Source organism: Streptomyces glomeratus, assembly GCF_021462825.1.
Taxonomy (GTDB): Bacteria; Actinomycetota; Actinomycetes; order Streptomycetales; family Streptomycetaceae; genus Streptomyces; species Streptomyces glomeratus.
In genome coordinates this window covers 56,807-112,714 of sequence record NZ_JAKEEB010000015.1, presented here as the reverse complement: position 1 = coordinate 112,714, position 55,908 = coordinate 56,807, and the positions used below count along the sequence as shown (strand labels likewise).

Annotated in this window: 51 protein-coding genes, 4 pseudogenes and 1 riboswitch (1 of these 56 running past the window's edge); of the genes and pseudogenes, 29 read left to right on the top strand and 26 right to left on the bottom strand. The window is 69.6% G+C overall.

Going from position 1 to position 55,908, the window contains the following annotated elements:
* Positions 1-78: 78 nt before the first annotated feature.
* Together LZ604_RS19585 and LZ604_RS19580 are read left to right on the top strand one after the other, a co-directional pair.
* Positions 79-1,257 (top strand): anhydro-N-acetylmuramic acid kinase, encoded by a 1,179-nt coding sequence (locus LZ604_RS19585; RefSeq protein WP_234516680.1) that lies wholly within the window; start codon positions 79-81, stop codon positions 1,255-1,257.
* Between the two features lie 328 nt (positions 1,258-1,585).
* Positions 1,586-2,401 (top strand): alpha/beta hydrolase, encoded by an 816-nt coding sequence (locus LZ604_RS19580; RefSeq protein ID WP_234516679.1) that lies wholly within the window; start codon positions 1,586-1,588, stop codon positions 2,399-2,401.
* A gap of 131 nt (positions 2,402-2,532) precedes the next feature.
* Here the strand turns inward: LZ604_RS19580 and LZ604_RS19575 are convergent, their stop codons facing one another.
* On the bottom strand, positions 2,533-3,060 hold the full coding sequence (locus LZ604_RS19575; protein WP_308283609.1) for a TetR/AcrR family transcriptional regulator: 528 nt from the start codon (positions 3,058-3,060) through the stop codon (positions 2,533-2,535).
* Positions 3,061-3,253: 193 nt separating this feature from the next.
* Here LZ604_RS19575 and LZ604_RS19570 point away from each other — a divergent pair, with 193 nt between their 5' ends.
* The 4 genes from LZ604_RS19570 (at position 3,254) to LZ604_RS19555 (ending at position 5,682) form a co-directional block, all read left to right on the top strand.
* Complete coding sequence (locus LZ604_RS19570; protein WP_234516677.1) at positions 3,254-3,568, top strand: DUF6400 family protein; 315 nt, start codon at positions 3,254-3,256, stop codon at positions 3,566-3,568.
* Positions 3,555-3,812, top strand: a complete 258-nt coding sequence (locus LZ604_RS19565) for a hypothetical protein (protein WP_234516676.1) — start codon at positions 3,555-3,557, stop codon at positions 3,810-3,812. The genes LZ604_RS19570 and LZ604_RS19565 overlap by 14 nt, the downstream gene beginning before the upstream one ends.
* A gap of 155 nt (positions 3,813-3,967) precedes the next feature.
* Positions 3,968-5,095, top strand: coding sequence for a PP2C family protein-serine/threonine phosphatase (locus tag LZ604_RS19560; protein ID WP_234516675.1), 1,128 nt, complete (start codon positions 3,968-3,970; stop codon positions 5,093-5,095).
* Between the two features lie 104 nt (positions 5,096-5,199).
* The gene (locus LZ604_RS19555; RefSeq protein ID WP_234516674.1) at positions 5,200-5,682 is read left to right on the top strand and encodes a DUF6328 family protein; all 483 of its coding nucleotides are present in this window, start codon (positions 5,200-5,202) and stop codon (positions 5,680-5,682) included.
* A gap of 74 nt (positions 5,683-5,756) precedes the next feature.
* On the opposite strand, the gene LZ604_RS19550 is transcribed toward LZ604_RS19555, so the two are convergent.
* From LZ604_RS19550 to LZ604_RS19515, 7 genes are all read right to left on the bottom strand, one after another.
* Positions 5,757-7,568: a glycoside hydrolase family 15 protein gene (locus LZ604_RS19550; RefSeq protein ID WP_234516673.1), complete on the bottom strand. Its 1,812-nt coding sequence runs from the start codon at positions 7,566-7,568 to the stop codon at positions 5,757-5,759.
* Entirely contained in the window at positions 7,565-8,089 is a 525-nt protein-coding gene (locus tag LZ604_RS19545; RefSeq protein WP_234516672.1) for an enolase-like domain-containing protein, read from the bottom strand. Before LZ604_RS19545 ends, LZ604_RS19550 begins: the two co-directional genes overlap by 4 nt.
* The gene (locus LZ604_RS19540) at positions 8,086-9,909 is read right to left on the bottom strand and encodes a thiamine pyrophosphate-requiring protein (protein WP_234516671.1); all 1,824 of its coding nucleotides are present in this window, start codon (positions 9,907-9,909) and stop codon (positions 8,086-8,088) included. Before LZ604_RS19540 ends, LZ604_RS19545 begins: the two co-directional genes overlap by 4 nt.
* Positions 9,910-9,945: 36 nt before the next feature.
* Positions 9,946-13,020 (bottom strand): FAD-binding and (Fe-S)-binding domain-containing protein, encoded by a 3,075-nt coding sequence (locus LZ604_RS19535; RefSeq protein WP_234516670.1) that lies wholly within the window; start codon positions 13,018-13,020, stop codon positions 9,946-9,948.
* A 631-nt stretch (positions 13,021-13,651) separates the two neighbouring features.
* The gene (locus LZ604_RS19525) at positions 13,652-14,164 is read right to left on the bottom strand and encodes a zinc-binding dehydrogenase (RefSeq protein ID WP_234516669.1); all 513 of its coding nucleotides are present in this window, start codon (positions 14,162-14,164) and stop codon (positions 13,652-13,654) included.
* Positions 14,165-14,336: 172 nt separating this feature from the next.
* Positions 14,337-15,095 carry an anti-sigma factor family protein gene (locus LZ604_RS19520; protein WP_234516668.1) on the bottom strand — a complete coding sequence of 253 codons (759 nt, stop codon included), beginning with the start codon at positions 15,093-15,095 and terminating at the stop codon, positions 14,337-14,339.
* Positions 15,085-15,672: an RNA polymerase sigma factor gene (locus LZ604_RS19515; protein ID WP_234516667.1), complete on the bottom strand. Its 588-nt coding sequence runs from the start codon at positions 15,670-15,672 to the stop codon at positions 15,085-15,087. The genes LZ604_RS19520 and LZ604_RS19515 overlap by 11 nt, the downstream gene beginning before the upstream one ends.
* A gap of 213 nt (positions 15,673-15,885) precedes the next feature.
* Between LZ604_RS19515 and LZ604_RS19510 the strand changes: the two genes are divergently transcribed.
* The 4 genes from LZ604_RS19510 to sbnA are packed head-to-tail and all read left to right on the top strand — an operon-like array spanning position 15,886 to position 21,105.
* Positions 15,886-18,447 (top strand): Pls/PosA family non-ribosomal peptide synthetase, encoded by a 2,562-nt coding sequence (locus LZ604_RS19510; RefSeq protein WP_234516666.1) that lies wholly within the window; start codon positions 15,886-15,888, stop codon positions 18,445-18,447.
* Positions 18,444-18,947: a hypothetical protein gene (locus LZ604_RS19505; RefSeq protein ID WP_234516665.1), complete on the top strand. Its 504-nt coding sequence runs from the start codon at positions 18,444-18,446 to the stop codon at positions 18,945-18,947. Before LZ604_RS19510 ends, LZ604_RS19505 begins: the two co-directional genes overlap by 4 nt.
* 7 nt (positions 18,948-18,954) lie before the next feature.
* A complete protein-coding gene (gene sbnB / locus LZ604_RS19500; RefSeq protein WP_234516664.1) occupies positions 18,955-20,025 on the top strand; it encodes a 2,3-diaminopropionate biosynthesis protein SbnB in 1,071 nt (356 codons plus the stop codon).
* A gap of 51 nt (positions 20,026-20,076) precedes the next feature.
* Complete coding sequence (gene sbnA, locus LZ604_RS19495; RefSeq protein WP_234516663.1) at positions 20,077-21,105, top strand: 2,3-diaminopropionate biosynthesis protein SbnA; 1,029 nt, start codon at positions 20,077-20,079, stop codon at positions 21,103-21,105.
* Positions 21,106-21,159: 54 nt separating this feature from the next.
* Here sbnA and LZ604_RS19490 read toward each other — a convergent pair whose 3' ends face one another.
* A complete protein-coding gene (locus tag LZ604_RS19490; protein WP_234516662.1) occupies positions 21,160-22,419 on the bottom strand; it encodes a DUF418 domain-containing protein in 1,260 nt (419 codons plus the stop codon).
* A 297-nt stretch (positions 22,420-22,716) separates the two neighbouring features.
* Here LZ604_RS19490 and LZ604_RS19485 point away from each other — a divergent pair, with 297 nt between their 5' ends.
* Complete coding sequence (locus tag LZ604_RS19485) at positions 22,717-23,805, top strand: glutamate--cysteine ligase 2 (RefSeq protein ID WP_234516661.1); 1,089 nt, start codon at positions 22,717-22,719, stop codon at positions 23,803-23,805.
* Between the two features lie 37 nt (positions 23,806-23,842).
* Here LZ604_RS19485 and LZ604_RS19480 read toward each other — a convergent pair whose 3' ends face one another.
* Positions 23,843-24,307 carry a hypothetical protein gene (locus LZ604_RS19480; protein ID WP_234516660.1) on the bottom strand — a complete coding sequence of 155 codons (465 nt, stop codon included), beginning with the start codon at positions 24,305-24,307 and terminating at the stop codon, positions 23,843-23,845.
* 129 nt (positions 24,308-24,436) lie between these two features.
* Positions 24,437-24,874: an acyl-CoA thioesterase gene (locus LZ604_RS19475; protein WP_234516659.1), complete on the bottom strand. Its 438-nt coding sequence runs from the start codon at positions 24,872-24,874 to the stop codon at positions 24,437-24,439.
* 127 nt (positions 24,875-25,001) lie between these two features.
* Here LZ604_RS19475 and LZ604_RS19470 point away from each other — a divergent pair, with 127 nt between their 5' ends.
* Positions 25,002-25,808 (top strand): thioesterase family protein, encoded by an 807-nt coding sequence (locus LZ604_RS19470; RefSeq protein ID WP_234516658.1) that lies wholly within the window; start codon positions 25,002-25,004, stop codon positions 25,806-25,808.
* 98 nt (positions 25,809-25,906) lie between these two features.
* Here the strand turns inward: LZ604_RS19470 and LZ604_RS19465 are convergent, their stop codons facing one another.
* On the bottom strand, positions 25,907-26,872 hold the full coding sequence (locus LZ604_RS19465) for an SDR family oxidoreductase (protein WP_267971574.1): 966 nt from the start codon (positions 26,870-26,872) through the stop codon (positions 25,907-25,909).
* Positions 26,873-26,919: 47 nt separating this feature from the next.
* On the opposite strand from LZ604_RS19465, the gene LZ604_RS19460 reads away from it, so the two are divergent.
* On the top strand, positions 26,920-27,351 hold the full coding sequence (locus LZ604_RS19460; protein WP_234516656.1) for a MarR family winged helix-turn-helix transcriptional regulator: 432 nt from the start codon (positions 26,920-26,922) through the stop codon (positions 27,349-27,351).
* Positions 27,352-27,428: 77 nt separating this feature from the next.
* On the opposite strand, the pseudogene LZ604_RS19455 reads toward LZ604_RS19460, so the two are convergent.
* Positions 27,429-27,673, bottom strand: a pseudogene (locus tag LZ604_RS19455) (MarR family transcriptional regulator); the annotation flags it as partial.
* Positions 27,674-27,806: 133 nt separating this feature from the next.
* On the opposite strand from LZ604_RS19455, the gene LZ604_RS19450 reads away from it, so the two are divergent.
* The 3 genes and pseudogenes from LZ604_RS19450 to LZ604_RS19440 all read left to right on the top strand — a co-directional run.
* The gene (locus LZ604_RS19450) at positions 27,807-29,024 is read left to right on the top strand and encodes an MFS transporter (RefSeq protein WP_234516655.1); all 1,218 of its coding nucleotides are present in this window, start codon (positions 27,807-27,809) and stop codon (positions 29,022-29,024) included.
* A gap of 40 nt (positions 29,025-29,064) precedes the next feature.
* Positions 29,065-29,496: a GlcG/HbpS family heme-binding protein gene (locus LZ604_RS19445; RefSeq protein WP_234516654.1), complete on the top strand. Its 432-nt coding sequence runs from the start codon at positions 29,065-29,067 to the stop codon at positions 29,494-29,496.
* Positions 29,497-29,512: 16 nt separating this feature from the next.
* Positions 29,513-29,794 (top strand): annotated as a pseudogene (locus LZ604_RS19440) (aldo/keto reductase); the annotation flags it as partial.
* A gap of 333 nt (positions 29,795-30,127) precedes the next feature.
* On the opposite strand, the pseudogene LZ604_RS36570 reads toward LZ604_RS19440, so the two are convergent.
* Positions 30,128-30,292 (bottom strand): annotated as a pseudogene (locus LZ604_RS36570) (DUF1152 domain-containing protein); the annotation flags it as partial.
* Between LZ604_RS36570 and LZ604_RS19435 the strand changes: the two are divergent.
* From LZ604_RS19435 to LZ604_RS19420, 4 genes are all read left to right on the top strand, one after another.
* A complete protein-coding gene (locus LZ604_RS19435; RefSeq protein WP_372482165.1) occupies positions 30,293-30,508 on the top strand; it encodes a hypothetical protein in 216 nt (71 codons plus the stop codon).
* Positions 30,509-30,686: 178 nt separating this feature from the next.
* A complete protein-coding gene (locus LZ604_RS19430; RefSeq protein WP_234516653.1) occupies positions 30,687-33,074 on the top strand; it encodes an ATP-binding cassette domain-containing protein in 2,388 nt (795 codons plus the stop codon).
* A gap of 149 nt (positions 33,075-33,223) precedes the next feature.
* Positions 33,224-33,808, top strand: coding sequence for an AMIN-like domain-containing (lipo)protein (locus tag LZ604_RS19425; RefSeq protein WP_234516652.1), 585 nt, complete (start codon positions 33,224-33,226; stop codon positions 33,806-33,808).
* 147 nt (positions 33,809-33,955) lie between these two features.
* On the top strand, positions 33,956-34,654 hold the full coding sequence (locus LZ604_RS19420) for an alpha/beta fold hydrolase (RefSeq protein ID WP_234516651.1): 699 nt from the start codon (positions 33,956-33,958) through the stop codon (positions 34,652-34,654).
* Positions 34,655-34,799: 145 nt separating this feature from the next.
* Here LZ604_RS19420 and LZ604_RS19415 read toward each other — a convergent pair whose 3' ends face one another.
* Together LZ604_RS19415 and LZ604_RS19410 are read right to left on the bottom strand one after the other, a co-directional pair.
* Positions 34,800-36,659 (bottom strand): M1 family aminopeptidase, encoded by a 1,860-nt coding sequence (locus tag LZ604_RS19415; protein WP_234516650.1) that lies wholly within the window; start codon positions 36,657-36,659, stop codon positions 34,800-34,802.
* 244 nt (positions 36,660-36,903) lie between these two features.
* Positions 36,904-38,310, bottom strand: coding sequence for an MFS transporter (locus LZ604_RS19410; RefSeq protein WP_234516649.1), 1,407 nt, complete (start codon positions 38,308-38,310; stop codon positions 36,904-36,906).
* A gap of 88 nt (positions 38,311-38,398) precedes the next feature.
* On the opposite strand from LZ604_RS19410, the gene LZ604_RS19405 reads away from it, so the two are divergent.
* Positions 38,399-38,995 carry a helix-turn-helix domain-containing protein gene (locus LZ604_RS19405; protein WP_372482163.1) on the top strand — a complete coding sequence of 199 codons (597 nt, stop codon included), beginning with the start codon at positions 38,399-38,401 and terminating at the stop codon, positions 38,993-38,995.
* 83 nt (positions 38,996-39,078) lie between these two features.
* On the opposite strand, the gene LZ604_RS19400 is transcribed toward LZ604_RS19405, so the two are convergent.
* The 4 genes from LZ604_RS19400 to LZ604_RS19385 form a co-directional block, all read right to left on the bottom strand.
* Entirely contained in the window at positions 39,079-39,708 is a 630-nt protein-coding gene (locus tag LZ604_RS19400) for a cysteine hydrolase family protein (RefSeq protein WP_234516648.1), read from the bottom strand.
* Positions 39,709-39,858: 150 nt separating this feature from the next.
* A complete protein-coding gene (locus tag LZ604_RS19395) occupies positions 39,859-40,881 on the bottom strand; it encodes an alcohol dehydrogenase (protein ID WP_234516647.1) in 1,023 nt (340 codons plus the stop codon).
* A gap of 156 nt (positions 40,882-41,037) precedes the next feature.
* A complete protein-coding gene (locus LZ604_RS19390; RefSeq protein ID WP_234516646.1) occupies positions 41,038-41,814 on the bottom strand; it encodes a polysaccharide lyase family 7 protein in 777 nt (258 codons plus the stop codon).
* 35 nt (positions 41,815-41,849) lie between these two features.
* The gene (locus tag LZ604_RS19385) at positions 41,850-43,157 is read right to left on the bottom strand and encodes a ThuA domain-containing protein (protein ID WP_234516645.1); all 1,308 of its coding nucleotides are present in this window, start codon (positions 43,155-43,157) and stop codon (positions 41,850-41,852) included.
* A gap of 315 nt (positions 43,158-43,472) precedes the next feature.
* Here LZ604_RS19385 and LZ604_RS19380 point away from each other — a divergent pair, with 315 nt between their 5' ends.
* Positions 43,473-44,252, top strand: a complete 780-nt coding sequence (locus tag LZ604_RS19380) for an SDR family NAD(P)-dependent oxidoreductase (protein ID WP_234516644.1) — start codon at positions 43,473-43,475, stop codon at positions 44,250-44,252.
* Positions 44,253-44,373: 121 nt separating this feature from the next.
* Here the strand turns inward: LZ604_RS19380 and LZ604_RS19375 are convergent, their stop codons facing one another.
* The 3 genes from LZ604_RS19375 to LZ604_RS19365 all read right to left on the bottom strand — a co-directional run bounded on the left by LZ604_RS19375 (position 44,374) and on the right by LZ604_RS19365 (position 48,303).
* Positions 44,374-44,805, bottom strand: a complete 432-nt coding sequence (locus LZ604_RS19375; protein WP_234516643.1) for a (2Fe-2S) ferredoxin domain-containing protein — start codon at positions 44,803-44,805, stop codon at positions 44,374-44,376.
* 61 nt (positions 44,806-44,866) lie between these two features.
* A riboswitch (cobalamin riboswitch) is annotated at positions 44,867-45,016 on the bottom strand.
* A gap of 165 nt (positions 45,017-45,181) precedes the next feature.
* Complete coding sequence (locus tag LZ604_RS19370) at positions 45,182-47,011, bottom strand: Hsp70 family protein (protein WP_234516642.1); 1,830 nt, start codon at positions 47,009-47,011, stop codon at positions 45,182-45,184.
* Positions 47,008-48,303, bottom strand: a complete 1,296-nt coding sequence (locus tag LZ604_RS19365; RefSeq protein WP_234516641.1) for a KAP family P-loop NTPase fold protein — start codon at positions 48,301-48,303, stop codon at positions 47,008-47,010. Before LZ604_RS19365 ends, LZ604_RS19370 begins: the two co-directional genes overlap by 4 nt.
* 289 nt (positions 48,304-48,592) lie before the next feature.
* Between LZ604_RS19365 and LZ604_RS19360 the strand changes: the two genes are divergently transcribed.
* Together LZ604_RS19360 and LZ604_RS19355 are read left to right on the top strand one after the other, a co-directional pair.
* Positions 48,593-48,784 carry a hypothetical protein gene (locus LZ604_RS19360; RefSeq protein ID WP_234516640.1) on the top strand — a complete coding sequence of 64 codons (192 nt, stop codon included), beginning with the start codon at positions 48,593-48,595 and terminating at the stop codon, positions 48,782-48,784.
* A 148-nt stretch (positions 48,785-48,932) separates the two neighbouring features.
* Entirely contained in the window at positions 48,933-49,550 is a 618-nt protein-coding gene (locus tag LZ604_RS19355) for a SigE family RNA polymerase sigma factor (protein WP_234516639.1), read from the top strand.
* Here LZ604_RS19355 and LZ604_RS19350 read toward each other — a convergent pair.
* Together LZ604_RS19350 and LZ604_RS19345 are read right to left on the bottom strand one after the other, a co-directional pair.
* Positions 49,547-50,344, bottom strand: a complete 798-nt coding sequence (locus LZ604_RS19350; protein WP_234516638.1) for an inositol monophosphatase family protein — start codon at positions 50,342-50,344, stop codon at positions 49,547-49,549. The two genes, LZ604_RS19355 and LZ604_RS19350, sit on opposite strands and share 4 nt — an antisense overlap.
* A 77-nt stretch (positions 50,345-50,421) precedes the next feature.
* Complete coding sequence (locus LZ604_RS19345; RefSeq protein ID WP_234516637.1) at positions 50,422-51,399, bottom strand: hypothetical protein; 978 nt, start codon at positions 51,397-51,399, stop codon at positions 50,422-50,424.
* A gap of 62 nt (positions 51,400-51,461) precedes the next feature.
* Between LZ604_RS19345 and LZ604_RS19340 the strand changes: the two genes are divergently transcribed.
* The 4 genes and pseudogenes from LZ604_RS19340 to LZ604_RS19325 all read left to right on the top strand — a co-directional run bounded on the left by LZ604_RS19340 (position 51,462) and on the right by LZ604_RS19325 (position 54,396).
* Positions 51,462-52,100: a TetR/AcrR family transcriptional regulator gene (locus LZ604_RS19340; protein ID WP_234516636.1), complete on the top strand. Its 639-nt coding sequence runs from the start codon at positions 51,462-51,464 to the stop codon at positions 52,098-52,100.
* Positions 52,101-52,151: 51 nt separating this feature from the next.
* Entirely contained in the window at positions 52,152-52,721 is a 570-nt protein-coding gene (locus LZ604_RS19335) for a TetR/AcrR family transcriptional regulator (protein ID WP_234516635.1), read from the top strand.
* A gap of 238 nt (positions 52,722-52,959) precedes the next feature.
* Positions 52,960-53,109: pseudogene (locus LZ604_RS36285) on the top strand (lipase); the annotation flags it as partial.
* Between the two features lie 294 nt (positions 53,110-53,403).
* Positions 53,404-54,396, top strand: a complete 993-nt coding sequence (locus tag LZ604_RS19325) for a phospholipase D-like domain-containing protein (RefSeq protein ID WP_234516634.1) — start codon at positions 53,404-53,406, stop codon at positions 54,394-54,396.
* A 133-nt stretch (positions 54,397-54,529) separates the two neighbouring features.
* Here the strand turns inward: LZ604_RS19325 and LZ604_RS19320 are convergent, their stop codons facing one another.
* A complete protein-coding gene (locus LZ604_RS19320; protein ID WP_234516633.1) occupies positions 54,530-54,877 on the bottom strand; it encodes a DUF1330 domain-containing protein in 348 nt (115 codons plus the stop codon).
* Between the two features lie 271 nt (positions 54,878-55,148).
* Here LZ604_RS19320 and LZ604_RS19315 point away from each other — a divergent pair, with 271 nt between their 5' ends.
* On the top strand, positions 55,149-55,908 hold the 5' portion of the coding sequence (locus tag LZ604_RS19315; RefSeq protein WP_234516632.1) for an ArsR/SmtB family transcription factor. 188 nt of this gene lie beyond the right edge of the window; only the first 760 of its 948 coding nucleotides appear in the window; the start codon lies at positions 55,149-55,151; the stop codon falls past the right edge of the window.

Genomic DNA, 55,908 nt, shown 5'->3' with positions numbered 1-55,908 from the left:
GTGCGGGGCCGCCCACCGGAGGCGGCCCCGCACCGCGGGCCCACCCGTCCGCCCCGTGATCCTTACTTGGGAGAAGCCATGCGTGTGATCGGCCTGATGTCGGGCACCTCGTACGACGCCATCGAGGCGGCCGCCACGGACCTCACCCTGGACGGCGACACCCTGCACATGCGGCCGCTCGGCCACCTCACCGTCCCCTATCCGGACGAACTGCGCGGACTGATCGCCGCCACGCTGCCGCCCGCGCCAACGACCACCCAGGCCGTGTGCGCGCTGGACACCGGCATCGGGCAGGCGTTCGCCGGCGCCGCCGGGCGTGCCCTGAGCGAGCTGTGCGACGGCACCGCGGACCTGGTGGTGTCCCACGGCCAGACCATGCATCACTGGGTGGAGGACGGCACCGTCCGCGGCACCCTGCAGCTGGGCCGGCCCGCGTGGATCGCCGAAGCCACCGGGCTCCCGGTCGTCTCCGACCTGCGCAGCCGGGATGTGGCCGCGGGGGGACAGGGAGCCCCGCTGGTCGGTATGACCGACACCCTGCTCCTGCGGGGGCTGCCGGGTGTGCCGGCGGCGCTGAATCTGGGCGGTATCGCGAATGTCACGGTCCTCGCGCCCGGCACGGAGCCCCTGGCCTTCGACACCGGTCCCGCCAACGCGCTCCTGGACGCCGCCGTCCGCCACTTCACCGAGGGGGCCGCCGCCTACGACGAGGACGGCCGCCGGGCGGGTGCCGGCCGCGTCATCCCCGACCTGCTCACGGCGCTCCTCGATGATCCGTACTACGGCAGGCCCGCGCCGAAGAGCACCGGAAAGGAGCACTTCCACCTGCCGTATCTGCTGCGGGCGCTGGCCGCGGTGCCCACGCCCGAACCGGACGACGTGCTGGCCACCCTGACCAGGCTGACGGCCGTCACGGTGGCGGACTCCTGCCGCGCCCACGGGGTCACGAGCCTGGTGGTGTCCGGGGGTGGCCTGCGCAATCCGGTGCTGATGCGGATGATCGCCGAGGAGCTGCCCGGTGTGGAGCTGCGCCCCAGTGACGAGCTGGGGCTTCCATCGGACGCGAAGGAGGCGCTGGCGTTCGCCGTGCTGGGCTTCCTCACCGTGCACGGCCTGCCCGGCGCCATTCCCTCGGGTACGGGTGCCCGCCGCGCCGCGCTGCTGGGCAGCATCACGCCCGGTCTGTCGCCGCTGCGTCTGCCCGAGCCCGCCGCGCGGCCGCCGCGCCTGCTGAGGATCGCCGAAGCCGTCCACTGACCGCCCGCCCCGTAGCGAGGAACCATGAACACCTCCGCCGGCGGGGGCGCGCAGAGCGGGGGTGCCGCCACGGTTTCCTCCGGTCGTTCGATGTGCACGGTGGTTCCGGACGACCTCGCCGGCGTGGTCCTACTCAGGGATACCGAAGGGGTCCGCATCTCCTGATCAGCGGCCGAGTCGTCGTGGGACACGGGCGGCCAGGCCGCCCTGCGGAGGCCTGCGGGCCAGAGGTGTGACGAAGCCGCCCCTCCCCCCGATTGCTTCGGGCAACGACGCGGCGTACCGTCACAAGTGAACAGAACGTTCTATCTAGCCTTCTGGAGTTCCGATGACCGGCACCTCCCCCGCCCGCACCGTCGTACTGATCCACGGGCTCTGGATGACCCCCCGCAGCTGGGAGAAATGGTCCGAGCGCTACCAGGCGCAGGGATACCGGGTCATCGCCCCCGCCTGGCCGGGCCTGGACGGCGAGGTCGAGGAGATACGGCGCGACCCCTCCCGTGTCGCGGGAGTGGGGCTGCGCGAGGTGATCGCCCGCTACGAGGAGGTCATCCGCCGCCTGGATCAGGCGCCCGTCATCATCGGGCACTCCTTCGGCGGAGCCGTCACGCAGATCCTGCTGGACCGCGGACTGGGCAGCGCCGGTGTCGCCGTCGACTCCGCACCCGTCAAGGGCGTCCTTCCACTGCCGTACTCCACGCTGAAGTCGGCCTGGCCGGTCCTCGGCAACCCCGCCAACAAGAACAAGGCGATCGCCCTGACGCCGCAGCAGTTCCACTACGCCTTCACCAACACGCTCGGCGAGGCGGAGTCCGCCGCCGTCTACGAGCGCTATCAGGTGCCCGGCTCGGCCCGCGTGCTCTTCCAGGGCGCGTTCGCCAACTTCAACCCCCGCGCCGCCACAAAGGTCGACTTCCGCAACCGGCGGCGCGCTCCCCTGCTCTTCATCGCCGGCGAGGCCGACCACATCGTGCCGCCGAAGCTGAACAAGGCCAACTGGCGCCTGTACCGCAAGTCCCCCGCCGTCACCGAGTACCACGAGTTCCCCGGCCGCTCCCACTTCATCCTCGGCCAGGACGGTTGGGAAGAAGTCGCCGACTACGCGCTGAACTGGGCAGCTCACCACGGCCTCAGCGGCACCTGACGGCACTCCGCCCGGCGCCGAAAGGAAGGATCCTGGCCGGCCGGAGCGGCGTCGTCAAGCTCCGGCGAACCTCGTGAAACAGTCCGCCACCGCGAGGCAAAACAGGCCCCGGAAAGCAGGAAGGTGAACGGTCAGCCGGCGGCCAGGAGAGCGGCGACGCCGTGTACGAGGGTGTCGTTCGCCCTCTGCGGATCGCTCAGGTAGCCGGCAACCATGGCACCGTCACGCAGAGCGACCATGGCGTCGGCCGACCGAGCGGGGTCGGCCGCACCAAGCTGCTGAAACGCGTCCTGCAGCGTCCGGTGAAACCAGGACCGGTGCGCCAGTACCGCCTGATGGACGACGCTGTCCCGCTCCGGGTACTCGGCGGCCGCGTTGATGAACGGGCAGCCCCGAAAGCCCGCACCGCACAACTCTTCCCCGATCCCGCCCGCCACGGCCTGAAGGAAGGCCGAAGAATCGGCGAGCTCTTCCCCGGCGGCGGCCATGCGGGCGCGGATCTGCTGATCCGTCGCCTCGAGGTAGGCCCGGACAAGGTCGCCCTTGCCCTTGAAGTGCCGGTAGAAGGTGCCCCGGGCGATGTCCGCCTCCGCCATGACACGGTCGACGCCGACCGCCCGGATGCCTTCCGTGTAGAAGAGCCGGCTCGCCGTGCTCAACAGCCGATCACGCGCCTCGGACCGCCGACCGCTTTCGGGCACACTTCTCGACTTCGACATACCGCAAGTATACGGAACGTTCTATCCACGTATCTCCGGGCTGCCGCACGCGGCACCACATGCCCGCCGACCTGCTGTGACTTCCCCCACCCACCCTTGCCCCACCCAGCAAGGGCTACCTAAGTTCTGCCATATGTCCCCCCACGACCCCACTCTTCCCGACGAACGGGACGAACCCGCCGCAGCCGTTCGACCCGCGGCGGATCTCCCGGACAGCACGTCGCTCGTCGAGTTCAGCGTCGACCTGACCTCGCACGAGTCGCTGCGACGTACCCACGTCCTCGCCGCCATCGGCCCCGACTGGGATCCCGTCGCAGTGCTGCGCGACGAGGACAGAGCGCGTGAGCTGCTGTACTCCAACCTCAGCGAGGAGCAGCAGCGCCTGTACGACGACCTGGTCGCGGCCGGAGTGCTGCCCAGGAGAGGCGACGGCAGTGCTGCCTCTTGACCCTCAGGCCGACATCGGACGCCGCGCCTGGGTGGCCTGCCCGAACTGCAACGACAGGGACGGGTGCACGGCGTGCCAGGATCGGCGTACATGCCGTGACCACTGGCGTTACCTGCTCTCCAACACGGGCAGCCTGCTCCACCTGCAGTGCCCGTCGTGCCTCCACATCTGGACGCACGAGTCCGGGTTCGGAGCCACCCGGTCCCGCTGGGGGGACAGCACCGGCGACGTCGGGCGGCAGTGACACCCACGCCCGCACCGGGCGGGGCCTCCGGCAGCACGATGGTGAACCCCCGACCCGCACCATAGGCCGCTCCCCGTTCTCTGCGAACACCTCGGCGAACATCTCGGCGGGTTTGCACATCCGTTCATCGCTTTTGTGCCGATATTCTGTGGTTTATGCACTGGATCGGACAGTCGCGTCTTCATCCCCGCCCGCAAGGACGGTGGAGCCCTGTCCTGCTGTCACCGGTGATCCTGACGGTCGTTGTCACCTGCCTGGCGTTCACCACCCCAAGGCAGGTCGCCTTCAGCCGTATCCTGACCGCCGCACCGGCCCTCGCCGCCTCCATCTGGACCGTGCTGCCCACCGTGCTCCTGGGCGCGGCCTGCCTTGTGATCATGATCGCACTCAGCCTCGTCTACCCGGACCTGGGCACCTGGTACACCGTGGGCGCCATCGCCGCGGTCACTCTGGCCGCCGCCTACGCGAGCCACATCCGAATCTCGCGGGAACAGGCCCTCATCCAGGTCCGGCTGGTCGCCGACGCCGCGCAGAAGGTTCTCTTGCGTCCCCTGCCGTCGCGCGTCGGCTGCGTGGAGATCGAGTCGATGTACCTCGCGGCCGAGGCAGAGGCCCGGATCGGCGGAGACTTCTACGAGGCCGTCAGCACCCCCTACGGGGTGAGGCTGCTCATCGGCGACGTACGCGGCAAGGGCCTGCCCGCCGTGGGAGCAGCCGCGGCGGTGGTCAACTGTTTCCGGGAGGCCGCCTACGAGGAGTCGGATCTGTGCAGCATCGTCCGCCGCATGGAGATCAGCAGCACCCGCCACATCGATACGTTCCCCACTCGGGAGCTGTCGGAGCACTTCACGACCGTCCTGCTCGCCGAGATCTCGCCACAGTGCGAGCGCCTCAGCCTCCTGAACTGCGGGCACCCTCCGCCACTGATCGTGCAGGACGGCAAGCTCCACGTGCTGGACCCCACCGCGCCGTCGCCGCTTCTGAATCTCGCGACACTCATCGGTGACCACTACAGCATCGACACCATCACCTGCACCCCCGGCGACCAGCTGCTTTTCTACACCGACGGCATCATCGAGAGCCGAAACGCCAAGGGCGAGTTCTTCCCCCTGCAGGACTGGATGCGGCGCCAGACGTCAGCGCGACCGCGGGAACTTCTCCATCGGCTTCATCGTGATCTCCTCCGGCACAGCGGCGGAGGACTCGACGACGACATCGCGGCACTTGCCGTACGCCTGCGCGACACGTCGACGTGCACAGCGGGCCACAGCGCCCCGGCCTAGAAAGGGCGCCCGGAGAGGCGAGCCCGGACGGCCGGTCCAGGGCCGTGCCGACACACGGTCCCGGGAACTCGCATGTCGCGGTGGAAGCGCGGACAGTGAAGATCATGCCGAAGGAGCCGGATCAGCCGCCGCGGATGGCGCGGGACGAAACGCCTGAGGAGCGGGCGGACCGCAATCTGGTCGAGCTCCTCCAGGAACTGCGTGTCGTCCAGACCGGCGTGCAGATTCTCTTCGCCTTCCTGCTGGCGGTGGCCTTCACCAGCCGTTTTCCGCAGCTCAGTGCGTTCCAGCGCTTCACCTATGTCGTCACGCTGCTGCTGACCGTCGTGACCTCCGCCGTTCTGGCCACCCCGGTGGCTCTGCACCGCGGCCTGTTCCACCGCGGCGTGAAGCCCAGGATCGTCGCTCTGTCCGCGCGGTATGCCCAGGTCGGCCTCGTCTTTCTCGCGCTGGCCCTGAACGGCGCCGTCCTGCTCCTCATGGATCTCGTACTCGGCCGCACTGCGGCCATCGCCATCACGACCGCAACCACTGCGATGTTCGCCTGCCTGTGGTTCCTCCTGCCGTGGGCAGAGGGACGCGGATGACCCAAGGGTCGCCCGCCCCGCGCGGCCAGGCTTGACCGCTGCCTCTGTATGCGTCAGTCACCACCAGACCGCGATCAGCTGCGGGACATCGGGCCGAGGGGACGGTCGGGTGTCGAGTTCGCCGCCCGGCGGCGCGCGCCGTGTGGCAGGGGATCCTGGGTGAAACGGGCGGCGGTCTCCAGCAGCATGGCGTGGACGAAGGCCTGCGGGAGGTTGCCGCGCAGCTGGCGCTGGGCGATGTCGAACTCCTCCGCGTACAGTCCCGACGCGCCGCATGCACCGCGGTTGCGCTCGAACCAGCGATAGGCGTCGACTGTGTGCCCCTGCTGGTGTTCGGCCAGCGCCATGACAAAGCCGCACAGTACAAAGGCGCCCTCCGCCTCCTCCAGCGGCCGCTCGTCGTGACGGAAGCGGTAGACGAAATGGTCCTGGGTCAGTCGCTCACGGCAGGCGGCCAGCGTGGCTCTGGTGCGCGGGTCGTCGGCGGGCAGCGCCCCGCGCACGGCGGGCAGCAGCAGTGCGGCGTCGACCGCGGCGTCGTCGGGGGCGCGCTGCCAGTGGCCGTCTGCGTGCACGCTGCTCACCGCGGTCTCGGTGAACACCGTGTCGGCCAGCCGGGTGCAGGTGTCGGCGAGCGGCCGGTGCGGTGCCGCGTCGGCCAGGGCCCGCAGCCCGGCGACGCAGATCAGCCGACTGTGGGTCCACCGCCGGGCCTCCAGCTCCCAGATGCCCGCGTCCGGTTCCCTGTGGCGCTCGGCGATGCCCCGTACCGCCAGGTCGGCGGCCTTCCAGGCGTCGGCATTCAGCCGGTCGAGGCGTTCCGCCGCGGCGAACAGCAGCAGTGCCTCGCCGAAGCAGTCCAGCTGGAACTGCCCGCTCACGTGGTTGCCGATCCGGCTGAACCCGCCGGGATAGCCGGGCAGGTCGAGTTCGTGCTGGCGGGGGACGCGCGTGCCGTGCACGGTGTAGGCGGGGGCGAGCCGGGGGCCGTCGGCGAGCAGCCGCTCGCTGACGAATCGGACGGCACTGTCAAGAAGCTCGGGCGTGCCGGCGGCGGCCGCGGCCTGCCCGGCGTAGCTCTGGTCGCGGATCCACACGTACCGGTAGTCGTAGTTGCGGCCTGCCTCGGCGCGTTCGGGCAGGCTGGTGGTGGCGGCCGCCACCATGCCGCCGCCCTGGGTGGTCAGCCCGCGCAGCAGGGCATACGCGCGTCTGGCGTCACGAGCGGCGATGGTCTGCAGCGGGGGCAGTGACTGTCGCCAGGCCCGCTCGGTGCCGGCCCAGGCCTCCTCGGCCCGCGGGAGCGTAGGCGGCAGCGGTGAGCCGGAGCACTCCAGGACCAGGTCATGGCTCTCCCCCGGCTTCAGCACGAGGTCGGCGGTCAGGCCCTCCTCGCGGACGGTCGCCGACGCGGCGCCCTGCCAGCGCAGGAGGTGGCGGCCGGTGGCCAGATGCCAGACACCGTCGTCGTCGCGGTGCACGGAGGTGAGCGGGGCTCGGCCGTAGTCGGCGTGCGGGTCGAGGAGGACCCGGACCCGGGCCGTTCCGTCGACGGCGAGCAGCTGCCGCAGCAGGACCAGGCGTTTCTCGTCGCCGGGGTAGGCGAGGGCCTCGCGGCACTCGATGACGCCGTCGGTGGTGACCCAGCGGCTGCGCCAGATGAGGGTGCCCTCCTCGTAGTAGCCGCCGGGGACGTAACGGGCGCGCGGGGCCACGCAGTAGACGCCTCCACCGCCGATGAGCGAGGCGAAGACGGCGTCGTCGTGCCATGTGGGGGCGCACAGCCAGGTGAGGGCGCCGTCCGGTCCGATCAGCGCGCCGCGCTCCCCGTCGGCCAGCAGCGCGTAGTCGTGCAGTGGGTGTGGCGGGGAGAATGGGGTGCTCATGGGTGCTGTCTCCTGTGATCAGCCCACCCGGTGGGACTGTGCGCGCTCGGTGTCGGGGTGAGCCCCGGTCCGGGTGCGCCGTCGATGCCGGGCGTGATGCTGCCGCCGTCGCGGGCGAGGACACCGTCGAAGAGAATGCGCTCGATGCGGACGTGGTCGTCGCACCACTCCGGGAGCCACAGGTTGGGCGCCGCCGCGGCGGCGTGTGCGTGGGCGGCGGACACGGCCTGGACCGTGACGCCGGGCGGCCCGGCGTCGCGCATCGCGCGCTGCACGGTCTCGTTCATGCGCGGCACGTCGAGCACCGCTGATCCTTGCACCGCTCCGTGAAGCAGGTCGTCGGTGACGCGTGCCGTGGCAACAGGCGCGCAGGTGTAGCCGATGCCGGGTGCGTCGCCGCAGCGGACGGCAGCCGGGACGAGCGCGGTGTCCCAGCTGAGGGCGCCGTCCGCTGCGGGGGCGTCGGTGGGGACGGTGAACACGGCGGTGTCCACCCGCTCCACCACCGGGGTGTCGGTCACTTGCCGTCCCTCGCGCCGTGCCTGTCCTCGCGTTGGTGGCTGCCGGGCAGGAACTCCTGGATCTTGGCCTTGAAGCCCTGGCGGACCATGGCGGCACGGTCGCTGTCGCCCTTGAGGACGGACGCCGCCGCGGCTTCGATCTGGTCGAGGGTGGCGTGCGGCGGGATCGGCGGCACCGCCGGGTCGGTCACGAAGTCGAGCACAATGGGCTTGTCGGCGGCCAGCGCGGCCTCCCACGCCCCCCGCACATCGCCTGGCTTCTCGATCCGCATGCCCTCCAGCCCGATCAGACGGGCGAAGTCGGCGTAGGCGACGTCGGGGATCGACTGGGAGGGCAGGAACTGGGGGGCGCCTTCCATGGCGCGCATCTCCCAGGTGACCTGGTTGAGGTCACCGTTGTTCAGGATGGCCACGATCAGCCTCGGGTCCTGCCACTCGCGGTAGTACTTGGCGACGGTGATCAGCTCGGCCATGCCGTTCATCTGCATCGCCCCGTCGCCCACCAGTGCGATCGCCGGGCGGTCGCCGTGCGCGAACTTGGCGCCGATGACGTAGGGCACTCCGGGCCCCATCGTGGCGAGGGTGCCGGACAGCGAGCCGCGCATGGCGCCGCGCAGCTTCAGGTGCCGGGCGTACCAGTTGGCGGCGGAGCCGGAGTCCGAGGACAGGATGACGTTGTCGGGCAGCAGGTCGTTGAGTGCGTGGGCGACGTACTCGGGGTTGATCGGGTCGGCGTCGACCGCGGCACGCCGCTGCATGACCTCCCACCAGCGGGCGGTGTCCTTCTCGATCTTCTTGCGCCAGCCCCGGTTCTTGGACGGCTTGAGCAGCGGCAGCAGCCGGGTGAGCGTCTCACCGGCGTCGCCCACCAGGTTCACCTCGAACGGGTAGCGCATGCCGACCATATGCGGGTCGATGTCGATCTGCACGGCCCGCGCCTGCCCGAACTCCGGCAGGAACTGGGTGTACGGGAAGGACGAGCCGATGACGAGGAGCGTGTCGCAGCCCTGCATCAGCTCGTACGACGGGCGGGTGCCCAACAGGCCGATGGAGCCGGTGACATAGGGCAGGTCGTCGTCCAGGGCGTCCTTGCCCAGCAGTGCCTTGGCCACGCCCGCCCCGAGCCGGTCGGCGACCGCCATGACCTCCTGGCGCGCACCGCGGGCGCCCTGGCCGATGAGGATCGCGACCTTCTCACCCGCGTTGAGCACCTCTGCGGCACGGGTGACGTCCGTGTCGGAGGGCACGGGCGCGTAGTGCGGCATACCCAGGCTGGACGGGACCATCTTGAAGGCGTGCGCGGGCGGGGAGTAGTCGAGTTCCTGTACGTCGGCGGGGATGATGACGGCCGTCACCGAGCGTCGGGCCATGGCGGTGCGCATCGCCCGGTCAAGCACGTTGGGCAGCTGTTCGGGAACGGTGACCATCTCGCAGAAGTCCGAGGCGACGTCCTTGTACAGGGTCAGCAGGTCGACCTCCTGCTGGTAGGAGCCTCCCATGGCACTGCGGTTGGTCTGGCCGACGATCGCGACCACCGGCACATGGTCCAGCTTGGCGTCGTACAGCCCGTTGAGCAGGTGGATGGCGCCCGGACCGGAGGTCGCGGCGCACACCCCTGCTTTGCCGGAGAACTTGGCATAGCCGACGGCTTCGAAGGCGGCCATCTCCTCGTGGCGGGCCTGGATGAACCGGGGGTTGTCGTCGGCACGGCCCCAGGCGGCGAGCAGGCCGTTGATGCCGTCGCCGGGGTAGGCGAAGACGTACTCCACTTCCCAGTCGCGCAGGCGCTCGAGGACGTGGTCGGAGACCTTCGTAGACATGTTCTGACCTTTCCTGAGTTGCTCTCGGGGGCTCGGTCACGTGAGGTGCGGGCGCTGCCGCAGCGCCCGGCCGGCCGCGGTGGCGGCCGTCGCCGTGAGGGCTGCGGCGCCCGCGATGGTCGCCCACCGGGCCGCGCGGGTCGGGTGGGCGGGCCGCTCGGCCAGGCGTTCGGGGTGGTCACTGGGCAAGCTGCCCTCCAGGCCGAGGGCGAGCGCTTCGGCCAGGTGCAGGGCCCGGCGTCCGGTGTCGCCCTGCTCCATCTGGGTGCGGCAGCTGAACCCGTCGGCGAGGAGCAGGCTGTCGGGGGCGGCCGCGCGGACGGCGGGAAGAAAGCCCTGTTCCGCGACGGCCATGGAGACCTCGTGGTGGCCGCGTTCGAAGCCGAAGTTGCCGGCCAGTCCGCAGCAGCCCTCGTCCAGGACGTCGGCGTCCAGGTGGGCGCGGCGCATCAGTTCACGGTCGGCGTCGAACTTCATGATCGCGTGCTGGTGGCAGTGGGTCTGTACGGTCGCCTGCCGGGCCAGCTGCGGCGGCTGCCAGCCGGGCGCATGGTGCACCAGGTGCTCGGCGAAGGTACGGACCTGCCCGGCCAGACGCTTGACGTCCTGGTCGGCGGGCATCAGCTCGGGTGCGTCGGCCCGGAACACCGCGGTACAGGAGGGCTCCAGGCCGATGATCGGAGTGCTTGCCTCGAGGTAGGGCCCCAGCACATCGAGGGTGCGGCGAAGCACCTTCTCGGCGACGGTCAGCTGGCCGGTGGAGATCCAGGTCAGGCCGCAGCACACGGGTGTGGTGGGGACGGCGACCCGGAAGCCCGCGTCCTCCAGGACTCGTACGGCCGAGATCGCGATCGAGGGGTGGAAGTACGTGCTGAAGGTGTCCGGCCATAGCAGCACGGTCCGCGGGTCAGCGGGGTCGGGCTCCTCGACGTCGCGCGCCTTGTACCACTGCAGGAAGGACTGCTTGGCGAAGAGCGGGGCCTGCCGGGCCTCGGCCACGCCGGCCAGCCGCTTTCCCGCGCGGGCCAGACCGGGGGTGTGGAGGAGGGTGTTGACCAGGGACGGAGCGAGGCGGGAGAGCCGTGCCCACACCGGTAGCCAGCCCATGGAGTAGTGGGCGGCGGGGCGTATCCGGCCCGCGTAGTGGTGGGAGAGGAACTCGGCCTTGTAGGTCGCCATGTCGACGCCCACCGGGCAGTCCGACTTGCAGCCCTTGCAGGCCAGGCACAGATCGAGGGCGTCGCGCACCTCGGTGGAGCGCCAGCCGTCGGTGATCGTCGAGTCCGCGTGGCCGCCGAGCATCTCGAACAGCAGGCGGGCCCGGCCCCGGGTGGAGTGCTCCTCCTCCCTCGTGGCCCGGTACGAGGGGCACATCACCCCGCCCTCGTGACTGCGGCAGTTTCCGATACCGACACAGCGCATCACCGCGCGGGTGAAGGAGTGCTCGTCCTCCGGGTAGCCGAAGTGCGTCTCGGGTGTGGCCGGCCGCCAGGAGGGTCCGAGGCGGAGCTGCCCGTCGACCGGGTTCGGGTCGACGACCTTGCCCGGGTTCATCCGGTTTCCGGGGTCGAACAGTGTCTTCAGCTCGCCGAAGGCGGTGACCAGTCGCTCGCCGAACATACGGGTCAGCAGCTCGCCCCGGGCCTGTCCGTCACCGTGCTCGCCGGACAGGGAGCCGTCGTAGGAGACCACGAGGTCGGCGGCCCGTTCGACGAAACGGCGGAAGTCGGCCACACCCTCGCCGGTCTTCAGCGCGAAGGGGATACGGGTGTGCACACAGCCCTGCCCGAAGTGCCCGTAGAGAGACGGGTGGTCGTAGCCGAACTCGCCGAAGAGCTGCTTGAGGTCGCGCAGGTAGTCGCCGAGGCGCTCGGGTGGGACGGCGGAGTCCTCCCAGCCCTCCCAGGTCTCCCGGTCGTCCGGGGGCCGCGCGGTCACGCCGAGTCCGGCTTCGCGGGCCTTGAGCATCTTCTGCTCGCGCTCCGGGTTGTCGGAGAAGGCCACGTCGGGGTCCTTCTCGCTGCGGCCGACGGCCCGTAGCAGGGCATGCGCCTGCTCGTCGACATCGTCCTGGCTGTCGCCGCTGTACAGCACGAGCAGCCAGCTGTCGCCTTCGGGAAGGGCGTTGAGCGATTCGAGGTAGGCGCCCTCCTCGCGCATCAGCTGCGCCATCCGCCCGTCCAGCGCCTCCAGCTGACTGGGTGAGCAGTGCTCCAGTACGCGGGACACGTCGTCGCCGGCCTGGCAGATGTCGTCGTAGCCGAGCACCAGCAGCGACTGGTAGGGGGGCACCGGCACCAGTTCCAGTTCGGCGCGCAGCACGGTCACCAGGGTGCCCTCGCTGCCGACCAGGGTCCGGGCGACGTCGAAGCCGTTCTCCGGCAGCAGCGAATCGAGGTTGTAGCCGGAGACCCGGCGCGGGATCTTCGGGTAGCCGCGCCGGATGTCCGCCAGGTACTCGGTGGCGATGCGCTCCAGACCGTCGTAGATCTCGGCCTTACGTCCCCCTTCGGCGGCGATCCGCGCCCGCTCTGCCTTCGAGGTCGGCCCGACCCACATTCTCAGCCCGTCGTAGGTGAGGATCTCGAGCCGGCGCACATTGTCGACGGTCTTGCCGTAGGCCTGGGCGGACGCGCCGCAGGAGTTGTTGCCGATCATCCCGCCCAGTGTGCAGTGGCTGTGGGTGGAGGGCTTCGGGCCGAACTGGAGGCCGTGGTCGGACAGCCGCCGGTTGAGCTCGTCGAGGACGATGCCCGGCTCGACCACACAGGTGCGAGCGTCGGGATCCACGGAAACCAAGGTGTGGCAGTACTTGCTCCAGTCGATCACCACAGCGGTGTTCGTCGACTGCCCCGCCAGGCTGGTGCCGCCGCCACGCGAGAGAACCGGCGCTCCGAAGCGGGCACACGCCTCCACCACCTGCGCCCCGGCCTCCACGCTGCGCGGGACGACGACCGCCAGCGGCACCTGGCGGTAGTTGGAGCCGTCCGTGACGTACGCACCTCTGCTGCCGGCGTCGAAGCGGATCTCGGCGTCCACAGACTCACGCAACGCCGCCTCCAGACCGGCCACGTCCACCGCGGAGGCGTCGTAGGGCACCGTGCGACTCATCGGGGACAACCGCCTTCCTGAAGCATGCCTGATGTCCCGGCCGGGCAGGCGGCATCCTGCCGCCGCGGGGTCGAGTACCCGCCTTTGCAGGGTGCAAGGGTGTTTCGTCACTCGCTCGCTACAAAGCGCCACGGTGCGCAGCCAGGGCCGGATAGCGGGCGGAAGGTCTTGGTCGTCGGCACCCCGGCCGATGGTGCGGTCAGTTCGTTGCGCCTGGGGGAAGCCCGTGACGGCAGCCGAGGCTCTTGGCGTGGACAGGCGAGTCCGACATCGGGCATCGCCGCTACGCCGATGGGGTGAATCGTGTGCCACGTCGGCGGTCTGACACAGGGAGGTTGCCTTGGACCGCGGCAGCCGTCGGACCGCTGACGACATCGTCGATCAACTCGGCGGCGACTGCGGTTTCCGCGAGGCCGACCCGGAGCTGCTCAATGGGGCCGGCCCCGACTTCGTCAAGCACCTCGGGGGCGGCAGGGCCGCCCTGCCGGAGGCGGCCGCAGCGTTCCCGATCGGGCTGTGGGTGGGCGAGGGAGCGGACGCCCAGGTGATCGCGCCGCCGGTGCAGGATGCGGGAGGCACTGAAGTCTGCCCTCGACTCCGGATCAGGCGGCCGGTCGCGGAGAGGGTGAGGTCAGTCATTGTCGATCACGACCTTGCCCTGGGTGGTGCCGCTCTCCACGGCCGCGTGCGCGTCGGCGACGGTGGCCAGTGTGAAGCGCCGGCTGTCGAGCAGGGGTTTGAGTGCCCCCGCATCGGCGAGGGCGGCTGCCTCGCGCAGGATCTCCCCGCGGTGGTCCCGCCCGCGCCCGGTCAGCGCTCCGCGGAAGGAGAGCGGGGCGATGCTGTGGGTGCCCCAGCCCAAAGCGCTCAGGACATGGCCGGTGTAGGTGCGTACGGACGCGAAGGACGCGTCGAGCACGGGACCGCCGACCGTGTCGAAGACGACGTCGAAGCCCTCTCCGCCGGTGTACTTGGCGACGTACTCCTCCACGGCGGCGGTGGTGTAGTCGATCGCCGTAGCCCCCAGGCGCTCGACGGCCTCCATGCGCGCGGGCGAGGAGGTGGCGAAGACCTCGGCGCCGCGGGCACGGGCGATCTGAACGGCAACATGGCCGATGCCGCCGGCGCCGCCGTGGACGAGCACCTTCTGCCCCGCGTGAACCTGCGCCCGGTCGACCAGGCCCTCCCACGCTGTGATGACGACCAGGGGCAGGGCCGCGGCCTCGCGCAGCGTGAGTGAGGAGGGTTTGCGGGCGAGCAGGCGGGCGTCGACCGCCGCGTACTCGGCGCGGCCTGGAGCCCCGCAGCCTGCCCGGCTACGCCCGCCCCGCCGCTTTCAAGGGGGCCTTGGCGAGCACGGTGCCGTCCGACGAGGTCAGCCGGACGCCTGAGACCGACGAGGAGTCGACGGGAGCGGGGCCACCCCAGTAGCCGTAGCCGCCGTGCAAGGTGAAGGTGCCGATGCGCAGCGCGCTGCCGTCACTGCGCTCGAGGAGACAGGCGACCTCGCCGTTGTACGGGGTACCGGCGTCGGCCAGGTCGACGGTCATGTACACCCAGCCCGGGGACCCCGAATGCGCGTAGATCTCACCGGTCGGCTTCCCAGGCGAACGAGGCGAGGTCAGCCCTCCCCACAGCAGGCCCTTCCCGACCTCCGAGGAGACCGTGGACCCGGCCGTCATATGCTCGAACGCCGTGCCGACGGCCCAGCCGCCGAACCCGACGGCGAGTGTGAGCGCGGCCACCCCGGCGGCGGCCCGCACCCGTACGCGGCCGCCGAGTGTCGTGCGTGGGATACCGGATCGGCGGATGTACGGGCTCAGCCCCTTGCGTGGCGATGTCTCCTGCATCAGCGACCGCGCCACCCTGGTCTCGAACCCGAACGGCGGCTCACTGCCCGGCAGCAGCCCGATCAGCCGGTCGCCCATGAGGGTCAATTGCTCGATGTACTCGCGGCAGTCCGCGCACCGATCCAGATGGGCCACCGCCGCCGCCCGCTCGCGGCCCGGCAGCACGCCGAGAGCCAGCTCGGCGCCGATCTCCCGCATGCCGTCGCAGGTCACCTCATTGGACATGGTCGCCTCGCTTTGGAGTCGCGAGGGTGATGCGCAGCTTCCCCATCGCGGTCCTGATGCGCGTCTTGGCGGTGCCCAGCGGGATCCTCTCCCAGTCTGCGATCTGCTGGGCCGTCATTCCGTAGATGCCCGCCATCACCAGCGCACGACCTTGTTCGCGCGGGAGTTCCGCCACGGCGGCCCGCAGTCTGGACGACGCCTCGTCGGCGAGGGCCTGCTGCTCGGGCGTCTCGCTGACGACGCCCAGGATCGCGTCGAGGTCTTCCGGCGCCACGGGCTCCGGCCGCCGTGAGCGGACGGCGTCTATGGCCAGGTTGTGTGCGATGGTCGTCAGCCAGGTCGTCACCGAACCACGGCGGGAGTCGTAGATCTGCGCGTGACGCCATGCACGCTCGAACGTCTGCTGGGCGATGTCCTCGGCAAGCTGCGGATCCCCGGTGACGGCGATGGCGACACCGAAGACCGTGTGCTGGAACCTCCGTACGAAGGTGACGGCAAGCTCCGGGTCCCCGGTGGCCAGTCCGGACAGCAATGCCTCGTCCGGAACGCGGCCGACGGGGAACCGGTACCTCTGCATACCTCTATGTACGGTCCGCCCGGGCCATGGGATTGCGCGGCCGTTTCGGAAGATCACATTCCAATTCTCTCTCCATACGGCCCCAAGCTCCATCGGATGACCGGCGGCCCGCGCCGCGGCCGGTGCTCGGTTTACTCCGCGAGACGAATGTCCGCCATATGAAAAATGTTCCGATTGCTCAATACATTCATCTGTGCGCTCCGTATAGACGTCATGGCCTCGAAAACGAAGCTCGCGTCCAGCGCGGGAAGCACCCCCGGCAACGGCCGGTCAGCAGGCGGCTCCCTCGGCGGTGATTCGGTCGAATCTCTTGAGCACGCACTCGCGGAGGTGCTGGCCGAGGTCTTCCACATCGACCAGGTACCGGTCGACAGCCATTTCTTCGAGGGCCTGGGTGCCGATTCCCTCGTGATGGCGCATTTCTGCGCGCGGCTTCGCAAGCGGGCGGATCTGCCTTCGGTGTCGATGAAGGAGGTCTATCTCCATCCCACGATCAGAGAGCTGACGGCGGCCGTCGCCCGTGCCGCGCCGCCGCGCGTCGTGCTGTCGCAGAGGCCCTCCCGGGATCTGCCGGCTCCCGAGCCGCCCACCGCCGCCATGGCAGGCATGACCGGGTACGTGCTGTGCGGATTCCTCCAGGTCCTCACCTTCCTCGGCTACACCTATCTCCTCGCGATGGCCACCGCCTGGGGATACGACTGGATCTCCGCCCGGTCGGGCGTACTCGATCTGTATGTGAGATCGCTGCTGTTCGGCACTGCCGGCTTCGTGGGACTGTGCATTTTTCCGGTCCTGGTGAAGTGGACACTCATCGGTCGGTGGAAGCAGGAGCAGATCCGCATATGGTCCCTGCGGTATGTGCGCTTCTGGATCGTGAAAACACTGACCTCTTCGGATCCGCTGGTGCTGTTCGTCGGCTCGCCGTTGTACGTGCTCTATCTACGTGCACTGGGCGCCCGCATCGGTCAAGGCAGCGTCATCCTCTCCCGACACGTGCCCGTCTGTACCGACCTGCTCACCGTGGGTGAACACACCGTCATACGGAAGGACTCCTTCTTCCCCTGCTATCGCGGCCACGCGGGCATGATCCAGACGGGTGCGGTGAGCGTCGGGAGCTCGGTGCTCATCAGCGAGGCCACGGTGATCGACATCGGGACTGCGCTGGGCGACGGAGCCCAACTGGGCCATGCCTCCTCGCTGCACAGCGGGCAGGTCGTGCCCGAAGGCGAGCACTGGGGCGGATCCCCGGCGCAGTGTACCGAGACGAATTTCCAGGTCGTCGGCGAAGTGCCCCACGCCATGCCGCGCAGAGTCCTGCACAGTGTCCTGCAACTGGCGGCCGCCGTGTTCGTGTACGTGCCCTTCGCGGTCGGTGGCGTCGTCATGCTGCTGGTCACGGTCCCCCGGCTCAAAACGGTCGTCGAGCCGGGGCCCGCGGGCCTGCTCAGCGGCGCGTTCTATCGCGACGCGGCGGTGGCTGCCGCGGTGCTGGTCTTCGGTGGGCTGCTGCTCGGTCTTCTGCTCGTCACCGTTCCGCCCCGTGCGCTCCGTCATGCTCTGGCACCGGACCGCGACTACCCCTTGTACGGATGGCGCCATGCGTTGCACCGGGCGGTCGGGCGGCTTACCAACAGAAGAGTGCTCACCCGCCTGTTCGGCGACAGTTCCTGCATCGTCCACTATCTGCACGGTATCGGCTACCGCTTCCCGCACATCGAGCAGACGGGGGCCAATTTCGGCACGCTCGTGAAGCAGGACACTCCCTACCTGACTTCCGTCGGCGGCGGAACGATGGTCGCCGACGGACTGTCGATCGTGAACGCCGACTTCTCCAGTACCGCGTTCCGGGTGTCCCGGACATCGATCGGGGCGCACAGCTTCCTGGGAAACTGGATCTGCTATCCGGCGCGGGCCCGCACGGGCGACGACTGCCTTCTGGCGACGAAGGTCATGGTCCCGGTCGACGGCGAGATCCGGGAAGGCGTGGGGCTGCTGGGCTCACCCAGCTTCCCCATCCCGCGATCGGTCCTGCGCGACCGCCGGTTCGACCGGTTGAAAAGCGGTGAGGCGTTTCGCCGTGGTCTCGCGGCGAAGAACAGGCACAACGCCGCCACCATGGGCTGGTACCTGCTGGTGCGGTGGATCTACGTGCTGGGGGCCCTCCTGCTCACCGCCGGGGCGGCCGACGCCTACCCGCTGCTGGGCGCGCCCGCCATCGCCCTGGCCGATGCGCTCCTTCTGATGTTCACAGTGGTGTACTACGTGTCGGTCGAGCGTGTCCTCATCGCGGTGCACCCTCCCGCCGCCCTGTACTGCTCGATCTACGACTCTCGTTTCTGGTGGCGCGAGCGCTACTGGAAAGTGCCGTCGGAGACGTACTTCCGCATCTTCAACGGCACCCCGTTCAAGAGCGTCATCTGGCGACTCCTGGGAGTCCGTATCGGGCACCGGGTGTTCGACGACGGCTGCTACCTGTCCGATCGCAGGATGGTGGCCATCGGAGACGCGTGCACGCTGAACGCGGGAAGCACCATCCAGTGCCACTCACAGGAGGACGGCACGTTCAAGTCCGAGAACACCACTGTCGGCCGCGAGTGCACGGTCGGGGTCGGTGCGCTCATCCACTACGGCGTGACAGTGGGCGACGGCGTGGTGCTCGCCCCGGACTCGTTCCTGATGAAGGGGGAGATGGCCCCGGAGCACTCCCGGTGGGCCGGGAATCCGGCCAGGGAGCTGGATCGGGGCCGCGACGACGCGGGAAGGTGCGGCCGATGACCGCCGCGAACCTGTCGCAGGTACCGCTCCGCGCCCCCGGCGAGATCGCCTTCGCCGGAGTCGCCGCCGTGGTCGCGGTCGCCCCGGGCGACCGGGGCGGACGCCTGGTGGCCCGCTGCTGCGGTGCGCGCCCGCTGCCGGACGGCGCCGTGCGCGACCGCCTGGGCAGGCGCCTGCCCGCCTACATGATTCCCTCGGCCTTCCACTGGCGCGATGAACTGCCACTGACCGCGAACGGCAAGGTCGACCGCCAGGCTCTGGCGGCGCTCGGCAGGAAACTCGAGCCCACCGGGCCCCTCGTCATCTGCGACGCGACGGCCTCACCCGCCGGCGAACCACCGCGCACACCGACCGAGGCGCGCCTGGCCGCCGCCCGGGCCACCGCGCTCGGCACCCCTCAGCACCGGATCGGCCGGCGAGACCACTCCTTCGACGACGCCGGCGGCACCTCACACACGGCGCTCCCCTGGCTCGCCTGCCCGACGCCCGCCTGGAGGTGATCACCTCATGACCACCACCTACTCCCCCGCCACCCGGCTCACACCGTCCGGGACGCAGCGAGTGCCGCCGTTCGCCGTCATCTCCGGCGCACAGGTGCAGCGTGCGCTGCAGGGACGGGAACGGCACATCGTGGAGCTGGTCGAAACCACATATCGGCTGCACGCTGCGGGGCGCTCGGTGAACCCGGCCTCGTGTTTCCTGCGTTTCGACGATCGTCCGTCCTCCCGGATCATCGCGCTGCCCGCCTCGCTCGGCGGAGAGACACGGGTGGACGGCCTCAAGTGGATTTCCAGCTTCCCGCAGAACGTGACGTTCGGCATCCCTCGGGCATCGGCGGTGCTCATCCTCAACGACCATGACACCGGCTATCCGTTCGCATGCCTGGAGAGCTCGATCATCAGCGCTTCCCGGACCGCCGCGTCGGCCGCGCTGGCCGCCGACCGGCTCAGCCGGCACCGGCCGCGCCCGACGCACCTCGGATTTGTGGGGACGGGGCTGATCGCCCGTTACATCCACTCGTTCCTCATCGGAACCGGCTGGGCGTTCGAAAACATCGGTGTGTTCGACCTGTCGCCCGACAACGCGGCAGCCTTCCGCTGCTGCCTGGAGCAGTCCGGGGCCGTGGGGCCCGTCACCGTGCACGACAGCGCGGAACAGGTGATCCGCCTCAGCGACCTGGTGGTCTTCGCCACCGTCGCCGCCCGTCCGCACGTCCACGACCCGGCATGGTTCGCGCACAGCCCGCTCGTGCTCCACATATCGCTGCGTGACCTGGCACCCGCGGTTCTGCTCGCGTCGGCCAACATCGTCGACGACATAGAACACTGCCTGCGAGCCGACACATCACCGCATCTGACCGAACAGCTCACCGGCAACCGGCAGTTCCTCGACGGCACGCTCGAGGACGTCATGGCCGGACGCGTCATACCGCCACCGGACCGTCCCGTGGTCTTCTCACCCTTCGGTCTGGGCGTACTCGATCTGGCGGTCGGCAAGTACGTCTACGACCGGATCGCCGAGTCCGGAGAACTGTATGTAGTCGACGACTTCTTCCATCAGCCGAACCGCTACGGATGAGCGGCCGGCGGCGCTACCCGGCCGAGCCGCTCTCGACCCACGGAGGACATCGTGCCAGTCATATCCGACCCCTACAGCTTCAACGAGGAGGACCTCTACGTAGACCTGCAGTCGGTCTTCGGGCAGCCGCTGTTCCTGAAATGCGAGGGCTTCAACTTCGCCGGATCGATCAAACTGAAGCCGGCCACGGAGATGGTCGAGGCCGCGGAACGGGCAGGCGTGATGACGCCCGCGTCGGTCCTGGTGGAGTCCTCGTCGGGCAACATGGGCGTGGCCCTGAGCGTGATAGCGGCCAGCAAGGGCTACCGGTTCCTGTGTGTCACGGACTCGCGCTGCAACCTGTCCACCCGCTTGCTGATGGAGGCGCTCGGCGCCCGGGTCCACGTCGTCACCGAGCCCAGCCCGCACGGTGGCTTCCTGGGCGCGCGCCTCGACTACGTCCGTAGGGAGTGCGCCCGCGACGAGCGGTATGTGTGGCTGAGCCAGTACACCAACGCCCACAACTGGATCGCTCACTACCGCAGGACGGCGCCGGCGATCGCGCGCCGGTTCCCGCACCTCGACGTCCTGTTCGTCGGAACGGGCACCGCCGGAACGCTCATGGGATGCGCCCGCTGGTTCAGGCTCTGGCACCGCCCCGTTCGGATCGTCGCCGTCGACACCGTCGGCTCGGTGACCTTCGGCGGAGCACCTGGACGACGGATGCTGCCCGGCCTGGGCATGAGCATACGACCGCCGCTGCTCGACGCGTCGTACGTGGACGAGGCGATAGAAGTCGAAGAGGCCGACACCGTGCGGGCCTGCCACTGCCTGGCCAGGCACGGTTTCCTGTTCGGCGGCTCCACGGGCACCGTGGTCAGCGGGGCGATCGACTGGCTGACCCGGTGTGACACTCCGTCCCTCACCGCGGTGGCCATCGCTCCGGACCTCGGCGAGCGCTATCTCGACACCGTCTACCAAACCAACTGGATCCGGGATCTCTACGGCGACGATGTCCTGGCGGAGGACACGCTGCCCCATGCCGATTACCGGGAGATCCGCTCAGCACCCTCGGCGCGGTCGCCGGGCGGGCGGCCGTAGAGCTGCTGCTCCCACCGGCGATCACCAGGCTCCTGACGCTTCCCGGCCGCCGTCTCACTTGATGTGCCGAGCGGGCCGGGTCGCGATGTGGAGCAGGTACTCCAGGGGGCCACGCCGGAACAGACGAGTCCACACGGCGGCCAGGAGTGTCGCGGCCGCGATGAAGCCGAGCAGCACGGGCAAGGCGGCCATGCTTCCGTCCTCGACCAGGGCGACGTGCCAGACGTGGGTGAAGAACCAGAGGGCGACGATGTGCAGGACGTAGACGGTCAGCGCTGTCATGCCGACCGCCGCAACGGGTGTGGCCAGGCGTGTGAGGCGCGGCGTTCGGGCGGCTACGCTCAGGCATCCGGCGATCACCGCAATCGCGACACCCGTGTTGCCGACTATGGAGAAGGTCGTCTGGCTGTGCGGTGCGGCCACCAGCAGCCAGGCGAGCGGGGTGCCGTTCTCCGGTTCACCGACGGTGTCGGACCACCACGCGGATGACGCCGAATCGCCCGTGGCCGCCGCGACCGCCGAGAGGGCGTGCGGGACCAGGCGCATGGCCAGCCAGGAGCCTCCGTAGCCGAGGAGGGCCAGTGCCCCGCCGGTGGCGGCCAGCCGGGATCGGATACGGGAGCGAGTGAGGTCGAGTCGGGCCACCGCCATACCGGCGATCAGGAACGGCAGCCAGGTGAGCACCGGATACTCCCCGGTGAACAGCAGCTCGACGATGCCGTCCGTCCCGGTGACACGGGCCAGCGGGTCCCCGGCGGCGATGGCGTCGGCCCAGCTCCCTGCCTCGATCGACTTCCGTATGACGTAGAGGACCTGGGGCAGGATCAGCGCACCCGCGGCGGCCAGGAGCGCGAGCGTCCTCGCCCGCAACCGGTACAGCGGGAGGGCGGTCAGGAAGAGCAGCCCGTAGAAGCTGAGGATCACGTCGACCGAGGTGCCCAGGGCGGTGAGGGCGTAGCCGAGGGCCCCCAGGAGGACTGAGCGGATCATGATCCTGACCACCGCCTGGCGGCCGGCGCGGCCTGTCCGTGGCTGCGGGCGGCCCGTGATGATGATCAGCGAGAAGCCCGCGAGCACCGCGAAGAGGGCGGAGGAGCGGCCTCGCGCCATCTCCAGCAGGAACCCTGTCGGCCCGCCCACGGTCACGTCGGGGCCGACGTGGGCCGAGTACATACCGAAGACCGCGAGTCCACGTGCAAGATCGATCCCGATGAGCCGGCCGGTGGACGGCGTACCGGCCGGGGCGCCCGAGCGATCCGCCTTCGGCTCACGCGACACCTGTGCCGGCACAGCCAGCGTTGCGTTCAACGTCATGCCTACAGGCTTCAGGGACCTGCCGTGCCAGCCATCCCGGCGGCCGGCCGAAGACACCCCGCCCACCGGCCGACACCAGCCCGCTCACCGGCCGGCGCCTCCCGGCCGACCGGCTGGAACCGCCTGGCCGACTGGCGGGAAAGTGACATGCGGCACACAGTGGCCTGGTCAGACCCGCCCCGGCGAAACGAATCTCGAGACACGACCGCGCCAGTTTTCGCGAATGCGGGGTAGTCGGGCCCCTACGACCCGGCGATCCCCCGGTGTCGCAGCGGACGAGCAGAAAGGCGGCATGACGTGCGGACCGTCGGAGTGGAGGAGGAGCTCCTCCTGGTCGACCCGGAGACCGGTGAGCCGAAGGCATTGTCCGCCGCGGTTCTTGCGCGCGCGGCGCAGGACGAGGCGGCGGGGGATGTCTTCGAGAAGGAGCTGTACGGGCAGATGCTGGAGTTCGCCACGCATCCGCAATCGGACATGGCGAAACTCGGCGGTGAACTCGTCCGCTGTCGCAAGGAGGCGGCCCGGCATGCGGAGGAGATCGGCTGCGCGGTGGCCGCGCTCGCCACGTCACCGCTGCCCGTGAGCCCCTCCATCAGCATGAACAGGCGCTATCAGTGGATGGCCGAGCAGTACGGCATCGCCACCCGGGAGCAGCTCGTCTGCGGCTGCCATGTGCACGTGTCCGTCGAGTCGGACGAGGAGGCCGTGGCGGTCGTGGACCGTGTCCGCCCCTGGCTGCCCGTGCTCGCGGCACTCAGCGCGAACTCGCCGTTCTGGCAAGGCCAGGACTCCGGCTACCACAGCTACCGCAGCCGGGTGTGGGGGCGCTGGCCATCGGCCGGTCCCACGGAGTTGTTCGGGTCGCCGGAGCGGTATCACCGGCGGGTGGCCGACATGGTCGACACCGGCGTCATCCTCGACGAGGGGATGGTCTACTTCGACGCGCGCCTGTCCGCGCGGTACCCGACCGTGGAGATCCGGGTTTCCGACGTCTGCCTGCACGCAGAGAACGCCCAGCTGATCGCCGCCCTCGCCCGGGGTCTGGTGGAGACGGCGGCGCGCGCATGGCGGGTGGGCCGGGAGCCGGTCGACCACAGTGTGAGCCTTCTGCGACTGGCCGCCTGGCAGGCCGCCCGGACCGGACTGGCAGGGGAACTGCTCCACCCGGTGACCATGCGGCGCACGCCTGCGGAGGCGGTGATGCAAGCCTTGCTCGACCATGTAGGCGACGCGCTCGCCGACGCGGGTGACCTCGACTGGGCGCGCGAGGCGATGCGCCGCCTGCTGCGGCACGGAAACGGCGCCCGCGTTCAACGGGACCTGATGGATCGGACCGGAAGCCTGCGGGACGTCGTCGCCGAGTGCGTACGCCTGACGCAGACCTGAGCGCCGTCGCGCACGCGGCAGCCCTCGTCTCCGGCCTTCACCCGGAACCCGCTCCGTGTACATCGGGTACCGGCCCTCCGATGAGGACCTGGATGTCGCGGAGGGCCTCACGGTAGCCCTCACCGAAGTCGGTCTGCGCGGTGACGGGTTCGCTCGCGATCCAGGCGCGGATCCTGTCGACGGCCCCTGCGGTCTTCTGGCGTTCTGCGGGGCGGAGGGTGTTGAGGGTGGCCTCCGGGTCCTCGTTCATTCCGGGTTCCCGTGCCGCGTTCACCCCGTGGAATGCGGGGAGGCGTTCGTCGAACGCGGCGTGCACAACGCCCTCGCGGTTGAGAAGCTCACGCCGCATGTAGGCGGCTATCCGCCTCCACTGCTCGCGGTCCTCGGCGCCGAGGGTGTCGCCGGCGGCGGCGCGTTCCGCCCGGTCGACGCTCTTCCGCACCTTGGCGCGGGCCCAGGCGATCGCATCGGGGTCGTGGTCGTAGCGGTCGAGGCTCGTCATGCGGACTCCTGCGGGTGGTCGATGAGTTCTGCTGTGCCCGCGATGCTGCCGCCCCTAACGCCGCGACGGCCCGTACGGCTCCCCATCCGCGCCGAGTGTCCGGCTCCGTTGCACCCGTGGGGCGTACGGTCACAGGCCGGGGTCGAGGTCGGTGACCCTGGCCTTGGCGCGGGCGAGTTGTTCCTCGGGCAGAGGGCACGAACGCCGGGTCGTGGTGTCGAGGTGGACGCCGGTCAGCACGGTGAGGGCGGCCACTTCTCCCGTTGCCGCGTTCTCCATCCGATGACAGAAACGGATCACCTTGCTCCGTACCTCGAGGAGCGCGGAACGGACCACCAGTACGTCCCCCGCCAGAACCTCCCGGCGGTAGGAGATCCGCTGGTCGACGGCGACCATGCCATGCCCTGTGTCACGCAGGTAGTCGGGCGTGATGCCGATGCCGGAGAAGAGTTGCCAGGTCGCCTCGTCGAACTTGCCGACGTACCACATCACGTTCATGTGCCCCATGTGGTCGCAGTGCCATGGGTAGACGGTGCCGCGGTACGTCACTTCCGTCTGGGTCTCCACCGCTTCCCTCCTCTCGCTCCGTTTCCGGCGTTACGTTAATCATCGTTAACTGTCCTGGCTATGTGACCCGAGACTCGTGAACCAGCGAGTAACCTGTCGGCCTATCAGCCGGAAGGAGCGGGGAACGGTGGCCGTGCCAGTCAGCGATGCCGAGGCGTTCTTCCAACAGGTGGGGGACCTGCGTTTCGTCCCCACCGCCCACACCCGCGGCCCCTGGGACGAGCACAGCCAGCACGCCGGGCCGCCGGCGGCGCTGCTCGGCCGGGCCGTCCAGCTGCGCCCGGGCGCCCGAGAGGACATGCGCCTGGCCCGCATCACCTTCGAGATCCTCCGCCCGGTGCCGCTCCGCCCGCTTTCGGTGACCACCCGCATCCTGAGAGAAGGACGCAGCGTGGAGCTGGTCGAAGCGTCGCTGACCCCTGACGGAGGGGACGAGGTCATGCGGGCCACGGCACTTCGCATCCGGACCGCGCCCGGTTCGGTGTCGCCGACAAGTGAATCTCTCACCGTCCCGGCCCCCGAGCGGTCCCGTTCCGAGCCGTTCTTCCCGGTGCCGTGGGAGGTGGGCTACCACACGGCCATGGACACCCGCTTCGCGGCGGGCTCCTTCCTCGGCCAAGGGCCGGCGACCTGCTGGATGCGGATGCGCGTGCCCTTGGTGGAAGGCGAGAAGATCATGCCGCTGGACCGGGTCCTGGTGGCGGCCGACTCCGGCAATGGGCTCAGCCACGTGCTCGACTTCGCCTCACATGTGTTCATCAATCCCGACCTCACGGTGCACCTGCACCGGCACCCGCTGGGTGAGTGGGTCTGCCTCGACGCCCGGACCAGCATCGACGCCGACGGGATGGGGATGGCCGAAGCGGCCCTTCACGACGAGCAGGGCTCGATCGGTCGTAGCGTGCAGAGTCTGTTCGTCGGCACCCGGGGCTGACGACCGGGCTCGGAACTTCCGAGGACCGCTTCGCCAGGCTTCACGACACGAACGGCGGCCTCCTGCCTCCGGTTCGGGCGGTCCGGCACGGGCCCCGGTCAGCCCAGGTATGCGCTGGTGATCGCAAGGACAGCGGAGCCGTCGTTGTCGGCGAGCTTCGTGCCGGTGAAGGCGCGCGCCCAGTCGGAGGTCTGGAGCCGGAACGCGGGCCGCTCTGCGGTGAGTGCTTCCATGACGGTGTCCGCCACCTGCTCGGGCGTCTGCGCGGAATGCGCGAACTGGCCCTGCGTACGGGTCACATACCCCCGCAGCGGCTCCGCGTAGTCGCCGGCGGCGGCGATCACCTGAGCCGGATCCAGGTCGATGTTGTTGACGAACTCGGTGGCGACGGCGCCGGGTTCGACGACGGAGACGGCCACTCCGAGCCTGCCGACCACCGGGGCAAGGCTCTCCATGAAGCCTTCGACCGCGAACTTGGCCGCACAGTAGGCCTCATTGAAGGGCTGGCCGACGACTCCGCCGACCGAGGTGACGGTGATCAGCCGGCCGCCGGAGGCGCGCAGGTGCGGAAGCGCGGCCTTGGTGGTCTGCACGACGCCGAAGAAATTGACCTCCATCACCCGGCGTACGTCCTCGACCGTCTCGTTCTCGATGGTGCCGACATGGCCCGCACCGGCATTGTTGATCAGCGCGTCGAGCCGGCCGTAGTCGGCGATGACGCCGTCCAATGCGGCGGTCACCGAGTCCGGGTCCGTGACGTCGAGCTGCCGGACATCGATCGACACCCCCGCCCGGTCGGCGGCCTCGCGCAGTGCGCCGGCCCGCTCCGGGTCGCGGAGGGTGGCGACGGTGGCCCACCCCGCGCGGGCGGCGGCGACGGCGGATGCGAGACCGATGCCGGAGGAGGTGCCGGTGACGAGGACGACTTTGGAGGACATGACGGCCTTTCCCTGGGTGTGCTGGGTTTCTGCTGCAGGAGGGACGCTGCCGGAACCTGTGGCCCGTGCCGCCGCGAGTCGGCGGTAGTCGTCCGCACGTCCACAATAGTTATTGAGTACCACCATCATTGTCAACCATGGTGGTGCCCTTCCAGTCGGTCTAGACTGCGTTCATGAACGCCCCGGACCAGCTCACCGCAGATGTGGTCGCCCTCTTCGCGAAGATCACCGATCTCTACAGCCGCGAGTACGAGACCGCCTCGGCGCACCACGGCCTCACGCCGCAACAGGTCAAGGTGCTGCTCACGCTGGACGAAGCGCTGCCCATGCGACGGATTGCCGAGCGCCTGGGCACCGATCCCTCCAACCTCACCGCATTGGTGGACCGACTCCAGAGCCGCGGCCTGGTCGAACGCGTTCCGGACCCCACCGACCGACGGATCAAGCGCATCGCCGCCACGGAGGCCGGCCGAGCGGCCGCCCACGACCTGCGTGAACGCCTGAGCTTCGCGACCGATCCGCTGGCCGCCCTCGACCAGGCCCAGCGACGTGACCTCCGGGACCTTCTCCAGCTGATGGTCGACTCCCAACGGCCTCTCGGCTGACCGGCGACGAAGGGATGGCGTCCGCGAGCTCCCATGCGGAGGCGGGCGCGGGGAACGGGAGAGATTCAACGGCCCTCCGTGTAGATACCGCGGCGGCCGGTGGGGCACAGGCGGCGGGACAGCAGACCGCGGCCCTCAGGCGGGTCACCAGGCGCGTGGTGGCGCTCTGACTCAGCACGACGGCGGGCACTCAGGGTGTGCCCGGCCTGCAGGGCCCGTTCCAAGCGGCCTCGATCCGGTCGTGCAGCAGGAACAGGGCGCACCAGCCGTTGGCCAGGGCCGTCAGGGCGGGGTCGGTGGCGGTCGTCAAGACCTCCTTCATCGGCGGGGCACATCCAAATAGTTGCATACGCCTGTAACCACGAACCACCACTTACGACGTTTGCGTCTATCACGCGTCTGCAACTATTGTCTCCGCTTGCAAACGCCTCCCGCAACAACTGGAAGGGCTTCCCATGCCTCTCGCGCTCCTGGCACTGGCCATCGGGGCCTTCGGGATCGGCACCACCGAATTCGTGATCATGGGCGTGCTGCCCCAGGTCGCAGACGACTTCGGCGTCTCCATCCCCACCGCAGGCTGGCTGGTGACCGGCTACGCGCTCGGTGTCGTTCTGGGCGCCCCACTGCTGACCGTGCTGGGCACCAAGGTCTCCCGCAAGAAGATGCTCATGTTCCTCATGACGCTCTTCGTCATCGGCAACGCCCTGTCCGCCGCGGCCCCCGTCTTCGGCGTCATGCTCATCGGCCGCGTAGTGGCCTCTCTCGCGCACGGCGCGTTCTTCGGCATCGGCTCCGTCGTCGCCGCCGACCTCGTCGTCCCGGAGAAGAAGGCCTCGGCCATCTCCCTGATGTTCATGGGGCTGACGATCGCGAACATCGTCGGTGTCCCCGCCGGCACCTTTGTCGGGCAAGCCGTCGGCTGGCGCGTCACCTTCGCGGTCGTCGCCTCGCTGGGCATCGTCGGCTTCCTCGGCGTGGCCCGGCTCGTGCCCGACACGGGCAGGCCCGAGACGGACAACATACGCAACGAGTTCGCCGCTTTCCGCAATGTGCAGGTCTGGCTCGCCACGGCGATGACCGTGCTCGGTTACGGCGGTGTCTTCGCCGCGATCACCTACATCACACCGATGATGACCGAGGTCGCCGGTTACACCGAGGGCGCGGTCACCTGGCTGCTGGTGCTGTTCGGCGTCGGCATGTTCTGCGGCAACCTCATCGGTGGCCGCTTCGCCGACCGCGCCCTGATGCCGATGCTGTTCACGTCACTGGGTGCCCTGGCGCTGGCCCTGCTGCTGTTCACCGCGACCGCCCACAACAAGGTCCTGGCCGCGATCACCCTGACGCTGATCGGTGCCCTGGGCTTCGCCACCGTGCCGCCGCTGCAGAAGTGGGTGCTCGACCAGGCCTCCGCCGCCCCCACCCTGGCCTCTGCCGCCAACATCGGCGCCTTCAACCTCGGCAACGCCCTCGCGGCCTGGCTCGGCGGCATGGTCATCGCCGCCGGACTCGGCTACACCTCCCCGAACTGGGTCGGCGCCCTGCTCTCCGGCACCGCCCTGCTGCTGTCCTTCCTGGCCGCCTTCCTCGACCGCCGCACCCGCACCCGGGTCCCCGGCAGCGCGGTCACCGCTTCCGAGCGGGCCAGGCAGGCACCCGCCGGACTCGGCCGCTGAGCTTTTCCCCCCGCCACACGTACCAAGGGAGTCACCCACGATGAGCACGACCCGTGCGCGCACTGCAGTCATCCCGCTGACCACCGCCGAGGCCGAGATCCTCGTCTCGGCAGCCCGCCGCGCCGCCGAGGCCGCCGGTGTCGCGGCCAGCGTCACCGTCCTGGACGCCGGCGGCCACCCGCTCGCCTTCCGCCGTGACGACCAGGCCCTCCTGATCTCCGGCGAGACCAGCACTCGTAAGGCCTACACCGCCCTCCAGCTCGACACCGCCACTGCCGACCTCGTCGACGCGGTCAAGCCCGACGGGCTCTTCCACAGCCTGCCCACCGCTCTGGACCGGCCGCTGCTGTTCATCGCCGGCGGCCTCCCCATCCACCGCGACGGCCGCCTCATCGGCGCCATCGGGGTGGGAGGCGGGGCTCCCGAGCAGGACCACGCCTTCGCCACCGCGGCACTCGCCCACCTCGGCTGACCTCCAGCAGCCGCTGGGCATCGTCACCGAGCCATGGAGCCCGCCGGCGCAGGGCGCCGTCCTCGGCGAGGAGGCGATCACGGCCCTCGCGCAGCGGCACGGGAAGTCGCCGGCCCAGGTCGTGTTGCGCCGGCACCTTCAGCTGGGCAACGTCGTGATCCCCAGGTCCGTCGCCGCCGCCCGTATCCGCGAGAACATCGACGTCTTCGGTTTCACGCTGTCCGACGACGAGATGACCGCCATCGCCGCACTCGACCGCGGCCTGCACACCGGCCCGGACCCCGACACCCTCGATTGACCGAGCGGTTGCGCCCTGCACATCCGGCACCCGGCGTGGCGGGGGTGCAGGGCGGCCCGCCCCATGTCGGCAACTGCCGCCGGGCACCCGTCTGTTCCGTATGGTGGGTGGCCGAGCGCGACCGGCTGCGCTCCGACCGCAGCACGGGCCCGCCCTTCGGCGTGCCGGGACTCGGTGCTCCGGTCGTGCAGCGCTACCTTCCCGACCCCCAGCGCGGCGAAGCCGGGTTCGTCGGCCGGCGCGTCCATCCGCGACGGCGTCGGCCTCCTCCGCTCGGCCTGGCGGACCCGGCCATCCGCGGCCTCTCGCCTTGGCACCGTGCCCGGCTCCGGGTCAGTGCGGGAAAGCCCTCGGCGGGCGCTGCCTGGGCAACTCGTCGCGGAACGTCTCGATGGCGGTGCTGATCTGCCGCATCAGCGCGGTGTTCTCCAGCCGGTCGAGATAGAGGTTGCGGCGGGCCAGTCCGGGAACGTCCGCGCAGAAGTACAGGGTGGATAGTTGGGGTCCGACGACACCCAGCCCGCCGGATACTGCAAGGCGGCGTTCCCGTTGCCGTCGGTGACCGGTTCGCCGCCCGCACCGGCTTCGACCCGCGGGACGCAGGCGACGCCGTACCGCTGGTTCCGCATCTTCCCGCGCCGTATCCAGGCTTGGCGCGAGGTGAACGAGATGTCCGGCCGCGAGCTGATGCGCGACGGCCGCTGGCTGGTCTGACGCCTCGGCCGGGTGCCCAGCGTCACCCGGCCCGGCACCGCCGATCAGGCGGACGGCGTACGGTTACCGCGACCGCACCGACCAAGCAGAACCGGGCATTCCGCTCAAAAGAGGTCAGATCGAGTCGGGGGACGCCGACGGAGACCGCCAAGGCGGCCCCGCCCAACGGAGGGAGACGATGAGCATGGCCACGAGGACGGACACGCAGTCGCCTGCGCTGCACGCCGCCGACAGCCACGATCTGATCCGCGTGCACGGCGCGCGCGAGAACAATCTCAAGGACGTCAGCGTCGAGATTCCCAAGCGCCGGCTGACCGTGTTCACCGGCGTCTCCGGCTCCGGCAAGAGTTCGCTGGTGTTCGACACCATCGCCGCCGAGTCGCAGCGGCTGATCAACGAGACCTACAGCGCCTTCGTCCAAGGCTTCATGCCGACCCTGGCGCGGCCCGAGGTGGACGTCCTCGACGGGCTGACGACCGTGATCACCGTCGACCAGCAGCGGATGGGTGGTGACCCCCGCTCCACGGTCGGCACCGCCACCGACGCCAACGCGATGCTGCGCATCCTCTTCAGCCGGCTCGGCAAGCCGCACATCGGTCCGCCCAGCGCCTACGCCTTCAACGTCGCCTCGGTACGGGCCAGCGGTGCGATCACCGTCGAGCGCGGTACCCAGAAGGCGGTGAAGGCGACCTACTCCCGCACCGGCGGCATGTGTCCCCGCTGCGAAGGCCGAGGCACGGTCTCCGACATCGACCTCACCCAGCTCTTCGACGACTCCAAGTCGCTCACCGAGGGCGCACTCACCATCCCCGGCTACACGCCCGGCGGCTGGAACTACCGGCTCTACAGCGAGTCCGGCCTGGTCGATCCCGCCAAGCCGATCCGCGACTACACCGAGACCGAGCTGCACGACTTCCTCCACCGCGAGCCGACCAGGATGAAGATCGCGGGCATCAACATGACCTACGAGGGGCTGATCCCCCGGGTCCAGAAGTCGTACCTGTCCAAGGACCCGGAGGCGATGCAGCCGCACATCCGGGCGTTCGTGGACCGGGCGGTCACCTTCACCGCCTGCCCCGAGTGCGACGGTACCCGGCTCAGCGAGGCGGCCCGGTCGTCGCGGATCGGACGGATCAACATCGCCGATGCGTGCGCGATGCAGGTCAGCGACCTGGCCGACTGGATCCGAGGCCTCGAGGAGCCGTCGGTGGCGCCGCTGCTCGCGAAGCTGCAGCAGACTCTCGACTCGTTCACGGAGATCGGGCTCGGCTACCTCTCGCTCGACCGGCCGTCGGCCACGCTGTCGGGCGGCGAGGCACAGCGCGTCAAGATGATCCGCCACCTCGGCTCCTCGCTCACCGACGTCACCTACGTCTTCGACGAGCCCACCACGGGCCTGCACCCCCATGACATCCGGCGGATGAACGACCTGCTGCTGCGGCTGCGGGACAAGGGCAACACGGTGCTCGTCGTGGAACACAAGCCGGAGGTGATCGCGATCGCCGACCACGTCGTCGACCTCGGCCCCGGCGCCGGTACGGCGGGCGGCACGGTCTGCTTCGAGGGCACCGTGGAGGGGCTGCGGGCCGGCGGCACCATCACCGGCCGGCATCTCGACGACCGGGCCACGGTCAAGGAGAAGGTGCGGACGCCCACAGGCACACTGGCGATCCGCGGCGCGACGGCGAACAACCTGCGTGACATCGACGTCGACATCCCGCTCGGGGTGCTGGCCGTCGTCACCGGTGTCGCCGGCTCCGGCAAGAGCTCGCTCGTGCACGGATCGGTCCCCGCCGGCGCGGGTGTCGTGTCGGTCGACCAGGGTGCGATCCGCGGCTCACGACGGAGCAACCCGGCGACGTACACCGGACTGCTCGACCCGATCCGCAAGGCGTTCGCGAAGGCCAACGGCGTGAAGCCGGCGCTGTTCAGCGCGAACTCCGAGGGAGCCTGCCCCAACTGCAACGGCGCAGGCGTCGTCTACACCGACCTGGCGATGATGGCCGGCGTCGCCACCACCTGCGAGGAGTGCGAGGGGAAGCGGTTCCAGGCGTCGGTGCTCGAGTACCACCTCGGCGGCCGGGACATCAGTGAGGTGCTGGCGATGTCGGTGACCGAGGCCGAGGAGTTCTTCGGCGCAGGCAAGGCGCGTACGCCGGCCGCGCACCGCATCCTCGAGCGGCTCGCCGACGTCGGGCTCGGCTACCTCAGCCTCGGCCAGCCGCTGACCACGCTGTCCGGCGGAGAGCGGCAGCGGCTCAAGCTGGCCACGCACATGGCCGACAAGGGGGGTGTCTTCGTCCTCGACGAGCCGACCACCGGCCTGCACCTCGCCGACGTCGAGCAGCTGCTCGGACTGCTCGACCGGCTCGTCGACTCCGGCAAGTCGGTCATCGTCGTAGAGCACCACCAGGCGGTCATGGCGCACGCCGACTGGATCATCGACCTCGGACCCGGCGCCGGCCACGACGGCGGCCGGATCGTCTTCGAGGGCACACCCGCCGATCTCGTCGCCGCCCGGTCCACCCTCACCGGCGAACACCTGGCGGAGTACGTCGGCGGCTGACCCGGCCCTGGCGGACAGGTCGGGCACCGGCGGCTCAGGAGAGTCGCCGGTGCCCGCCTTCGCCGAGTGGTGGCCGTGCAACCATTCAAGCGCCCTAGGTGTCATGTCTGTACACACGGTGGGAGAACCACGACACCAAGGGGGAAATCATGCACAAGGGGCGTTGGACGGCCACTGCGGTGGCCGTGCTGATCGCATCGGGATCCCTGGGGATGGCGCTCCCGGCGTCCGCCGCCGGCACGGGGGCCGCCCGGACCGCCGCGACCGCCTGCGCGACCGGCTGGGGCAGCCTGCCGAAGACCGGGTCGGACGCCCAGGACGCGCCGCGATCCCTGACGAACATCCGGACCGGGCGGCACGAGTGCTACGACCGCATCGTGTTCGACGTTCCGGGGTCGGGCACCGGTCCGCTCGCCTATGACGTCCGCTACGTCCGCGCTTTCATCCAGGACCCGTCCGGCAGGAAGATCCCGGTTTCCGGAGGGGCGATCCTGGAGGTCCGGGTCCACGCGTCTGCGTACAACCCGGAGACCGGCGACCCCACCTACCCCGGACGGGCCGGCAAGGCCCTGCCCGGTGTCGACCTGAAGGGCTACCGAACCTTCCGGGACGCCAAGTTCGGCTCCAGCTTCGAGGGCATCACCCAGGTCGGGCTCGGGGTACGGGCGCGACTGCCGTTCCGGGTGCTGAGGCTGCCGGACCACTTGGTCGTGGACGTGGCGCACACCTGGTGAGTTCACCGGCACCGGCCGCCCCGGCGAGCACCACCCCCGTGCGGGGCGGCCGGTCAACTCTCCTCGTATCCCGCCTTATTGCGTCGACAAGAGTCATGTGATCGCGGTCTGATGTCGCATCGCGGATCACGGGACTTGGAGACGGCAATGGCGAACGTCGTGCTGGTGCACGGAGCCTGGAGTGACGGGTCGGTCTGGCAGGCGGTCATCGCCGCCCTCCATGACGACGGACATCGTGTGCTGGCCGTCCAGCTGCCGCTGACCTCACTGGACGAGGACATCGCCTGGACACGACGACAGATCGCGACGTTCGACGAGCCGGTGACGCTGGTGGGGCACTCCTACGGCGGCATGGTGATATCCGGGGCCGCCCGCGACAACTCTCAGGTCACCGCACTGGTATTCGTCGCGGCCTATGCACCCGACGAGTCGGAGTCGCTCCGGACGCTGACCGGTCGCGGCGCGGCGGCCGAGGGCCGCTCGGCGATCCGGTTCGGCGCGGACGGCTGGTCGACTCTGGACCCCGATCTGTTCAGGGATGCGCTCGCGGCCGATGTTCCGGCGACGACGACCCGGGTCCTGGCGGCAGTCCAGAGGCCCACGCACCCCGCTTGCTTCTCGAGTCCGTCGGGACGCGGCGCATGGCGTGACCTGCCGTGCGCCTACGTCGTCTCCGTGGACGACCGGATTCTCGATCCCGGGCTTCAGCGGTGGTTCGCCCAACGGGCGAACGCCACGGTGACCGAGCTCCCCTCCAGTCATCTCTCGCCGGTCTCGCATCCCGCAGACGTGGCCGCCGCCATCGGCGGAATGCTGAACGCCGGGACCTCGCCCGGGTCGAGCTGACGCCGTCCGGACTGGCGGTGGCCGGCAACAGGCCGGCGCTGACCTGCGGTGGCTCGATCCCCTTGCGCTGCACCGAGGTTGTCATGGGCGGAGGTTCGCCGCGGGTGACGCCGGGAGGCGCCCCCGCGGCGAACCGGCGCCGGCGTCAGCCGTCGATGCGGTGCTGCGTCCAGAACGAGGTCAGGTCCGTGGTCGTGGCAGCCTGGGCGGCCGCCTTGAACTCGGACGTGGCCGAGATGCCGTACCAGTGCGAAGTGGCGTAGTCCTTCAGGAGTTTGGCCATGGCGGTGTCGCCGAGGACGCGCCGCAGGTCGTGCAGGGCGCACTTGCCGTACCCGTACACGACGGTGGAGTACCGGGAGGAGTGGGCGTCCCAGTAGGCCATCGAGTTGGTGATCTTCTCGGCGGTCGAGGACCACGAGACGCCGTTCCAGCAGTTGGTGCCGGTCTTGTTCAGTGCCAGGTCGGTGGCGTAGTCCGCGAACGCCTCGTCGAGCCACGGACCGTTGTACTCGTCGTCGCCGACGATGCCGTACCACCACTGGTGACCGATCTCATGGGTGAGCGCCGTCGTGCTGACCAGGTCGAGGACGAACCCGGGGTATTCCATGCCGCCGAACCAGAAGTTGTTGTCGATCACCGCGTCCAGTTCACCGTACGGGTAGGCGCCGAACCGCGACGCGTGGGCGTCCACGGCGGTCTTGGCGGTGCTGAGCATCGACTGCGCATCGGCCGAGCTGATGTCCGAGACGGAGTAGACGTTGACCGCGGTGCCGGCGGCGGAGGTGCCGGAGATCTTGGTGAAGGGGCCGGCTGCCCAGGCGAAGTCACGGACCTTGGAGGCGGTGGCGGTCGTGATCGTACGTCCGCTGGAGCCGGGCGTGTCGGCTGATGTGCCGGTCGCCGGCACCAGCAGGGTGCTCGGGTGGTCGAGGGTCACCTTGAAGTCCGCGGCCAGTGAGTAGAACGACTCGCCGTTGTTGGTGTACGGGTCCAGGTGCCAGCCCGCCCCGTCCTTGACCGCGAGAACGGGCAGGGCGTTGCCGATGAAGCTGAAGGCCCCGTCGTGACCGAACCGGTCGGCGCCGCTGGGCACGGTGATGCCCAGGTCGAAGCCGATCGTGGCGGACTGGCCTTGCGCAAGTGGCGTCGGCAGGTCGATCCGGAGGGCCGTGCAGCCGACCGAGAGGGTGCCCGCGGTGCCACCGGTGACGTTGCCGACCGTGATCGGCATGGCGGAGCAGGTGCCGTGGTAGTTGTCCCACAGCCGCAGGTACACCTCGCCGAGCGCGGTCGAGGATGCGTTGGTGAACGTCGCACTCTCGTGGCCGGTCCACACGGTGCCGGCGGTGTTGCTGCTGAGACTCACGGTGTACGAGGGCGCGGCCGGGGTGCGCGTGGAGTCCGCGGGCGGAGTGGTGCCGCCTGAGGTGTCGAGGGCGACGTCGTCGATGACGAAGCTCGTCTGGAGGCTGTAGTCCTCGGTGCCGCTGAAGGTGAGGTTCACGGTCTGGCCGGCGAACGCCGACACGTCGAACGATTTCCGCACGTAGCCGGTGTTCTTGTCCACGTTCGAGTACGTCGCCAGTGTCGTCGTGCCGATCTTCGCCGTCAGCTTGTCGTACGCGGTGGACGAGGTGGTCTCGGCGGTGTCGATGTGCAGCCAGAAGGTGAGGGTGGCGGTGCTGCATCCGGACGGGATGGTCACGCTCTGGGCGAGGGTGTCGGTGTGCGTACTGCCGACTCCGTTCAGCCAGGCGAAGGAGGTGCCGCCGTGGGCGGTCTGGCCTGCGCGGTTGGTGATCACCCCGGACGACGACTGGCTCCAGGGCGAAGTGCCGCTTTCGAAGCCGCCGTTGGTGATCACCTGGGCCGGGGTGCAGGCGGCGGCCGGCGGGGCCGTGGACGGCGCGGCTGCCGCCGGGGTGACGGGAAGCAGGACGGCGGCCGTCACGGCGACGGCGAGTGCGCTCGCCGTGAGGGCCTTGTGGGGGGTGGGTCTCACACGAAACTCCTTTGTTGCGGCCGGGATTCCGGCATGCTCGGGCGCTGCCCGGCCGGACTGGGTGCGCCGGTGGGCAGCCGGGGGTTGCGCGCGTCGCTTGCGCGATCGCCGGTGCGAGTCCTGCCGTGTCCCTGTGGGGTCAGGGACACGGTTACCGGAAGACTGGCAGATTTGACCGGAACATGCCATCACCGGTCGAGGGAGTTCGTGTCCGGACGTGGAGGCGGCGCTGCGTTCGCGAGCGTCACGCCGAGCCGCGCGCCGGCGGGGTCGCTGCTCGGGAGGCTCGCGCCACGGCGAAGAGGAACAGTCCGCAGGCCGTCACGAGCAGCCATCCGGGACGAGACGCATGGGCGAGGCCGGTGGGGCCCACTCCCGCTGCCAGACCCCCGGCGATGGCGATACCGACCGCCGAACCGACCTGGCGTGCGGTGGAGGTGATCGCCCCGGCCACACCGGCGCGGGAGGGCGGCAGACCGCTGACTGCGGTGTTGGTGATGGGTGCGTTGGCGAAACCGAACCCGATACCGATGAGCAGATAGGCGAGCAGGAGCAGCAGAACGCTCGTGTCCGGGCCGAGATTCACCATGCACAGTCCCCCGGCGGCGGTGAACCCGCCCGCAAGGAGGAGCGGACGTCGTGGTCCCGTGCGCCCCACCAGATTGCCGGACCACGGCGCACACACGGTGGCTCCCAGCGCCATGGGCAGCGTCGCCACGCCTGCCGCGAGCGGCGTCCATCCGCGGGCGTGCTGGAGATAGAGCGTGTTGAGCAGCAGAGTCACATTGAGCGCGACGAACACCGTCACGGCGCCCAGCACCGCCGTGGTGAACAGCGGTCGCCGGAAGAGCACGAGGTCCATCAGGGGTTCGCGCCGACGAGACTCGACCCGGATGAAACCGCCTGTCGCGGCCACGATCAAGGTGTAGCCGACCGTTGCGAGAGGCGACGCCCACCCGATGCGGGGGCCTTCGATGAGGACACCGACCACGACGCACAAGGCCGACGCGAGGAGTATCTGGCCGGGCAGGTCGAGGCGCCGGGTCCGCTGTCCTCGCGACTCCGGTACGAAGACCGCCACGAGGACGAGGGCGGCAACGATGACCGGTGCGTTGATCCAGAACACCGATCGCCAGCCGAACGCCGCGATGAGTCCCCCGCCGGTGACCGGTCCTGCCGCCATGCTGAGCCCGAAGACCGACGCCCATACGCCGATGGCCCGGGCCCGCTCCCGTGGGTCGGGCATGGCGTTCACCACGATCGCCAGGGCCACGGGGCTCAGCATCGAGGCCCCGACGCCCTGGACGACGCGTGCGGCGACCAGAAGGCCGAGCGATGGAGCGACCGCACACGCAAGTGATGCGACGCCGAAGACGATCAGCCCGCACCGGAACACACGACGGCGTCCGAAGCGGTCCGCGAGGGCGCCGGAGGCGATGAGGAGGCTGGCCAGGACCACCGTATAGGCGTCCACGACCCATTCCAGACTGCGGGTGCCCACGCCCAGGCCCCGCCCGATCACGGGCAGACCCACGTTGACGATGGTGGTGTCCAGGCCGACAAGGAACATGCTCAGCGCGCAGACGGCCAGCACCGTCCAGCGCCGGCGCGCACTCAACGCGGGTCGAGCAGCCGAAATGGTCGTGGTCACGGGGCCCACCTTCCGTCAGGGATCGTCAGTGGGCCCATGCTCGGATCAGGTGACGGGGCCGGCCCAGGAAATTTGCGGAGTCTGCAAAATGGATCCCATGGACCTCATGGACGCCGAACTCATGGAGATACTCGAGGGCATCGGGCCGCGGCTGCGAGCACTGCGACACGACCGCGGACTCACGCTGGAGACGCTCGCGGCGGACACCGGGATATCCGTGAGCACATTGTCACGCCTGGAGTCGGGCAAACGCCGCCCTACGCTGGATCTGCTCATCCCGCTCGCGCGGGCGCACCGCGTCGCTCTGGACCAACTGGTGGCGGCTCCCGTCACCGGTGACCCTCGCGTCCACCTGAAACCCCGTCGCCGCGAGCGTGGCAGCGTCCTTGTGCCCTTGACGCAGTACCCGGGCCGGGTCCAGGTCTTCAAGCAGGTCCTCGCGTACCGGGAACCGAAGCTCGTGACCCACACCGGCTACGAGTGGCTCTACGTGCTTGCCGGTGAACTCCGCCTCATCCTCGGAGAACGTGAATTCACCCTTCGTCCGGGCGAGGTGGCCGAGTTCGACACCGGCGAACCGCACTGGTTCGGCCCCGCCGGCACGCACGCGGTCGAGATCCTGCACATGTTCGGCCCCCACGGCGACCAGGCCGTCGTACGAACCGGTCCGCCGAAAGAGGCGTAATCCACGGCAACCGGCTCTCCGCACAAGGGAGTCACGGTTCCACGGGGCGCCGATGCTCTCGCGTCAGGGCACTCCCGCCGACGTCATGCCTTCCCGCTCCCCAGGGCGGCAACGAGATCCTCCGTGGTGAGGATGGCGTGGGCGAAGGTCGGGCCGTTGAGCTCGTGGGCGGCGTGCATCATCTCGGGCCGAAAGGCGGCCGTGGCGTCGCGGACCAGTGTCACGTGATAGCCGAGCTCCATGGCGAAGCGGGCGGTGGACTCGATGCAGGTGTTCGCCAGGAGGCCCACCACGACGACGTGGGTGATGCCGTGCTGCTTGAGCTGGACGTCCAGGTCCGTGTTGGCGAACCCGCTCTGGCCCCAGTGCTCGTGGGCGACCACCTCGCCCGGCCGCGGCTGGAAGTCGGGGTGGAACTCCCCGCCCCACGTTCCCCGGGCAAAGCTGTGCCGCTCCATGATGCTGCGCTGGCTCGGATTGGGATGGTCCCACGCCTCGTAGTCGCCCGGCTCCCAGCGGCGGTGCGGGACGAACACCACATGGGCGCCGACCTCGCGGGCGGAGCCGACCACGGAGCGCAGATTGCCCAGCAGACCCACCTCCTTGGCCACGGGCTCCACTCGCGGCCAGATCAGGCCGCCCTCGGAGAGGAAGTCGTTGTAGGGATCGACCAGCAGGATCGCCGTGCGGCGGGGGTCGTAGGTGTCGGACACGGCCGGTTCTCCTCGAATGTGGATGACGTACAACATCCAGATATGAGGATTACCTCTGTCATCGTGAAAGTCAAAGGTGGCCCGATGCTCGTGTCCCGGGCCCGGGCCGACACCCGACCCCTTGGACGACTGCTCCCGCGGCCCCAGGGATCAGCAGATGAGGACCATACGGAAGCGGGCGGCACCCGACAGCATCTTGCGATACGCCCGATCGGCCTGCTCCAGAGGCATGGGCTCGATCATCGGCAGAATCCCGTGCAGGGAGCTGAACGCCATGGCATCCTCCACGTCCTGTGCGGTCCCGGACGGGTGGCCACGGACGGTCCTGCCTGCCGAGATGAGCTGCCGGGGACTGATCCCCAGCGCCTCGGGCGTCACTCCGATCACCACCAGCTCACCACGGCGCGAGAGTCCGTCGACGGTCGCCGTGATGGCGTCGGAACTGCCGGCGGTGGCCAGCACGACCTTCGCGCCGCCGAGCGACTGCAGCGCCTCTGCCACGGCGATGTCCGCCGTGCTGTCGATGTAGTGGTGGGCCCCGAGTTGCTTGGCGAGATCGGCCTTGTCGGCTCCGCGGGCGATGGCCACGGTCTCGAAGCCCATCGCGGCCGCGTACTGGACTCCCAGGTGGCCCAGCCCGCCGATGCCCAGGACGGCGACCAGGTCACCCGGCCGGGCGGAACTGCGCCGCAGCCCGTTGTACGTCGTCACCCCGGCGCAGGCCATGGGCCCCGCCTCGCTCGACGCCAGCGCGTCGGGAATCCGGGCCAGGGCGTCGACCGGCGCGATCACCATCTCCGCGAAACCACCGTCGTAGGCCCATCCCGGAACCTTCAGGTTCGGGCAGACGATGAAGTCGCCCTGTCTGCAAGGGGGACAGTGGCCACAGCTGCCTCCGAACCAGCCCACCGCCACCCGGTCACCCGTCTGCCAGCCCCGGTCCCCCGCTCCCTCACCGAGTGCGTCGATGCGCCCGGCGATCTCATGACCGGGGACCACGGGAAACTCGATACCCGGTACGGCGGCGTTCACGAAGAGGGCGTCGCTGCGGCAGATCCCGCACGCCTCGACGGCGATCCGCACGTGGCCGGGGCCCGGCTTCGGCACCCCGCGCTCGGCGATCTCCAAGGGCCCATCCGCGGCGGCCGTCTGCGCGACTCGATAGGTACTCATCTGACTCTCCGGAACGGGTGGAGCGGCCCCTGCCACCAGCACACCAGCTGAGGACCGATCGCGCGCGCCGAACGAGTGCCGCCCGGGCGAGGCGTGCCGGGGCCACGGAAACCGCACGCCCCGGCACGGACTGCGACCACCGGTGCCTGCGGGCGGTCACCGGTGGGAGACGGTCAGCCCGTAGAAGGCGACCCGGGCTCCCTTCGTGGTGCTGTCGGACGAGGACTGGTTGTAGGAGCCGGCCTTGAAGTACTGCTTGTACGGCTTGAACGACGAGGGGATGGAGTAGTGGGTGGTGCTGCCGTTGACGGTCAGGTCGATGGTGTTGCCGCCGGAGACACCGATGGTGTAGCTCCAGGTCTTGCCGATCGGGACACGCCCCACCGTGTGCAGGGTCTGGCCGCCGGACGGTGAGTTCTCGGTGCCCAGGACGATGTCGCCGTCGGAGTGGTAGTACAGCTCCAGAAGCGGCTTGGTGGAGGGCCCCCCGGTGCCGAGGTGGATCTGCCCTACGCACACGTTTGACGTCACGGACACCACGCGCAGGGTCGCGCTCAGCCGGTGGGTGCCGCTGAGCGACCAGTTCGCGGCGCTGCCGTCACGGTTCATCTCCCGGAGTTCCGACCGGGCGTAGTGGGAATTCGGTGTGGTGACGCCCTTCTCGGGCGCCCAGAAGGTCATGGCACCGTCCCGGGTGTCGGTGTAGAAGTAGGAGTCCTGGTAGCCGTTGGGGCCCTGGAGCCGGGACGAGGGGATCGTCGTCGGGGACCCCGGGGAGCCGACCGGCTCCTGGAGCTGCCATATCGACAGGTCGAAGTTGCCGCCGGGTGCGACGTTCGGGTCCGCGGCGTGTGCGCTGCCGCTGCCGATGGCGGCCAGTGCGCCGACGAGAGCCGTGACGGTCGTAGTCGCGAGGAGCCTGGAGCGTGTCATGGGGGCCTCCCGGGGAGTGGAGAGCGGAGCGGGACTTACCGGGCGATGAGCTGGAAGCTCTGCGTACTGGAGCCGTCGCAGCCTCGTTGGGTCAGCCGGATGCTGTTGTCCGGGGTGCCGGAGGCGCTGAGGCACTTGCCGCTGTGGCGGGCGAGGAAGTGGTATCGGCCGGAGGTCTCCGGGACCGGCTGCCACTGCTGGTTCCGGCCGCCGGCGTACGACCACAGCTGAAGGGGGGCGTTTTCCGCCAGGGAGCCGTCGGTGACGTCGACGACCTGCTGTGGGTTGCCGCGTGCGGCGATACGGACGTATCCGCCGTCGGTGGAGCGGAACTCGAACTGCTGCGCAGTGGTGTTGTTGCAGGCGTACTGCTGGACGACGGTGCCGTTCGCGGTGGCCGCGGCACGCGCGTCGACGCAGGTCCCGTTCCCGGTGTTCCGCATCGTGTACCAGGCCGTCTCGGAGATGGGTCCGGAAGGCGGATTGCCGTCACCGGCTCTGCCGAGCCATTTGAGCCCGTCGAGGACGAACCGGTTCTGAGTCGGGCTGGCGAAGGTGGACGACAGTGTGGTGCTGGTGTCGTAGTTCATCGCGTTGTGGCCGAAGTTGGCGTACAGCATCCTGTACTTCGTGTTCGTCCACAGGATCGGGTAATAGCCGCTGTACCAGCTCTGGTCGGGGTCGGTCCCGAGCGGGAAGCTGCTCGGGTCGACGGAGGCCAGGATCTTGATGTCCGGGTTCCGGCGCAGGTCGTTGGACCAGCTGTACCACTCGCTCACCGACGAGGTGAAGGTCGCCGGCAGGTTTCCGGTGGCCGGGTGGCTGCGGTCCTCGACCCGCAGGACGGCCGCGGTCGGGCCCCAGGTGTTGGTCTTGAAGTTTCCGCTGCCGAGGAACCGGTTGTGGTACCACGGCCAGTTCGACGCGTCGGTGGTGAAGGCCGAGACATGGAAGCCCATCCAGGCCCCGCCGTCACGCATGTACCGCTCGAATCCGGCCCGTTGTGCGGCGGTCTGCGGCAGGTCGTCGAGGAAGAGCACCACCTGGTAGCCGTCGACTCCGCCGTTGGCGAGGAGGCTCCAGTCGTTGCTCGCGGTGTACGTGAAGCCGTTCGCGACCGCCTGCTTCGGGAACCAGTCGTTCGCCTCGTGTACGAAGCTGATGTGAGCGGCGTCCCAGGTGCCGTTGTAGAGGGCCAGAACCTTGAACGGGGGCGCGGCGGGGGCCGTGGCCTGCGCGGAGGGAACCGTCAGGCCCAGCAGTGCGGCGAGCAGAACGAACAACCGCAGCATCTTGCGGGCTCCGGTGGCCTGTCCGCATCCGTTGGGGGGTGGCTCGGCCATGGGCATTCCAGCCTTTCGCGTGCGCCGACGGTGGGGGAGGCTGCGCAGTCGAGTTCATCAGGCTGAACGTTGAGTTCATTCTTGGATTGCCGGTGATCCGTGAACTTAAAGGTCTGAACCAGACACGTCAAGAGGTGAAGCAAAGGCGCGACTCCGCGAAGGGTAAGGCCCCACCCTGCGGAACCACGCTGAAAGGGCGTCGGCATCCGCGTGCCCGGCCCGGCAGCCGCAGGGCCGCCGGCATACCCGTAGGGTCGTCCGGTCGGACGTCAGTCCGCGCCAACCAGCCGTCCGAGTCCATGCCGGGATGTGAAGATGACGCCGCAGTCCTACCTCACCGATCTCTTCTCGCTGGAGGGCCGGGTCGCACTTGTCACCGGCGGGAGTTCGGGGATCGGTCGGGCCATCGCCGGGGCCCTCGCCCATGCCGGAGCGAAGGTCGTGGTCGTGGCGCGCCGGGAGACGGAGCTGGCCGCCACGGTCGAGGAACTGGTGGGCGACGGCTGCCGGGCGGCCTGGGTGAGCGCCGATCTGGGCTCGCGAGACGGCGTACGGGCGGCGGCCGAGGGGGCCGCGGCGGTGTACGGGGAGCCGGACATCCTGGTCAACTCGGCAGGGATCAACCTCCGTCCGCCGATGGGCGAGCTGACGGACGAGGTGTGGGATGCCACCATGGCGGTGAACCTCGAGGCGCCCCACCTCCTCGGTCAGCGCTTCGGCCCCGGCATGGCCGAGCGGGGTTACGGGCGGATCATCCACATCACCTCACAACAGGCGCACCGGGCCTTCGTCCACAGCGGCGTGTACGGCGTGTCCAAGGGCGGCCTCGAATCGCTGGCCCGCTCACAGGCGGAAGCGTGGTCGCCGCACGGCGTCACCGCCAACACGCTCGTCCCCGGCTTCGTGATGACACCGCTGAACCGCCGGCTGTCCGCCGATCCGGCCAAGGTGACGGAGCTCGCCGCCCGAACCATGGCCGGGCGCAACGGTCTGGCGGAGGACTTCGCGGGCGCGGCGGTCTTCCTGGCGAGCCGGGCATCGGCGTACGTCACCGGCCAGTCGATCTTCGTCGACGGCGGGTTCTCTGTCCACTGACGCTTGCGGCGGTCCACTGACGCTTGCGGCAAAGGCGGCCGGGCGCATGCCGCCCCGACCACGGCTGAATACACCGCTCGACGGTGCTGCCGCGTGGCTCGATCGGCGAGGCTGCCACTCCCTATGAGGGGCCCCGGCCGCGTGCCGGTGAGAACGAGGTACGCCGCCTCGGCGGTGCGAAGGCGTAGAGATCGAGAATGGCGGGCTGGGGGGCGACGCCCGGACCGCCGGCCCGCACCCAGGCGGCGATGTCCTCGGTCGCGTCCGGGTCGTTGACGAGGCCGAACCAGACCGGTCGGGCGCCGGCGGCGCGCCCGGCGGCGGAGGGCTGAACGACCATCACATTGGCCTGATCGCAGACATCCAGGCAGGTGGAGATGCGTACCGGCACCACCGCGCTCAGACGGTCGGTCTGCGACGCGTGATCGACTCCGGCCACCTTCGGGCTGCCGCAGCAACAGTCCCGGCATACGACGACCCTGCACGGTGCAGGGTCGGCCGACCCGTGTTCCGGCGGTCGGGCAGTCGTCCCGTCGATCGAGCTCACGCGCATGACGCTTCACCGTCCTCTTCGGGGAAATCCGCCCCGGTTGTCCTGGAGGAGGCGACCGCGGGAGTCTCCTGGCTCTCGGGTCCAAGCTCGTCCCGGCCTTCCCACCCGCCTACGGGCAGTGGCCTGTTCGGGATCCGCTCACCGATCACAGTGGCGGGACCGCGCCGGATTCACACCGGCTTCCTCGTTCCGCCGTCGCCTTGTCGCCGGCCATCCTCCCATCCGGGACGACTCGGCGTCACCATCGGCCCCCGGCGGCGGGTTCCGGAGCGATGGCCACCGACGCGGGCTCACGCAGGCGTCGCCACAGGTTTGGGGCCGTCTCTCCCGTGCAGCCCACGGCCTTTCCCCACGCCACGGACTCACGGACGCCGAGTCAGAGGACGAAGCGTTCGATCTCCACGGCCCTTGCATCCATCTGAACCGTGATGGATTCCGCGACCTCCTCAACCATCCTGGTGACCTCGGCCGACTCCAACTCCGCTGTCTCCAGGACGCTCTGGAGACGCCGACGCGCCAGATAGTCGACCCCCTGGGCAGCACCGATGACCGTGACCCCCGCTCCGCCCACAGCCGCCGCGGTGGCGAGCAGCGGGCCGAGGCCCTTCATGCTGTAGATGGTGCGGGCCGCCTGGAGCAGGATGGTTCCGAAGTCCTCGACCCCCGCGGCGGCGGACAGGACCTGCTGGGACATGCCCATCGTGCGCCAGGCCGTGCGAATCCGGGCCTTCATCGTGGTGCCGACGATGTCCGGCAGTGTGAAGTCGATCGGGAACTGGTCGTCCCTGACCCCGTAGGAGCGGCAGATCTCCAGGACGACGGGAGTCAGGGACGCCTCGAGGGACACCCGCAGCCGGCGGAACACGTCGTCCAGGCCTGCCGTCTCGTGGATCAGGTCGTCCAACAGGTCGACCGTCTTGGCACTCTCCGTCACCTCTTGTTCGAACCGCTGCCGGAGCGCGCTCGTGACGTGGTCGAAGGCGGTGAGAAGGGCGTCTTTGATGTGCTCGGTGAAGACGGGCTGGTCCTTCAGTGCCCTGATGTCCTGCCGAAAGCGTTCCACCCCGACGCGATGGCGTCCCGCACTGGCGAGACCGCGGGCGACGGTGAAGGCCGGTTTCGGGTCGTTCTCCAGGATCGCCTCCGGGAATGCCTCGGCGCAGGCGGCGCGGACGACCGGCATCCTGGAACCGCCGCCCGTGGTGATGATCAACTGCGGTTGTGTCTCCCCGAGATGCTGCTTCGCCTCGGCGAGGACGGCGCGGAAGTCGTCCGCCCAGCCTCCGGGCGCGGCGACGACGTCTTCGGGGATCTCGACACCGCGCAGCCAGCCGAATCCCTTCTCGATGATGGGGGTGAAGGTCCCGTCGCATCCCGCGTGCATGCGGAGGAAGTTTGTCTCCGCCGCGCTGTCACGCGTGAACTGGGCCTCCTTCGCGCGGCGGCACACCACCCGCAGCATCTCCTTGCCGCCGGGAGCGGCCAGTGCCGCTTTGAACTCGCTGTCGTCTCCGCAGGCCGCCTGGACGCGTCGGGCGAGTTCCTCATCGATCCTGCGGCAGCCCAGGGACATGCCCACGGGGAGGTTGCGCGGTGTGAGGTCGGAGACGAACGTGAAGTCGGTGGTGGACGACCCGACATCGACGATCAGCACGTTCCGCAGGTCGGCGTCCTGTGCGGTGGCCGCCGGGTCGGCGACGCGACGGTCCCGCACATGGACGAGCGCGGACTGGGACTCCGACATCAGATGCACGGGCACCTGCAACGTCCCGAAGTGCTTCCGGTAGACGTCGACGGCTTCCCTCGGCCACCCCGCGGGGTGGCCCACGTACACCGCGCAATGCCGGTGTACGTCGGGATGGGCGGCGAAGAACTCACCCAGCAGTACCTGCGCGAACAGCACCGCCTGTGGTGTGACAGGGTCGTTCGGATCGGTCGCCGTCTTGAAATTGACGTTGAAGTGACTGCAGCCCCTGGACAGGAAGGCTTCCTCGCCGATCACGAACCGGTTGGGTTCGCCCTCGCCTCGGCTTTCGAGTGCCGTGGCGGTGATGACGCTCCGCTCCTGCGAGGCCCGTTCGAAGATGCGTGCCTTGTCACGGAAGTGGCCGGGGCCTGTCGGCACCCAGCACAGGGCGCTCTCGCCGTCGCCGATGTCCAGCCCGACGACGTAGCGGGCCTCGTGCTCCGAGACGATCTCGGTCATGAGTGGTCCTCCGGAGCCGAGGGAAGTCCGCCCGTCACCGTCAGAACCTCGGTGAGCAGTCTCACCTCGTCCGCCGTCGGCGGCAGCGGGAAGTCGAAGCCCTCGCGGTGCGCGGACACCGCCGCAAGGAGTCGCCGCACACCTGGATTCTGTCCGTCGACGATCTCGTCGCGTCCACCGAGCTGCGTTTTCCGGGCTTCCGCCTCGTCGAACCGGTTCCAGATGCCGGGATCCTCCTGAAGGATGAGGAAGAACGACGGATACAGCATCCGCAGTGTCAGCAGGATGCCGGCATGCAGCAGGCGTCGCGTGGACGGTTGGGTGTGCAGGGCGAGTGTGGCGGCGGTGAGATTCAGGCCGTTGACGAATCTGCGGACCCGTCGCGGATTGGCGCCGAAGGCCACCTTGATCAATTCCCAGAGTTCACCGGAACCGGCCAGGGATTCCGGGCGGATCTTCGCCTGCATCTGACGGTAGAGCAGCTCGAACGGCACGCCCGGAAGGTGGTACGGAAAGTGGATCAGCTTTTCCAGGTACTGCCGGCCCCGGACGAGGTCGGGTGTGTCTCCTCCCAGTTTGCGTCCCGCGGCTTCGGTGATGACCTGCTGGTCCATGGCGAGGACGAAGACGCATGACGCCTCGCCCAGAAACAGCTTCAGCGAGTCGAGGACCGTGATGGCCGCGTCCGGTGTGCACCGGTCGAGATCGTCGACGAAGAGGACCAGGCGCCCACCGTCGGTGTACTGGTGGACGACGTCCTTGAAGTCCTCCTCGAAGTGGTTGACGTGGACGTATGCCTCTACGTCCGATGCGGCGAACGCCTCCTGGAAACGGTCGACGTCCTCGGCCGCGAGCACGCCCCCGGTCAGCGGCGCCGCGGTACGGCGGGCGAGCAGCCAGGCGGCGGCCTTGCTCAGCCGGCGCACGGTGACCAGCACCTCGGCCATCCGCTCACGCCACGACTCCTCGCCGGCCGCCCTTCGCTTCTCGAGGTCGTCGGCTATCTCGGTGAGGACGGTCTGGATGAGCGCGTGCCAGATCTCGTCCTTCTCGTCGTATTTCCACGGGTTGAACCAGATCGTGGGCACGTTCCGCGCACGGAGGAGGTCGAGGCAGATGTTCATGAAACTGGACTTGCCCATGCCCCAGGGGCCGAAGATGCCCACCGTGAGCGGTAGATCCTCCGTTCCTTCCAGCGCGTTGCAGAGCACACGTGCGTGCGCGCGGAACCCGAAATCGTCCTCCGATACCTGGCGGATCGCGTTGTCCGTCAGCAGTTGAAGCTCCCCCACCGGCGCTGCTCCCCCATCGAGCCGTCCGAAGCGATGCCCCATCATCCTGGACGTCCCGGACTTGGGGGAAGGTTTGGGAAGAAACAGCGTGCTGGGTCACGGCATGTGCTAAGCGCCGATTCCGTGCTGAGGCGGTCCGCTCTTTCCGGGCCCGCGTCCCACCGCGGCATTGATCAGGGTGGCGGAACAACCTGCCCATTCAATTCCTCAGCACGAAAAGTCGTGGTCAGAAGGCGCGAACAGCCGATCCGGCCGGTTCGCCTGATCACACCGAAGGGAAAGACCGATCATGAACGTGTGCAAGCGGCTCGCACTGGCGGCAGCGGCCGTGACGCTGGGCGCCGGACTGGTGAACACGGCGCCGACGCTGGTCGAGCGGTCGCCCCACACCTCTCCGGCCGCCACACAGCAGAGTGATCTCGCTCGGGGTCACCACGGCGTCGGGGGCATCGAGACAGACCCCGGCAACCGCTGCTGCTGACGATCGACGAAGTCGTCGGCACTGGCCGACGCCCCTGCCGCGTCCCACCGCGCCGCCCAGGGCGCTCCGGGCGGCGGGGGCGAGAGCGGACCACGGCTTCTGCCCACCGCGCCCACCGTGCAGCACCACCATGAAAGGAACCCGGCCCATGCGTGCCCGCACGTGCCCCGACCGGCCTTTGGAGTTCGAGGAATACGTCCGTATGCGCCGTGACGCACTGCTGCGCAGCGCCCGGCGGCTGGTCTCGGACCCGCTCGACGCCCAGGACCTGCTGCAGACCGCGCTCGCACGGACGTATCACCGTTGGGACCGCATAGCCGACAAGCGGCTAGCGGACGCCTACCTGCGCCGCGTCATGATCAACACCCGTACGGAGTGGTGGCGGGCCAGGAGGCTGGAAGAGGTGCTCACCGCCCGGCTGCCCGACGCATCCGTCCCGGACTCCACCGCCCGGCACGCCGAACGTACGCTCCTGATCGACGCCATGAAGGTGCTCGGGCCGAGGCAGCGCAGCGTCGTGGTGTTACGGCACTGGGAGCACATGTCCACGGAGGAGACGGCCGCCGCCCTCGGCATGTCGGCCGGAACCGTCAAGAGCACGCTGCATCGAGCGCTCGCCCGGCTGCGTCAGGAGCTGGAGCGCCGTGATCCGGACCGTGTCTCGGCGTCCTCCGCGGGTCGAGGGCCCCGGCGGCCGGCCGCCGGGACTCATGACGCACAAACCGACGGGAGCGGGCAGCGGCGTCCGGTGACCACGGGAGACTAGCCTCGGCTGCGGATCATCGCCATCAGCTGCCCGTGGGTCTCGGCATCGGCGGCGACGACCAGCCCCCGGCCGTCCCGTCCGAGCGGGGCACCGTCGATTCCGGTGACCACGCAACCGGCGGCCCTGCACACGGCGATGCCCGCGGCGAAGTGCACGCTCCCGGACAGGTCGCGGCCGTCCGTGACATACGCGGCGCGCTTGCCGGCCGCCACCCAGGCCAACGCCAGCGTCGTGGAGCCGACACGCGGCTTGAACCGATCGGCGAACTCTGGGTGGGCCAGCAGGTCGACGGCCCTGAATCCGGGCGCGTTCGGGAAGGGCGGGTCCAGGTTGACGTCCACCAACCGGTCGGCGGGCGTGGGGGCCAGCCGCGTATCGGCCCCGTCCTGCCGCGCCCAGGCGGTCTCACCGTCGGTGAAGAAGACCTCCCCGCTGAAAGGATCGGCCACCGCCGCCGCTCCGTCGCGCAGCGCCACGTTGACGGCCACCAGCATGGTGCCGGCGGCGTAGTTCAGCGTTCCGCACAGGGGATCCACCATCCACAGTCGCTCGGCGCCGGCAGCGCCCTGCCGCCCGCTCTCCTCGCCGAGCAGCGCATCATCGGGCCGAGCGGCACGGATGACCTCGAGGATCGACTTCTCGGCCGCCACATCGGCGGCGGTGGCGAAGTCCCCGTCAGCCTTGTCGATGCGGGAGAGCCGCCGACCGTACATCTCGCGCACCACCTCGGCCCCGGCACGTGCCGCCGCCGTGGCCACACCGACGTCGTCAAGGGACGTGTACGAGTCGATCACGCCTCGCAGACTATCGGTACGGCGTGCTGCCGCGCCGCCGCGCGCCGGGGTGCCGTCCTGGTCCGCAGGCCACGCCATCACGGTGCCGGGACGACCGGCGGGCGGCCCAATTCGCTGATGAGCTGCCGATAGGTCTCGAAGGCCGGCTTGGGGGTGTAGTCGTCGTACAGGAGACCGAAGCGATGGAAGAGCCCGTCCGCGGTGCTGTCGGCGTCCCTCAGGGCGAAGAGCGAGTATCCGTCGATGTTCAGGTCGTCGGCGAGACCGGCCACGGTCCGGATGACCCTCTCGAGGGTTGCGGCCTGCCGCTGTTCGGTGCGGTCCGGTCCGGTGGGCCAGCCGTTCTCGCAGATACGCATGGCGACGCTCTCCGGGATTCCGGCCTTCGGCAGGTCGGTGTGGCGGAAGGCCCCGAGGACCGCGGTGACCGCCTCGGCCAACCGGTCGGCGGCGATGGGCCGGAATACATCCGGGAAGAAGTCCAGGCCGACGTAGTCCAGGCTCTGCCGGAAACGCGCGTCGGCCAGTGAACCCAGCTCGGACCAGAAGGTGTCGGCCGGATCGAAGGTGGGAACGGCGTTGAAGCCGACCGCCACGCTGTGTCCCAGGGCTCGGGCCTCCTGCTTGGCCGCAATGACCCCTTGGACGAGCGCGTTCCGGACGTTGGGGATGCTGCCGTCCACAACGGGAAGCCGGGCGTTGGGTTCTTCGCAGATCTGGATCGACGCCAGCTGCGGTCCGCCGCTCCGGATGGCCTCGCGGACGAACTCCAGCCACCCGTCGAGTTCGCCGGACGGCTCACGGAACTGCAGCACCAGGTCGAGTGTGCGGCCGCGCTGGAGGTAGGACTGCGGGTCGGCGGGCGTGGGGGGCTCCAACGGCGTCTCGGTACCCGAGAACGACCGGTAGGCGCGTACCGACAGCGCGGCCCCGTCGCCTTGGAGCCGGTCGAGTGCCTCGATGATGCGGTCCGGAACGTCCGGGCTGACCGGGTGGACGATGCCGTGGTCGTCTCCCAGGAGTCCGCCGGGATAGATGCCGAAGGTCAAGGTCATACTCGTCCCGCCCCAAGAATCTTGGTGTCACCACAATTTTAGAGTGACACTATCATCGGGCCATGGGTCTTCGAGAGAGCAAGAAGCAGCAAACCCGCACAGCGATCGCCGATGCGGCACTGACGCTGTTTCTCGAGCACGGCTTCGACCAGGTCACGGTCGCCCAAGTGGCACGACAGGCGGGCGTGTCCACCAACACAGTGTTCAACTACTTCCCCACCAAGGAAGACCTCTTCTTCGACCGCCAGGCCGACGTCGAGGGCCATCTCGCCGCCTTGGTGCGCGACCGCGCACCCGGCACCTGCCCGGTGGAGACGGTCCGTGACGACCTGCTGTCCGCCCTCCGACGGAACGACCCCCTGCTCGGCCTTCACCCCGGCGCACCCCGCTTCTGGCAGGTCATCCTCGACAGCCCCGCACTGCGCGCACGGGAACGCGAGATCAGCGAACACGCCGAGACCGCCCTGACGGCCGCCCTGGCCGAGCATCCGCCAAGCAGCGAAGGCACACCGGACGACCCCGGCCATCCGATGCCCGCGCTCCTGGCCGGGGCCCTCGCCGGAACGCACCGGGCAGCCGTCCACGAGCTCCGACGACGCATCATGTCCGGCGAAGCTCCCGAGCACGCCCGCGACACGGTCGCCCCGGCGGCGCTACGGGCATTCGACCTGCTGTGTACCGGGCTCCACACTCAGCCCTGAACCTAAAGCGTTCAGGGAATTGCATAAGCTTCGGTCGACGGGAGGAGAGCGATGGTTCGAGCGGGGCTGTCCACGGAACGTCTGACCCGAGCGGGGGCGGAACTGGCGGACGAGGTCGGCTTCGACCGGGTGACCGTCTCGGCGCTCGCCCGGCGGTTCGACGTCAAGGTCGCGAGTCTGTACTCACATCTGAAGAACTCCCAGGACCTCAAGACCCGTATCGCCCTGTTCGCACTGGAGGAACTCGCCGACCGGGTCGCAGCCGCCCTGGCCGGACGCGCCGGCAAGGACGCCCTGGCCGCCTTCGCAGACACCTACCGCGACTACGCCCGGGAACACCCCGGCCGCTACGCCGCCGCCCAGCTCAGGCTCGACGCCGAGACGGCGGCCGCCAGTGCCGGTGGCAGACACGCGCAGATGACGCGGGCGATCCTGCGCGGCTACGACCTGACAGAGCCGGACCGGACGCACGCGGTCCGGATGCTGGGCAGCGTCTTCCACGGCTATATCGGCCTGGAGATGGGCGGAGGCTTCAGCCACACCGCCGTCGATCCACAGGAATCCTGGTCCTGGATCGTCGACTCTCTGGACTCCCTGCTGCGGAACCGGACCGCACCCTGACGCAGCGCGCCGGCACCGGCGCCGACGCGGTCCGGGCCATCCGCGTCCTTGGATCACGGGCTGAGGCCATGAACACCGAGCACGACTGGATCGCCACACCCGTCACCACGGACCTCCTGCACGGTGCCCCGGGCGTGCAGCGCACGGCCTGCCGCCGCACCGGCTGCCCGCTCGGGCCCACCTGCAGATCCCCGACGAGCAACCGTCCGCCGGGGCCGGCAGACCCCGGTAGACCCTCGTCGAGATCCGGCTTCCGCATCCGGGGACGACCGAGCTGATCGCCCTGCGCGCCGACACCTCCGGCGAGCCGGCCCCTGCCGAAGGGCACAAGGTGTGGCTGCACCACGGCAGTTCCATCAGCCACGGCCCGAACGCCGCCCATCCGACGGGATCCGGCGCCGGCTGACCGGACCGGGGTTCGGGCAACGAAGGTCACCGGTCTCACCGGGCGTCGAGATCGCCGAACCCCCGCCAAGTGGTTTTCGCCGGGGATACAAAGCCTTTGCCCGTGCATGGGAACCGCTTGCACCGCCTTCCGCCTGCACGGGGTCCCCTTTGTCCGCTCGCCGGAACTGCCGGTCACGCCAAGTTCACCGCACCGTGCCTCCTCGACGTTCTACGCGCGTGGTGTCATGCCCGCGCTCACCGCCCCGGTGAGCGCCCCTTTGACTAGGAGTCACGCATGCTGTGGAAGGTCCTCGGGCGTGCAGGTGTCGCCCTGGCGGCCGGCGCCGCCACACTCGCCGGCGCAGCCCCCGCGAACGCCGCCGAATACTCGGCGTTCGCCTTCTCCCAGAGCGGCAGCCAGCCCACCGTCTACGACTTCATCAACTCCGCCACCACCTCACTCGACATGACCATCTACGAGCTGGAGGACAGCACGGCCGTCAGCGACCTCATAGCCCTGAAGAACAAGGGTGTCACCGTGCGGGTCGTGCTGGACCGCCAGCACCGGAGCGCCAACGGCTCGGCGTACAACGCCCTGAAGAGCGCGGGCGTGGGAGTGGTGTGGTCGCCGTCCACGTTCGTCTACACCCACCAGAAGACGATCACGGTGGACGCCGTCAAGTCGCTGATCATGACGGGCAACCTCACCTCCCAGTACTACACGACGAGCCGTGACTACGGTGTGTTCGACGACGACAGCCGCGACGTCGCCTCGATCGAGAAGGTCTTCAACGCGGACTACACCGGCACCTCCGTCACCCCGACCGACGGCGACCATCTGCTCTGGTCCCCCACCGACTCCCGCAACCGCCTGCTGTCCCTGATCGACGGTGCCACCGCGAAGCTCGACGTGGAGGAGCTGGAGCTCGGCGACAGCACCGTCGTCGACGCCATCGTGGCGCGGGCGAGAGCGGGCGTGGCCGTACGGGTGGTCCTCGAGAACCCCTCCAGCTACGCGAGCCAGGTGTCCGCGATCAAGGCGGCGGGTGGAACCGTCGCCGGATACTCCGACCCCGCCGGCTTCTTCATCCACGCCAAGGCCATGGTCGCCGATTACGGCCTGTCCACCCAGAAGGCGGAGGCGGGCTCCATGAACATCAGCAGCAACTCGCTGGACAACAACCGGGAGCTGGGCCTCATCCTCACGGGTACCGGGGTCGCCCAGCCCGTGGCCACCACCATAGAGACCACCTTCAACAGCGACTACGCGGGCGGCACTCCCGCGTGACCCGGACCGCCGGTCCCGCCCCGATGCCGGCAGCACTCGACCGCTGCCGGCATCGGGAGCCGGCGCCCGTCGGCGTCGATTCCGCCGCCTTCGCGGTCTCCTTCGCGGCCGGCGGGTCGCGTGGTTCCGCCAACTACTCGGCAGGCACGGCCTCCCGTATCGTCTTCGCGGTGACGGTCGGGTCATAGCCGTCCGGAACCCCTTCGACCAGGATGATGTCGCCCTTGATGTGCCGTGAGCGCAGCGGTGCGATCTCCTGGTACGCCGGGGACTCCCACCAGGCTCGCGCCTCGGCGATCCCCGGGAAGCTGATCACCACAACGTGCCCGGGCCAGCTGCCCTCCTTCACCTCGTGCTGCGAGGCGTGCACGAGGAAGCGGCCGCCGTACGGCGCGAAGGTGCCCGTGACGCGCTCGATGTACTCGGCGATGTCCGGGTGCGGGGCGGACTCCTGAAGGTGGGCTACGGCATAGGCGGGCATGGTGTCCTTCCGGTCGGTCGGGGTCCGTACGCCGACGATCGTGGCATGCGGCCGTACCGGGGTCGATGACCTGTCAGGTAAGGGAGAGGACGCGATGCCCTGACGAGTCCTTGCAGAGGTGGTGCGGGCGCCGGGAACTCGACCAGATTCGGTCTAGGCCAAACCACTGCATTCCGGAAAGATCATTGCGGATGCACCGGGGGGAATCATGGTCTACCGCATTCACTTCACGACTCAGGACCTCGCGCGGACCCGCGTTGCCGAAGCTCCCATGCCCCTGTCCGAGCTGGAACTGGCAGCCCGGGTGCTGCAGGACCGCAGTCAGCCCGTGCGGCTCGACGCCTGGCGGAGACGGTGCCTCGAGGGGCTGACCACTCCTGCCCGTATGGTCCTGTCGCTCATTCCGCCGGTCGGCTGGTCCCCGACCTTCCTCGCGCCGAGCGTGGCCGGCACCGCGGAGGAGGTCCTGGAACATGTGCAGGCCGTGCCCCGCAGCCGCATCCGGGCGGAACTCGCGGCGATCGCCGAGCACCAGCCCGTCCCCTCATGGGCTCGGCACCTCGCGGACGACACGGAGCTGCGCCGGCAGATACACCGCGGCTTGACGAGCCTGTACGCCACCCTGCTCGAGCCCTACTGGACGAATCTCACGGGTCACTTCACGGCCGACCGGACCGTGCGCATGCGCCAGTTCCTCAATGGAGGCGTGGAGTATCTGCTCGCTCAGGCGAATCCGCGATGGATGCGGTGGAACCCGCCCGTGCTGGACATCCGGATGGCGAACGGCGTCGAGTACGACCTGCGCCTCGAGGGACAGGGGATCCTGCTGGTGCCGTCTCTCTGGGGTACGCGCACCATCGTCGACAACGATGCCGTGCCCCAGCCGACCGTCACCTGCCCCGTCTTGCCGGACCAGCCCCTACGCCACCTCACCGCGCTCGTGCGGGAACCCTGCCCGGCGAAACCCGCCGACGCCGTCGCGGCCCTGCTGGGCGGCACCCGGGCCGCGGTGCTCAACGCCATCGCCACGC

What these genes read in the sequence shown, in the direction of transcription:
- LZ604_RS19585 (WP_234516680.1), top strand. Translation starts at nt 79, where the DNA reads ATGCGTGTGATCGGCCTGATGTCGGGCACCTCGTACGACGCCATCGAG.
- LZ604_RS19580 (WP_234516679.1), top strand. Translation starts at nt 1,586, where the DNA reads ATGACCGGCACCTCCCCCGCCCGCACCGTCGTACTGATCCACGGGCTC.
- LZ604_RS19570 (WP_234516677.1), top strand. Translation starts at nt 3,254, where the DNA reads ATGTCCCCCCACGACCCCACTCTTCCCGACGAACGGGACGAACCCGCC.
- LZ604_RS19560 (WP_234516675.1), top strand. Translation starts at nt 3,968, where the DNA reads ATGCACTGGATCGGACAGTCGCGTCTTCATCCCCGCCCGCAAGGACGG.
- LZ604_RS19555 (WP_234516674.1), top strand. Translation starts at nt 5,200, where the DNA reads ATGCCGAAGGAGCCGGATCAGCCGCCGCGGATGGCGCGGGACGAAACG.
- LZ604_RS19550 (WP_234516673.1), bottom strand. Translation starts at nt 7,568, where the DNA reads ATGAGCACCCCATTCTCCCCGCCACACCCACTGCACGACTACGCGCTG.
- LZ604_RS19540 (WP_234516671.1), bottom strand. Translation starts at nt 9,909, where the DNA reads ATGTCTACGAAGGTCTCCGACCACGTCCTCGAGCGCCTGCGCGACTGG.
- LZ604_RS19535 (WP_234516670.1), bottom strand. Translation starts at nt 13,020, where the DNA reads ATGAGTCGCACGGTGCCCTACGACGCCTCCGCGGTGGACGTGGCCGGT.
- LZ604_RS19520 (WP_234516668.1), bottom strand. Translation starts at nt 15,095, where the DNA reads ATGTCCAATGAGGTGACCTGCGACGGCATGCGGGAGATCGGCGCCGAG.
- LZ604_RS19515 (WP_234516667.1), bottom strand. Translation starts at nt 15,672, where the DNA reads ATGCAGAGGTACCGGTTCCCCGTCGGCCGCGTTCCGGACGAGGCATTG.
- LZ604_RS19510 (WP_234516666.1), top strand. Translation starts at nt 15,886, where the DNA reads ATGGCCTCGAAAACGAAGCTCGCGTCCAGCGCGGGAAGCACCCCCGGC.
- LZ604_RS19505 (WP_234516665.1), top strand. Translation starts at nt 18,444, where the DNA reads ATGACCGCCGCGAACCTGTCGCAGGTACCGCTCCGCGCCCCCGGCGAG.
- sbnB (WP_234516664.1), top strand. Translation starts at nt 18,955, where the DNA reads ATGACCACCACCTACTCCCCCGCCACCCGGCTCACACCGTCCGGGACG.
- LZ604_RS19490 (WP_234516662.1), bottom strand. Translation starts at nt 22,419, where the DNA reads ATGACGTTGAACGCAACGCTGGCTGTGCCGGCACAGGTGTCGCGTGAG.
- LZ604_RS19480 (WP_234516660.1), bottom strand. Translation starts at nt 24,307, where the DNA reads ATGACGAGCCTCGACCGCTACGACCACGACCCCGATGCGATCGCCTGG.
- LZ604_RS19465 (WP_267971574.1), bottom strand. Translation starts at nt 26,872, where the DNA reads ATGGTGGTACTCAATAACTATTGTGGACGTGCGGACGACTACCGCCGA.
- LZ604_RS19460 (WP_234516656.1), top strand. Translation starts at nt 26,920, where the DNA reads ATGAACGCCCCGGACCAGCTCACCGCAGATGTGGTCGCCCTCTTCGCG.
- LZ604_RS19450 (WP_234516655.1), top strand. Translation starts at nt 27,807, where the DNA reads ATGCCTCTCGCGCTCCTGGCACTGGCCATCGGGGCCTTCGGGATCGGC.
- LZ604_RS19445 (WP_234516654.1), top strand. Translation starts at nt 29,065, where the DNA reads ATGAGCACGACCCGTGCGCGCACTGCAGTCATCCCGCTGACCACCGCC.
- LZ604_RS19430 (WP_234516653.1), top strand. Translation starts at nt 30,687, where the DNA reads ATGAGCATGGCCACGAGGACGGACACGCAGTCGCCTGCGCTGCACGCC.
- LZ604_RS19425 (WP_234516652.1), top strand. Translation starts at nt 33,224, where the DNA reads ATGCACAAGGGGCGTTGGACGGCCACTGCGGTGGCCGTGCTGATCGCA.
- LZ604_RS19420 (WP_234516651.1), top strand. Translation starts at nt 33,956, where the DNA reads ATGGCGAACGTCGTGCTGGTGCACGGAGCCTGGAGTGACGGGTCGGTC.
- LZ604_RS19405 (WP_372482163.1), top strand. Translation starts at nt 38,399, where the DNA reads ATGGATCCCATGGACCTCATGGACGCCGAACTCATGGAGATACTCGAG.
- LZ604_RS19395 (WP_234516647.1), bottom strand. Translation starts at nt 40,881, where the DNA reads ATGAGTACCTATCGAGTCGCGCAGACGGCCGCCGCGGATGGGCCCTTG.
- LZ604_RS19390 (WP_234516646.1), bottom strand. Translation starts at nt 41,814, where the DNA reads ATGACACGCTCCAGGCTCCTCGCGACTACGACCGTCACGGCTCTCGTC.
- LZ604_RS19385 (WP_234516645.1), bottom strand. Translation starts at nt 43,157, where the DNA reads ATGGCCGAGCCACCCCCCAACGGATGCGGACAGGCCACCGGAGCCCGC.
- LZ604_RS19380 (WP_234516644.1), top strand. Translation starts at nt 43,473, where the DNA reads ATGACGCCGCAGTCCTACCTCACCGATCTCTTCTCGCTGGAGGGCCGG.
- LZ604_RS19375 (WP_234516643.1), bottom strand. Translation starts at nt 44,805, where the DNA reads ATGCGCGTGAGCTCGATCGACGGGACGACTGCCCGACCGCCGGAACAC.
- LZ604_RS19370 (WP_234516642.1), bottom strand. Translation starts at nt 47,011, where the DNA reads ATGACCGAGATCGTCTCGGAGCACGAGGCCCGCTACGTCGTCGGGCTG.
- LZ604_RS19360 (WP_234516640.1), top strand. Translation starts at nt 48,593, where the DNA reads ATGAACGTGTGCAAGCGGCTCGCACTGGCGGCAGCGGCCGTGACGCTG.
- LZ604_RS19355 (WP_234516639.1), top strand. Translation starts at nt 48,933, where the DNA reads ATGCGTGCCCGCACGTGCCCCGACCGGCCTTTGGAGTTCGAGGAATAC.
- LZ604_RS19345 (WP_234516637.1), bottom strand. Translation starts at nt 51,399, where the DNA reads ATGACCTTGACCTTCGGCATCTATCCCGGCGGACTCCTGGGAGACGAC.
- LZ604_RS19340 (WP_234516636.1), top strand. Translation starts at nt 51,462, where the DNA reads ATGGGTCTTCGAGAGAGCAAGAAGCAGCAAACCCGCACAGCGATCGCC.
- LZ604_RS19335 (WP_234516635.1), top strand. Translation starts at nt 52,152, where the DNA reads ATGGTTCGAGCGGGGCTGTCCACGGAACGTCTGACCCGAGCGGGGGCG.
- LZ604_RS19325 (WP_234516634.1), top strand. Translation starts at nt 53,404, where the DNA reads ATGCTGTGGAAGGTCCTCGGGCGTGCAGGTGTCGCCCTGGCGGCCGGC.
- LZ604_RS19320 (WP_234516633.1), bottom strand. Translation starts at nt 54,877, where the DNA reads ATGCCCGCCTATGCCGTAGCCCACCTTCAGGAGTCCGCCCCGCACCCG.